Annotated in this window: 56 protein-coding genes (1 of these 56 running past the window's edge); 36 read left to right on the forward strand and 20 right to left on the reverse strand. The window is 70.3% G+C overall.

Going from position 1 to position 55,514, the window contains the following annotated elements; genetic code table 11:
* On the reverse strand, positions 1–1,422 hold a 1,422-nt coding region (locus tag GAS53_RS23095), incomplete at its 3' end, for an FG-GAP-like repeat-containing protein (RefSeq protein WP_151479713.1).
* Positions 1,423–1,840: 418 nt separating this feature from the next.
* Complete coding sequence (locus GAS53_RS23100) at positions 1,841–2,500, reverse strand: hypothetical protein (protein ID WP_192583245.1); 660 nt, start codon at positions 2,498–2,500, stop codon at positions 1,841–1,843.
* 139 nt (positions 2,501–2,639) lie between these two features.
* Here GAS53_RS23100 and hemL point away from each other — a divergent pair, with 139 nt between their 5' ends.
* The 11 genes from hemL (at position 2,640) to GAS53_RS23160 (ending at position 14,311) form a co-directional block, all read left to right on the forward strand.
* The gene (gene hemL, locus GAS53_RS23110) at positions 2,640–3,959 is read left to right on the forward strand and encodes a glutamate-1-semialdehyde 2,1-aminomutase (protein ID WP_151479594.1); all 1,320 of its coding nucleotides are present in this window, start codon (positions 2,640–2,642) and stop codon (positions 3,957–3,959) included.
* Complete coding sequence (locus GAS53_RS23115) at positions 3,956–4,630, forward strand: histidine phosphatase family protein (RefSeq protein WP_151479595.1); 675 nt, start codon at positions 3,956–3,958, stop codon at positions 4,628–4,630. The genes hemL and GAS53_RS23115 overlap by 4 nt, the downstream gene beginning before the upstream one ends.
* A 306-nt stretch (positions 4,631–4,936) precedes the next feature.
* Entirely contained in the window at positions 4,937–6,211 is a 1,275-nt protein-coding gene (locus GAS53_RS23120) for a polysaccharide deacetylase family protein (protein ID WP_151479596.1), read from the forward strand.
* Positions 6,212–6,277: 66 nt separating this feature from the next.
* On the forward strand, positions 6,278–6,901 hold the full coding sequence (locus tag GAS53_RS23125) for a TlpA family protein disulfide reductase (RefSeq protein ID WP_151479597.1): 624 nt from the start codon (positions 6,278–6,280) through the stop codon (positions 6,899–6,901).
* Positions 6,902–6,907: 6 nt separating this feature from the next.
* Positions 6,908–7,711 carry a cytochrome c biogenesis CcdA family protein gene (locus tag GAS53_RS23130; protein WP_151479598.1) on the forward strand — a complete coding sequence of 268 codons (804 nt, stop codon included), beginning with the start codon at positions 6,908–6,910 and terminating at the stop codon, positions 7,709–7,711.
* A 3-nt stretch (positions 7,712–7,714) separates the two neighbouring features.
* Entirely contained in the window at positions 7,715–9,616 is a 1,902-nt protein-coding gene (resB, locus tag GAS53_RS23135; RefSeq protein WP_192583246.1) for a cytochrome c biogenesis protein ResB, read from the forward strand.
* Entirely contained in the window at positions 9,613–10,725 is a 1,113-nt protein-coding gene (gene ccsB / locus GAS53_RS23140) for a c-type cytochrome biogenesis protein CcsB (protein ID WP_151479599.1), read from the forward strand. The genes resB and ccsB overlap by 4 nt, the downstream gene beginning before the upstream one ends.
* Positions 10,726–10,880: 155 nt before the next feature.
* Positions 10,881–11,468, forward strand: coding sequence for an RNA polymerase sigma factor (locus tag GAS53_RS23145; protein WP_151479715.1), 588 nt, complete (start codon positions 10,881–10,883; stop codon positions 11,466–11,468).
* The gene (locus tag GAS53_RS23150) at positions 11,465–12,553 is read left to right on the forward strand and encodes a CU044_5270 family protein (RefSeq protein WP_225859044.1); all 1,089 of its coding nucleotides are present in this window, start codon (positions 11,465–11,467) and stop codon (positions 12,551–12,553) included. The genes GAS53_RS23145 and GAS53_RS23150 overlap by 4 nt, the downstream gene beginning before the upstream one ends.
* Before the next feature lie 76 nt (positions 12,554–12,629).
* Entirely contained in the window at positions 12,630–13,733 is a 1,104-nt protein-coding gene (locus GAS53_RS23155; protein ID WP_151479601.1) for a CU044_5270 family protein, read from the forward strand.
* A 71-nt stretch (positions 13,734–13,804) separates the two neighbouring features.
* A complete protein-coding gene (locus tag GAS53_RS23160) occupies positions 13,805–14,311 on the forward strand; it encodes an SRPBCC domain-containing protein (protein WP_151479602.1) in 507 nt (168 codons plus the stop codon).
* A 35-nt stretch (positions 14,312–14,346) separates the two neighbouring features.
* On the opposite strand, the gene GAS53_RS23165 is transcribed toward GAS53_RS23160, so the two are convergent.
* Positions 14,347–15,333: an isopenicillin N synthase family dioxygenase gene (locus GAS53_RS23165; RefSeq protein ID WP_404829275.1), complete on the reverse strand. Its 987-nt coding sequence runs from the start codon at positions 15,331–15,333 to the stop codon at positions 14,347–14,349.
* Complete coding sequence (locus GAS53_RS23170; protein ID WP_151479716.1) at positions 15,326–15,775, reverse strand: nucleoside deaminase; 450 nt, start codon at positions 15,773–15,775, stop codon at positions 15,326–15,328. The genes GAS53_RS23165 and GAS53_RS23170 overlap by 8 nt, the downstream gene beginning before the upstream one ends.
* 181 nt (positions 15,776–15,956) lie before the next feature.
* Here GAS53_RS23170 and GAS53_RS23175 point away from each other — a divergent pair, with 181 nt between their 5' ends.
* The gene (locus GAS53_RS23175) at positions 15,957–17,219 is read left to right on the forward strand and encodes a PucR family transcriptional regulator (protein WP_151479604.1); all 1,263 of its coding nucleotides are present in this window, start codon (positions 15,957–15,959) and stop codon (positions 17,217–17,219) included.
* A gap of 21 nt (positions 17,220–17,240) precedes the next feature.
* Here the strand turns inward: GAS53_RS23175 and GAS53_RS23180 are convergent, their stop codons facing one another.
* Complete coding sequence (locus GAS53_RS23180) at positions 17,241–18,002, reverse strand: VOC family protein (protein WP_151479605.1); 762 nt, start codon at positions 18,000–18,002, stop codon at positions 17,241–17,243.
* Positions 18,003–18,096: 94 nt separating this feature from the next.
* Entirely contained in the window at positions 18,097–18,555 is a 459-nt protein-coding gene (locus GAS53_RS23185; RefSeq protein ID WP_151479606.1) for a GNAT family N-acetyltransferase, read from the reverse strand.
* 240 nt (positions 18,556–18,795) lie between these two features.
* On the opposite strand from GAS53_RS23185, the gene GAS53_RS23190 reads away from it, so the two are divergent.
* Positions 18,796–20,199, forward strand: coding sequence for a purine-cytosine permease family protein (locus tag GAS53_RS23190; RefSeq protein WP_151479607.1), 1,404 nt, complete (start codon positions 18,796–18,798; stop codon positions 20,197–20,199).
* Here GAS53_RS23190 and GAS53_RS23195 read toward each other — a convergent pair.
* From GAS53_RS23195 to GAS53_RS23205, 3 genes are all read right to left on the reverse strand, one after another.
* Positions 20,169–20,363, reverse strand: a complete 195-nt coding sequence (locus GAS53_RS23195) for a hypothetical protein (protein ID WP_151479608.1) — start codon at positions 20,361–20,363, stop codon at positions 20,169–20,171. The two genes, GAS53_RS23190 and GAS53_RS23195, sit on opposite strands and share 31 nt — an antisense overlap.
* 131 nt (positions 20,364–20,494) lie before the next feature.
* Positions 20,495–20,620 (reverse strand): DUF397 domain-containing protein, encoded by a 126-nt coding sequence (locus tag GAS53_RS56440; RefSeq protein WP_225859049.1) that lies wholly within the window; start codon positions 20,618–20,620, stop codon positions 20,495–20,497.
* Entirely contained in the window at positions 20,577–21,524 is a 948-nt protein-coding gene (locus GAS53_RS23205) for a helix-turn-helix domain-containing protein (protein ID WP_192583247.1), read from the reverse strand. Before GAS53_RS23205 ends, GAS53_RS56440 begins: the two co-directional genes overlap by 44 nt.
* Positions 21,525–21,640: 116 nt before the next feature.
* Between GAS53_RS23205 and GAS53_RS58015 the strand changes: the two genes are divergently transcribed.
* Positions 21,641–21,865: a hypothetical protein gene (locus GAS53_RS58015; protein WP_151479610.1), complete on the forward strand. Its 225-nt coding sequence runs from the start codon at positions 21,641–21,643 to the stop codon at positions 21,863–21,865.
* Between the two features lie 302 nt (positions 21,866–22,167).
* On the opposite strand, the gene GAS53_RS23215 is transcribed toward GAS53_RS58015, so the two are convergent.
* Positions 22,168–22,500, reverse strand: coding sequence for an ArsR/SmtB family transcription factor (locus tag GAS53_RS23215; RefSeq protein WP_151479611.1), 333 nt, complete (start codon positions 22,498–22,500; stop codon positions 22,168–22,170).
* 109 nt (positions 22,501–22,609) lie between these two features.
* On the opposite strand from GAS53_RS23215, the gene GAS53_RS23220 reads away from it, so the two are divergent.
* On the forward strand, positions 22,610–23,629 hold the full coding sequence (locus tag GAS53_RS23220) for a quinone oxidoreductase family protein (RefSeq protein ID WP_151479612.1): 1,020 nt from the start codon (positions 22,610–22,612) through the stop codon (positions 23,627–23,629).
* A gap of 119 nt (positions 23,630–23,748) precedes the next feature.
* A complete protein-coding gene (locus tag GAS53_RS23225) occupies positions 23,749–24,741 on the forward strand; it encodes an aldo/keto reductase (RefSeq protein ID WP_151479613.1) in 993 nt (330 codons plus the stop codon).
* A gap of 65 nt (positions 24,742–24,806) precedes the next feature.
* Here the strand turns inward: GAS53_RS23225 and GAS53_RS23230 are convergent, their stop codons facing one another.
* The gene (locus GAS53_RS23230) at positions 24,807–25,238 is read right to left on the reverse strand and encodes a PLD nuclease N-terminal domain-containing protein (protein ID WP_151479614.1); all 432 of its coding nucleotides are present in this window, start codon (positions 25,236–25,238) and stop codon (positions 24,807–24,809) included.
* Positions 25,239–25,327: 89 nt separating this feature from the next.
* Between GAS53_RS23230 and GAS53_RS23235 the strand changes: the two genes are divergently transcribed.
* Positions 25,328–26,788, forward strand: coding sequence for a menaquinone biosynthesis decarboxylase (locus tag GAS53_RS23235; protein ID WP_151479615.1), 1,461 nt, complete (start codon positions 25,328–25,330; stop codon positions 26,786–26,788).
* Complete coding sequence (gene mqnP / locus GAS53_RS23240; protein ID WP_151479616.1) at positions 26,785–27,687, forward strand: menaquinone biosynthesis prenyltransferase MqnP; 903 nt, start codon at positions 26,785–26,787, stop codon at positions 27,685–27,687. The genes GAS53_RS23235 and mqnP overlap by 4 nt, the downstream gene beginning before the upstream one ends.
* On the opposite strand, the gene GAS53_RS23245 is transcribed toward mqnP, so the two are convergent.
* Positions 27,677–28,282, reverse strand: coding sequence for a rhomboid family intramembrane serine protease (locus GAS53_RS23245; protein WP_151479617.1), 606 nt, complete (start codon positions 28,280–28,282; stop codon positions 27,677–27,679). The two genes, mqnP and GAS53_RS23245, sit on opposite strands and share 11 nt — an antisense overlap.
* Positions 28,283–28,369: 87 nt before the next feature.
* Here GAS53_RS23245 and GAS53_RS23250 point away from each other — a divergent pair, with 87 nt between their 5' ends.
* The 7 genes from GAS53_RS23250 to GAS53_RS23285 all read left to right on the forward strand — a co-directional run bounded on the left by GAS53_RS23250 (position 28,370) and on the right by GAS53_RS23285 (position 33,536).
* A complete protein-coding gene (locus GAS53_RS23250) occupies positions 28,370–29,053 on the forward strand; it encodes a UbiX family flavin prenyltransferase (protein WP_151479618.1) in 684 nt (227 codons plus the stop codon).
* Positions 29,054–29,145: 92 nt separating this feature from the next.
* Positions 29,146–29,601 (forward strand): Lrp/AsnC family transcriptional regulator, encoded by a 456-nt coding sequence (locus GAS53_RS23255; RefSeq protein WP_151479619.1) that lies wholly within the window; start codon positions 29,146–29,148, stop codon positions 29,599–29,601.
* A gap of 52 nt (positions 29,602–29,653) precedes the next feature.
* Positions 29,654–30,817 (forward strand): aminofutalosine synthase MqnE, encoded by a 1,164-nt coding sequence (gene mqnE / locus GAS53_RS23260; protein ID WP_151479620.1) that lies wholly within the window; start codon positions 29,654–29,656, stop codon positions 30,815–30,817.
* 260 nt (positions 30,818–31,077) lie between these two features.
* Positions 31,078–31,725, forward strand: a complete 648-nt coding sequence (locus tag GAS53_RS23270) for a UdgX family uracil-DNA binding protein (protein ID WP_151479622.1) — start codon at positions 31,078–31,080, stop codon at positions 31,723–31,725.
* A gap of 132 nt (positions 31,726–31,857) precedes the next feature.
* Positions 31,858–32,391 carry a GNAT family N-acetyltransferase gene (locus GAS53_RS23275; RefSeq protein ID WP_151479623.1) on the forward strand — a complete coding sequence of 178 codons (534 nt, stop codon included), beginning with the start codon at positions 31,858–31,860 and terminating at the stop codon, positions 32,389–32,391.
* Positions 32,392–32,515: 124 nt separating this feature from the next.
* Entirely contained in the window at positions 32,516–32,818 is a 303-nt protein-coding gene (locus GAS53_RS23280; RefSeq protein ID WP_151479624.1) for a DUF4229 domain-containing protein, read from the forward strand.
* Positions 32,819–32,894: 76 nt separating this feature from the next.
* A complete protein-coding gene (locus GAS53_RS23285) occupies positions 32,895–33,536 on the forward strand; it encodes a TetR/AcrR family transcriptional regulator (protein WP_151479625.1) in 642 nt (213 codons plus the stop codon).
* A gap of 70 nt (positions 33,537–33,606) precedes the next feature.
* On the opposite strand, the gene GAS53_RS23290 is transcribed toward GAS53_RS23285, so the two are convergent.
* Both GAS53_RS23290 and GAS53_RS23295 read right to left on the reverse strand, forming a co-directional pair.
* Positions 33,607–34,488: a MaoC family dehydratase gene (locus tag GAS53_RS23290; protein ID WP_225859045.1), complete on the reverse strand. Its 882-nt coding sequence runs from the start codon at positions 34,486–34,488 to the stop codon at positions 33,607–33,609.
* A gap of 105 nt (positions 34,489–34,593) precedes the next feature.
* Positions 34,594–35,907 carry a 3-oxoacyl-ACP reductase gene (locus GAS53_RS23295; RefSeq protein WP_151479626.1) on the reverse strand — a complete coding sequence of 438 codons (1,314 nt, stop codon included), beginning with the start codon at positions 35,905–35,907 and terminating at the stop codon, positions 34,594–34,596.
* 365 nt (positions 35,908–36,272) lie between these two features.
* On the opposite strand from GAS53_RS23295, the gene GAS53_RS23300 reads away from it, so the two are divergent.
* Both GAS53_RS23300 and GAS53_RS23305 read left to right on the forward strand, forming a co-directional pair.
* Complete coding sequence (locus tag GAS53_RS23300; RefSeq protein WP_151479719.1) at positions 36,273–38,156, forward strand: AMP-dependent synthetase/ligase; 1,884 nt, start codon at positions 36,273–36,275, stop codon at positions 38,154–38,156.
* Between the two features lie 95 nt (positions 38,157–38,251).
* Complete coding sequence (locus GAS53_RS23305) at positions 38,252–39,151, forward strand: class I SAM-dependent methyltransferase (protein ID WP_151479627.1); 900 nt, start codon at positions 38,252–38,254, stop codon at positions 39,149–39,151.
* Here GAS53_RS23305 and GAS53_RS23310 read toward each other — a convergent pair.
* Both GAS53_RS23310 and GAS53_RS23315 read right to left on the reverse strand, forming a co-directional pair.
* Positions 39,128–39,442, reverse strand: coding sequence for an AzlD domain-containing protein (locus GAS53_RS23310; protein ID WP_151479628.1), 315 nt, complete (start codon positions 39,440–39,442; stop codon positions 39,128–39,130). The genes GAS53_RS23305 and GAS53_RS23310 overlap by 24 nt on opposite strands.
* Positions 39,439–40,140, reverse strand: a complete 702-nt coding sequence (locus tag GAS53_RS23315) for an AzlC family ABC transporter permease (RefSeq protein WP_151479629.1) — start codon at positions 40,138–40,140, stop codon at positions 39,439–39,441. The genes GAS53_RS23310 and GAS53_RS23315 overlap by 4 nt, the downstream gene beginning before the upstream one ends.
* Positions 40,141–40,208: 68 nt before the next feature.
* Between GAS53_RS23315 and GAS53_RS23320 the strand changes: the two genes are divergently transcribed.
* Positions 40,209–40,778 (forward strand): helix-turn-helix domain-containing protein, encoded by a 570-nt coding sequence (locus tag GAS53_RS23320; RefSeq protein ID WP_151479630.1) that lies wholly within the window; start codon positions 40,209–40,211, stop codon positions 40,776–40,778.
* Positions 40,779–40,923: 145 nt separating this feature from the next.
* On the opposite strand, the gene GAS53_RS23325 is transcribed toward GAS53_RS23320, so the two are convergent.
* Positions 40,924–41,829, reverse strand: a complete 906-nt coding sequence (locus GAS53_RS23325; protein WP_151479631.1) for a MurR/RpiR family transcriptional regulator — start codon at positions 41,827–41,829, stop codon at positions 40,924–40,926.
* 121 nt (positions 41,830–41,950) lie between these two features.
* Between GAS53_RS23325 and GAS53_RS23330 the strand changes: the two genes are divergently transcribed.
* The 6 genes from GAS53_RS23330 to GAS53_RS23355 are packed head-to-tail and all read left to right on the forward strand — an operon-like array spanning position 41,951 to position 48,563.
* The gene (locus GAS53_RS23330) at positions 41,951–43,108 is read left to right on the forward strand and encodes a C45 family autoproteolytic acyltransferase/hydolase (RefSeq protein WP_151479632.1); all 1,158 of its coding nucleotides are present in this window, start codon (positions 41,951–41,953) and stop codon (positions 43,106–43,108) included.
* Complete coding sequence (locus tag GAS53_RS23335) at positions 43,105–44,763, forward strand: ABC transporter substrate-binding protein (protein ID WP_151479633.1); 1,659 nt, start codon at positions 43,105–43,107, stop codon at positions 44,761–44,763. Before GAS53_RS23330 ends, GAS53_RS23335 begins: the two co-directional genes overlap by 4 nt.
* Positions 44,764–44,795: 32 nt before the next feature.
* Entirely contained in the window at positions 44,796–45,746 is a 951-nt protein-coding gene (locus GAS53_RS23340; RefSeq protein ID WP_151479634.1) for an ABC transporter permease, read from the forward strand.
* Between the two features lie 52 nt (positions 45,747–45,798).
* The gene (locus GAS53_RS23345; RefSeq protein WP_151479635.1) at positions 45,799–46,650 is read left to right on the forward strand and encodes an ABC transporter permease; all 852 of its coding nucleotides are present in this window, start codon (positions 45,799–45,801) and stop codon (positions 46,648–46,650) included.
* A gap of 39 nt (positions 46,651–46,689) precedes the next feature.
* On the forward strand, positions 46,690–47,754 hold the full coding sequence (locus tag GAS53_RS23350; protein ID WP_151479636.1) for an ABC transporter ATP-binding protein: 1,065 nt from the start codon (positions 46,690–46,692) through the stop codon (positions 47,752–47,754).
* On the forward strand, positions 47,751–48,563 hold the full coding sequence (locus GAS53_RS23355; protein ID WP_151479637.1) for an ABC transporter ATP-binding protein: 813 nt from the start codon (positions 47,751–47,753) through the stop codon (positions 48,561–48,563). The genes GAS53_RS23350 and GAS53_RS23355 overlap by 4 nt, the downstream gene beginning before the upstream one ends.
* A 93-nt stretch (positions 48,564–48,656) precedes the next feature.
* On the opposite strand, the gene GAS53_RS23360 is transcribed toward GAS53_RS23355, so the two are convergent.
* Positions 48,657–48,860 (reverse strand): cold-shock protein, encoded by a 204-nt coding sequence (locus GAS53_RS23360; protein ID WP_033319512.1) that lies wholly within the window; start codon positions 48,858–48,860, stop codon positions 48,657–48,659.
* Positions 48,861–49,249: 389 nt separating this feature from the next.
* On the opposite strand from GAS53_RS23360, the gene GAS53_RS23365 reads away from it, so the two are divergent.
* A complete protein-coding gene (locus GAS53_RS23365; protein WP_151479638.1) occupies positions 49,250–50,122 on the forward strand; it encodes a menaquinone biosynthetic enzyme MqnA/MqnD family protein in 873 nt (290 codons plus the stop codon).
* Positions 50,123–50,460: 338 nt separating this feature from the next.
* On the forward strand, positions 50,461–52,221 hold the full coding sequence (locus tag GAS53_RS23370) for a serine/threonine-protein kinase (RefSeq protein WP_151479639.1): 1,761 nt from the start codon (positions 50,461–50,463) through the stop codon (positions 52,219–52,221).
* A gap of 22 nt (positions 52,222–52,243) precedes the next feature.
* On the opposite strand, the gene GAS53_RS23375 is transcribed toward GAS53_RS23370, so the two are convergent.
* Together GAS53_RS23375 and GAS53_RS23380 are read right to left on the reverse strand one after the other, a co-directional pair.
* Entirely contained in the window at positions 52,244–52,861 is a 618-nt protein-coding gene (locus GAS53_RS23375; protein ID WP_151479640.1) for a hypothetical protein, read from the reverse strand.
* Positions 52,862–52,904: 43 nt separating this feature from the next.
* Positions 52,905–55,514 carry the 3' portion of an FtsK/SpoIIIE domain-containing protein gene (locus GAS53_RS23380; RefSeq protein ID WP_151479641.1) on the reverse strand. The gene runs 2,013 nt beyond the window's last position, so only the last 2,610 of its 4,623 coding nucleotides appear in the window; its start codon lies off the right edge, out of view — the gene reads right to left on this strand; it ends in the stop codon at positions 52,905–52,907.

A 55,514-nucleotide genomic window follows, 5' to 3' on the forward strand; every position in this document is an offset into this window, starting at 1 on the left:
GTCCCCCGAGTTCCCGATGCCCACGGACGACGCACCGAAGCTCACCGCGCCGGTGGCCGTGACGCCTCCGGTGGAGCCGCGCAGGACCCACACGGCGCCGTCGTCGCTGTTCTCGCCGCCCGCGCCCACCGACAGATCGGCGCGGCCGTCCTTGTTGTGGTCGGCGAGGTGGATGGCGTCGCCGAACAGGTCCGACGACTCGTTGGCGCCCGGGACACCCGGGGTGCCCTGGTTGAAGGACTGGGCGCCGGTTGCCGTCAGACCGGAGGCGCCGCCGCGCAGCACCCAGACGTTGCCGGCGTGGTCGCCGGAGCCGATGGACTCGAAGGGGGCGCCGACGGCGAGGTCCGGGTAGCCGTCGCCGTTGGTGTCGCCCGCGGCGAGCGTGTTGCCGAACAGGTCCCACGACTCGTCCGCGCCCGGCACGCCCTCGGTGGCCTGGCTGAAGACGCCGGTGCGGGCGGTGTCGACGCCGGCCGCGGCGCCGTAATACACGGTGGCGTAGCCGCCGAGCGCCGTCTGATCCCCGATGGGGTCGTCGTCGGTGCCGATGACGAGGTCGTCGTGGCCGTCCCTGTCGAAGTCGGCTGCGGTGAGCGAGGCGGGGTTGTCGTCGCTCACCTGGGTCTGCAGGGTGAGCCCGGCCGAGGAGCCCCGGTAGACGAAGGCGCCGGCGAAGGAGCCCACCACCACGTCGTCCGTGCCGTCGTTGTCGAAGTCGCCGGCGGCCAGATCGACGGCGCCGTTCGGGTACGCGCCGGACTCGATCTGCGCGTCGAAGCGCAGCTTCCCGGCCGCGCCGCCGGACTTGGTGAAGCCGCCCTTGAAGATCCACACGTCCTTGCCGGTGGAACCGACCGCCAGATCGGCCTTCCCGTCACCGGTGAAGTCGCCGACCGTGAGGGACTGGCCGAACCGGTCGTGGCCCGACACGTTCGGATCGCTGATCGTCGTGCCGCCCGACAGGCCGGACGAGCCGCCCCACAGGATCGTGACCGAACCGCCGTCGACATCGCCGCTGACGTCCTCCAGCGGTGTGCCCACGACGAGATCGCCGTAGCCGTCGTTGTTGAGGTCGCCGTGCGCGAGTTCGGTGCCGAAGCGGTCGGAGGTCTCCGAGGCACCCGGCACACCGGAGGAACTCTGCGATGTGGTCTTGTGGCGCCCGGCGCTGATACCGCTCGACGAGCCGTAGTTGACGACCACGGCACCCGCCTTAGCCTTCCCGCCCGCGACAGCACCCGGGGCGCCGGTCGCCAGATCACGGTAGCCGTCACCGTTGAAGTCGTCGGCGAGGCCCGACGCGGCGGCACTCGCGCCGCCGGGCAGGGTGATGAGCAGGCCACCGGCCAAGGCGGCCGCGACGGCGGTGGCGCCCAGGACGACGGGACGTCGGGAGCGCTTGTGGTGGGGCCGGGGCATGAGTTCCTCTCCAGGACATACGTACGGACTCGGAGATGACCTCTGGTGAGCCTGAAGGGTTGTACGGGAAAGGAGAGGTTTTGGTGCCGGCGACGTGGCGCACGGCAGCGATCGGGGCACTTCCAGGGCAGGCAGGAGGCCGTGCGGCTCGGGTGTTGTTGTGACGTCGTACGTGGGCCCGAGGCGCCGCGGAGCGAGGCCAGTGACGATGCGCTTGGACAAGGCCGTGCGGCCTGCGCCTTCGTACCCTGGCGGGACGTCTTCGCGTACGCGGCGGCCAAAGGCGTCGAGCTGCGCATCGACGGCACGCACCCGGTCACCGAGCGCGTCGTGCCCTGGCCGCCTGACGGCCCCTACTGGCGCGTGACGAAGGCGGGACCTGACAACCTCGCCAGGCGCCCAAGAAACCCGGCTCAGCTCACGGCCACACCAGGCAATACGGCTGATGCCCCGCCTCATGCAGCCGGTGCGAGAAGTCCTGCCATTCGTGGAGCAGTTGGTACACGTTGAACGCGTCCCGCGGTCCGCCGCGGTCCGGCACCGTGGACCAGATGAAGGCGGCCGCGCCCACGGCCTCCTCGCCGATGCCGCGGAGTGGGTCGACGACCGTCATCGGCAGCTTCACGACGGCGTAGTCGGGGTGGAGGACGACGAGTTCGAGCGGGGGCACCTTGTGCAGAGGTATGCCCTCGATGCCGGTGAGGACCATCGCGGCCATCGTCTCCGGCTTGATCTTTGTGAACATGCCGTTCATGCCGAGCTCGTCGCCGCCGAGTTCCTCGGGGCGCATGGAGATCGGGACGCGAGCGGCCGTCGCGCCGTCCGGAGCCCCGAAGTATTTGTACGTCACCCCCACCCGGCCACCATTCCTGCTTCCTGCCCTGAGCCGGTCTGCCCCGTGGTCCGTGTAGTCCATACCGTCCATACGGGCCGACGAGTCGATTCGCTCAGGCTCGCCCTGCGATCCCTGTGTCTGCCGTGCCTCGGCCGCTTCCGCCTCGCGCCGGTGCTTCCCCCGCCGGGCACGCCGAGGGCCGAGGTCATCGGTCCCCTCGCCCAGTCCGCCACCGCGATGCATATCTCCACCCGACTGCTTTTCTAAGGCGCGCGACCCCCGCCACGCAACCCGATCATCGTGACAGTGACCTCCCCCACGGCCGCCCGCCGAAACGTGCGTTGAAACACCTGTCCGCAGGATCTTCGCAGCCTCTGACACCATGGCCCGTGTGAGCTATCCGTACGAAGCCCCAGTTTCGCAGACTCTTTTCGACCGTGCGGCGGCCGTCACGCCCGGCGGCGTGAACTCTCCCGTCCGCGCGTTCCGTGCCGTGGGCGGTACGCCCCGTTTCATGGTGTCCGGAAACGGTCCATACCTGACGGATGCCGACGGGAGGGAGTATGTAGATCTCGTTTGTTCTTGGGGGCCGATGATCCTCGGCCATTCCCACCCCGAGGTGATCGCGGCCGTCCAGGCGGCCGTGTCCCGAGGTACCTCCTTCGGTACGCCGGGGGAGGGCGAGGTCGCGCTCGCCGAGGAGATCGTCGCCCGTGTCGAGCCCGTCGAGCAGGTCCGGCTCGTGTCCAGCGGCACCGAGGCGACCATGTCCGCCATCCGTCTCGCGCGCGGGTTCACCGGGCGCGCCAAGGTCGTGAAGTTCGCCGGCTGCTATCACGGGCATGTGGATGCCCTGCTGGCCGCCGCGGGCAGTGGGGTGGCCACGTTCGCCCTTCCCGACACCCCGGGCGTCACCGGTGCCCAGGCCGGCGACACCATCGTCCTGCCGTACAACGATCTCGATGCCGTGCACGAGGCCTTCCGCGCCCATCCCGGCGAGATCGCCTGCGTGATCACGGAGGCCTCGCCCGGGAACATGGGTGTCGTGCCGCCCGGGCCCGGCTTCAACCAGGGGCTCAAGGACGCCTGTGCCGCGAACGGCGCCCTCTACGTCTCCGACGAGGTGATGACCGGTTTCCGGACCAGCAGGGCCGGCTGGTACGGGGTCGACGGCGTCCGGCCCGACCTCATGACCTTCGGCAAGGTCATGGGCGGCGGCTTCCCGGCCGCCGCTTTCGGCGGACGCAGGGACGTGATGGCGCACCTCGCGCCCGCCGGGCCCGTCTACCAGGCCGGCACCCTGTCCGGGAACCCGGTCGCGACCGCCGCCGGGCTCGCGCAGCTGCGGCTGCTCGACGGCGCCGCGTACGAGAAGGTCGACGCGGTGTCCGAGCAGATCCGTACGCTCGTTACAGACGCCCTCACCAAGGAAGGCGTCGCGCACCGCCTGCAGAACGCGTCCAACATGTTCTCCGTCTTCTTCACCGACAGGGACGTACGTAATTACGAGGACGCGAGGACGCAGGAGTCGTACCGCTTCACCGCGTTCTTCCACTCGATGCTGGCGCAGGGCGTCTACCTGCCGCCGTCCTCGTTCGAGTCCTGGTTCGTGTCGACGGCGCACGACGAGCGGGCGGTACAGCGGATCGCCGACGCCCTTCCGGCGGCGGCGCGGGCAGCAGCGGAGGCCACGGCAGTATGAGTGACATCACCGTCGTACACGTGATGCGGCACGGAGAGGTCGCCAACCCGGACGGGATTCTGTACGGGCGGCTGCCCGGCTACCACCTGTCCGAGCTCGGGCAGCGGATGGCCGAGCGGGTCGCCGAGCACCTCGCCTCGCGGGACATCACGCACGTCGTCTCCTCGCCGCTCGAGCGGGCCCGTGAGACTGCCGCGCCGATCGCCGAGACGCACGGGCTCGAGCTTGCCACCGACTCGCGGCTGATCGAGGCGGACAACGTCTTCCAGGGCAAGACCTTCGGGGTCGGGGACGGCGCGCTGCGCCGGCCCGAGAACTGGAAGCACCTCGTCAACCCCTTCAAGCCGTCCTGGGGCGAGCCGTACCTGGAGCAGGTCGTACGGATGATGGGCGCCCTGGACGCAGCGAGGGATGCGGCGCGGGGGCACGAGGCCGTGTGCGTGAGTCATCAGTTGCCGATCTGGATCGTGCGGTCGTTCGTGGAGCGGCGGCGGTTGTGGCACGACCCGCGGAAGCGGCAGTGCACGCTTGCCTCGTTGACGACGTTCACGTATCAGGGCGACAAGATCGTGTCGGTCGGTTACACCGAGCCCGCGCGGGATCTTGTGCCGGCGCATCTCCTGGCAGGGGCCAAGCCGGTCAAGGGCGGGGGCAAGGCTTTTGGGGCGTGAGCGCTCCGCTTGTAGGCCGGTTTGATCGGGCCGGTGGTGACGCGCCGGCCGGTGGGGGCTGGTCGCGCCCACGCGGCGGAGCCGCAAATGTCACAGCCCCGCGCCCCTTACGGGGCGCCCTCCTTACCCGGCGCCGTCTTACCCAGACGGTTATCCGGGCGGTCCCGTTCCGTTCTGTCCGTTACAGGTTCATGTTCGTATAGTCACCGAAATATGTGCGTGTGACCGGGAACCCCCGTGTTCGTCGTGCCCTCTAACCCGGTGTCCATCTGGCAATGGGCATAGGGCGCGACGAATGGGGATGGAATGCGCGACATCAGTCGGAGGGGAATGCTGGGGCTCGGAGTCGGGGCCGCGGCCGCGGTGGGACTCACGGGCTGCGGTACCGCACTGGGAGACGGCTTCGGCGATGCCGGAGGTTCCGGAAACGGTGGTAACAGCGGCAACAAGGGAGGCGAGCGTCCCGCCCGCCCCCTCGGTGACGGCTCCACCTCCTTCACCGGCAAGCAGCCCAACCAGCCCGGCAAGCCCGTTCCACTCGAACCCGGCGAGACCCCGCCGCAGTTCGTCGTCTTCTCCTGGGACGGCGCAGGAGACGTCGGCAACGGCCTATTCGAGCGATTCCTGAAACTCTCCGAAGAGCACGACGCGCACATGACGTTCTTTCTCTCCGGGCTCTATCTGCTGCCCGAGTCGAAGAAGCGCAAGTACCTTCCGCCGAACAATGCGCCGGGCGCGTCCGACATCGGTTATCTGACGGACGAACACATCAAGTCGACGCTGAAGAACATCCGGCGGGCCTGGCTCGACGGACACGAGATCGGCACGCACTTCAACGGCCACTTCTGCGCCGGCTCCGGCTCGGTCGAGAACTGGACGCCCGCCCAGTGGAAGAGCGAGATCGCCCAGGCGAAGGCCTTCGTCAAGGAGTGGCGTACGAACACGGGCTGGACCGATGTGCCCGCGCTGCCCTTCGACTACGAGAAGGAACTCATCGGCGGCCGCACCCCGTGCCTGAAGGGCCAGAGCAACCTGCTGCCCACCGCCCGCGAGCTCGGCTGGCGCTATGACGCCTCCTCGCCCGGCGGCACCCAGGTCTGGCCCCGGAAGAACGAGGGCCTCTGGGACCTGCCGCTCCAGGCGGTCCCCTTCCCCGGCCACACCTTCGAGGTCCTCTCGATGGACTACAACATCCTGGCGAACCAGTCCCTCAACTCGACCCAGGCGCCGCCCGCCAACTACCCGGCCTGGCGCAAGCAGGCAACCGAGGCGTACATAGCGGGCTTCACGCGGGCATACGAGACAAATCGCGCCCCCTTCTTCATCGGCAACCACTTCGAGGAGTGGAACGGCGGCATCTACATGGACGCCGTCGAGGGCGCGCTGAAGCACATCGCCGGCAAGAAGGACGTACGCCTGGTGTCGTTCCGCCAGTTCGTGGACTGGCTCGACGCGCAGGACCCGGCCGTCCTGGAGAAGCTGCGGTCGCTGGGCGTCGGGGAGGAGCCGACGGGTGGCTGGAACGGGTTCCTCGGCGAGGTCGCCACGAACTCCGCGAAGGGCTCCGGAAAGGCCGCCTGAAATGCGAGGTTCCCTCCGTGAGGGGGGTGCGCAAGATCCTCAGAACGGGCATGCGAAACTTTTCACATGAGTGCCGCCAGCCATGCCCCCCTGCGCTCGAACCGCACCCGTAGCCGCGCCGTCCTGCTGACCAGTGGGGCTGCTGTCGCGGCGCTGCTGCTGACCGCGTGCGGTTCCGGGGGCAAGTCCGGAGGGGCGGGCGACACCGGCTTCGTCACCGGCTCCGACGGCATCGCGACCGTGAAGAAGGGCAGCCGGGTCCAGGCCCCCGACCTGTCCGGCAAGACCATCGACGGCAAGCAGCTCGACGTCGCCGACTACAAGGGCAAGATCGTCGTCCTGAACGTGTGGGGCTCCTGGTGCGGGCCGTGCCGCCTGGAGGCGAAGAACTTCGTCAAGGTCTCCGAGGACCTCAAGGACCAGGGCGTGCAGTTCGTCGGCATCAACACCCGCGACACCAGCACCAGTCCGGCGATCGCCTTCGAGAAGGCGCACGGGGTCACGTACCCCAGCCTGTACGACCCGACGGGCAAGCTGATGCTCCGCTTCAAGAAGGGCACGCTCAACCCGCAGACGATTCCGTCCACGCTCGTCCTCGACCGGGACGGGAAGGTGGCGTCCCGCTCGCTTTCGGCGCTCAGCGAGGCGAGCCTGCGCAAGATGCTCAAGCCGATTCTCGCGGAGAAGTGACCGCTCGTGTCCCTTCTCGCCGCATCCGCCGCCGAGCTCGCCACCACGGTCGACCTCGCCGCAGCCACCGACCAGAACCAGACCGTCCTCACCGGGGCCCTGGTCCTCGCCATCCCGATCGCGATCCTCGGCGGGCTCGTCTCCTTCTTCTCACCGTGCGTACTGCCGCTCGTGCCCGGCTATCTGTCGTACGTCACCGGAGTCAGCGGAACCGACCTGGGTGATGCGCGACGGGGGCGGATGGTCGCGGGAGCCTCGCTCTTCGTACTCGGCTTCACCGCGGTGTTCGTCTCCGGCGGCGCCCTCTTCGGCTACTTCGGCTCCACTCTGCAGGAACACCAGGGCACCCTCTCCAAGGTGCTCGGCGGGCTCATGATCGCCATGGGCGTCTTCTTCCTCGGCCTGATGCCCTGGCTCACCCAGCGCGAATTCCGCTTCCACAAGCGGCCGGTGGCCGGGCTCGCCGGCGCCCCCGTCCTCGGCGCGCTCTTCGGGATCGGCTGGACGCCCTGCATCGGACCGACGCTCGCCTCCGTGCAGGCCCTCGCGTTCGACCAGGCGAGCGCGGGCCGCGGGGCCATACTGACGGTCGCGTACTGCCTCGGTCTGGGCGTGCCCTTCGTCCTCGCGGCCATCGCCTTCCGCAGGGCGCTCGGTGCCTTCGGCTGGGTCAAGCGCCACTATGTGTGGGTGATGCGCGTCGGCGGCGGCATGATGATCGCGACCGGTGTGCTTCTGCTGACCGGCGTGTGGGACAGCATCGTGCAGGAGATGCAGGGCTGGTCCGACGGCTTCACGGTAGGGGTCTGATCCATGAGCACGACACGGGACACTGACGTGCGGACCGGCGGGGCCGGGGCGCCGGACGCCGACGGCGAGGCCGATGTGGCGCGGGACGCCGACGGCGAAAACGGCATGGCGCGGGACGCGGGCGACCTCGGCGAGGCCGGGGCGCAACTGTCCACCGCGCCACGGGAGATCGTGGTGCCCGGCTCCTTCGGGGGTGCGCGCACGCCCGGTGCCGTGGGGTGGTTGGCCTGGGCCGGGCGCGAGGCCGTCGGCTGGGCCCGCTGGTTCTGGCGGCAGCTGACCTCCATGCGGGTCGCGCTGATCCTGCTCTTCCTGCTGTCGCTCGGCGCGATCCCCGGGTCGTTGATCCCGCAGTCCGGGACCGACGAGACGAAGGTCGCCGACTTCCAGGCGCAGCACACCACGCTCGGTCCGATCTACGAGAAGCTCGGCCTCTTCCACGTCTACAGCTCGGTGTGGTTCTCGGCGATCTACATCCTGCTGTTCATCTCGCTCATCGGCTGCATCGTGCCCCGCACCTGGCAGTTCGTGGGCCAGCTGCGCGGCCGGCCGCCCGGGGCGCCGCGGCGGCTGACCCGGCTGCCCGCGTACACGACGTGGCGGACCGAGGCCCAGCCCGAGGAGGTGCGCGAGGAGGCCCTGAAGCTGCTGAAGCAGCGGCGCTTCCGTGCGCATGCCGCCGGGGACGCCGTCGCCGCCGAGAAGGGCTACCTCCGGGAGGTCGGCAACCTCGCCTTCCACATGGCGCTGATCGTGATGCTGATCGCCTTCGCCTGGGGCCAGCTCTTCAAGTCCGAGGGCAACAAGCTGATCGTCGAGGGCGACGGCTTCGCCAACACGCTCACGCAGTACGACGACTTCAAGTCCGGGAATCTCTACAGCACGGACAACCTGGAGCCGTTCAGCTTCACCCTGGACGACTTCCAGGGCACGTACGAGGCGACGGGGCCCAACCGGGGCACCCCGCGCACCTACCAGGCGACCGTCGACTACAGCGAGGGCGCCGACGGCGAGGAGAAGAAGAAGACCATCAAGGTCAACGAGCCGCTGGAGATCGGCGACTCGAAGGTCTACCTCACCGCCCACGGGTACGCGCCCGTCATCACCGTCCGCGACGGGAAGGGCGATGTCGTCTACCGCCAGGCCGTACCGCTGTTGCCGCTCGACGCCAACTCCACCTCCACCGGCGCGATCAAGGTCATGGACGGCTACCGCAACGCCAAGGGGGAGCGGGAGCAGCTCGGCTTCCAGGCCTTCTTCCTGCCGGCGTACGGCGGGGAGGGCACCGCGGTGGTCTCGCAGTTCCCGTCGCTGCTGAACCCGGTGCTGAACCTGGAGGCGTACCACGGCGACCTCGGCGTCGACGCGGGCCTCCCGCAGAGCGTGTACCAGCTCGAGAAGAAGAACATGAAGGAGTTCAAGGACTCCAAGGGCAAGCAGCTCAGGGAGAACCTGAAGCCCGGCGAGACCATGCAGCTCCCGGGCGGCGCCGGCTCGATCACCTTCGAGAAGGGGATCAAGGAGTGGGCGAACTTCCAGGTCACCGAGCAGCCCGGCTCCGGCTGGGCCCTCGCCGGAGCCTTCACCGCCATCTTCGGTCTCGCCGCCTCCCTCTTCATCCAGCGCCGCCGCGTGTGGGTGCGCGCCACCACCGGAGCGGACGGCGTCACCGTCGTCGAGATGGCGGGCCTCGGCCGCAGCGAGTCCGCGAAGGTCCCGGAGGAACTGGGCGCCCTGGCCGAGCATCTGTACGACCTGGCTCCGGGCGTGCCCGACGCCGATGCCACACCCCCGGACGCCACACCCCCCGACGCCGATGCCAAGTCGGAGCCGGACGCAGACGCAGAGACCCCGACCCCCGAACCCCCCGCCGTACCTGCCGCCGAAGGGGCTGAGACGAAGTGACTCTCGCCGCCGCAACCGACCTCGCCGCCGCGACCAACGAAAACCTCGCGAACCTCAGCAACACGCTGATCTACTCCGCGATGGCCGTCTACACGCTGGCCTTCTTCGCGTACATCGCCGAATGGACCTTCGGCAGCCGCAGCAAGGTGAGCCGCACGGCCGCCGCGCTCACCACCGCCAAGGACGCCAAGGACGGCAAGAAGGCGGCGGCGCCCGCGGTCACCGTGAAGAAGGCGGGCGGCACCGCCGTGCTGGAGCGGCCCAAGGTCGTCACGCGGGCCGCCGCGGGCGCGCGGGACGTGCCGGACGGGCCCGGCGCGCACGGCGGGGACGAGCAGGGGGACCTCTACGGCCGTATCGCCGTGTCCCTCACCGTGCTCGCCTTCCTCATCGCGTTCGGCGGCGTGCTCACCCGCGCCCTGTCGGTGCAGCGGGCGCCGTGGGGCAACATGTACGAGTTCAACATCACCTTCTCCACCGTCGCCGTCGGTGTGTACCTCGCGCTCCTGGCGATGAAGAAGAACGTCCGCTGGATGGGCCTCTTCCTGGTGACCACGGTCCTCCTCGACCTCGGTCTCGCCGTCACGGTCCTGTACACCGCCAGCGACCAGCTCGTGCCCGCCCTCCACTCGTACTGGCTCTACATCCACGTCTCCACGGCGATCTTCTGCGGCGCGGTCTTCTACGTGGGCGCGGTCGGCACGATCCTGTACCTCTTCAAGGACTCGTACGAGAACAAGCTGGCGACCGGCGGCAAGCCCGGCCGTTTCGCCACCTCAGTCCTGGAGCGGCTGCCCGCCTCGTCGTCCCTCGACAAGTTCTCGTACCGCGTGAACGCCGCCGTGTTCCCGCTGTGGACGTTCACGATCATCGCGGGCGCCATCTGGGCCGGCGACGCGTGGGGCCGCTACTGGGGCTGGGACCCCAAGGAGACCTGGTCCTTCATCACCTGGGTCGCCTACGCCTGCTATCTGCACGCCAGGGCCACGGCCGGCTGGAAGGGCCGCAAGGCCGCGTACATCGCGCTCGCCGCCTTCGCCTGCTGGCTGTTCAACTACTACGGGGTGAACATCTTCGTCAGCGGCAGGCACTCCTACGCGGGCGTCTGACACCTTCGCCCGCCACCCTCGTACGACTTCGCCTGCCATCCTCGTACGACCCGGGGCCGGTTCCATGTGACGCACGTCATGGGAACCGGCCTTCGTCGTACGGACAGGTGGGGGGCGTGGAGACGAATCAGGGGGACCGCCCGGGTCAGCGGGACATGCGCGCCCGAATACGGGCCGGGGACGCGGACGCGTTCGGCGCGCTCTTCGACACCTACGCACGCTCCGTCTACAACCACGCCTACCGGCTCACGGGGGAATGGTCGGCGGCCGAGGACATCGTGTCGCTGACGTTCCTGGAGGCGTGGCGGCTGCGGGAGCGGCTGGACGCGGACGGTGGTTCGCCGCGGCCGTGGCTGCTCGGTATCGCCACGAACGTGGCCCGCAACACGCGCCGGGCCGCCCGGCGCCACGCGGCGGCCGTCGCGCGGCTGCCGCCCGCCGACTTCGTCCGCGACTTCGCCGAGGAAGTCGCCGGACGCATCGACGACTTGGCGTATCTGAGAGCCGTGGGCGTGGCCCTCGAGCGGCTACGCCGACCCGAGCGCGAGGTGCTCGCGCTCTGCGTCTGGGGCGGTCTCGACTACGGCGCCGCTGCCGAGGCGCTCGGCATCCCGGTCGGCACCGTGCGCTCCCGGCTCTCCCGGGCGCGTACGAAGCTCGCCGCGGAACTCGCCGCCGGGCGCGGACAGATGAAAGACGGCCGCACCCCCGTGGCCCGGCCCACCCAGGAGGGGAACCAGTGAACGACATCCCGTCTTCCCGCGACCGGGATCTCCCACCGGGCCGTCAGCGTGTCCTGAGGGAGTACCTGATGCGCGAGATCAGTGAGACCCAGATCCACGAGACCGGCTCCGCGGACCGCGGGAACGGTGCGGAGGTCCGGCCGGTACGGACCTTCTGGCGCCGGCCCGCCGTCGTCGCCCCCGTGACGGCCGCCGCCCTGACGATCGCCGTCGTCGTGGGGGTCAGTGTGACCCGCGACGCCGCCACCGGCCCCGGGCAGGGGCCGGACGTTCCGACGGCGTCGCAGGGAAAAGGCTCCGAGGGCGCCGCCGAGCTGCTGGAGCAGATCGCGAAGGCGGCGGAGAAGCAGCCGTTCCCGGAGGTCGGGGACGACCAGTTCGTCTACGTGAAACGGGTGAGCTACCACTGGAAGGAGAACCCCAAGATGATGATGAAGGTGCCCAAGGGCTGTGCCACGACGACCGAGGGCCACGAGTGGGGTATGCGCGAGTTCTGGGAGTCCGTCGACGGACAGCACGAGGGGCTCTCGCGGGACGACGGCCCCGGCGGCAAGAACATCGACCGGCCGATCGCCCGTCCGCTGCCCGGCAAGGACATGCCCAACTACTTCCGGCAGGTGGAGGAGCTGCCCACGGACCCGGTGGAGATGTATCGCTGGCTCTACGACCTGCAGAAGAAGGGGGACAAGCCGTCCGGGAAGCGGGCCGACGACGTGAAGGCGTACGGGAAGGTCGTCCGCCTGCTCACCTCGCAGCTCCTGCCGCCGAGGACCGCCGCCGCGCTCTACCGGGCCGCCGCGATGATTCCGGGGCTGACCGTCGTCAAGGGCGTGGCGGAGGATGCGGCGGGGCGGCACGGAGTCGCCGTCGCCATGAACGAGTCGAACCCCTTCGCCGGCCCCGACGCGGTGGGCACCCGCACCGAGTTGGTCTTCAGCGAGAAGACCTTCGCCTTCCTCGGTGAGACCACGATCCGGATCGTCGGCCCGAAGGACAAGTGCGATCCCCGTGTGGTCGGCGACCTCGTGGAAGCCCGGGCGGCCATCGACCGGGCCGTCGTCGACAAGATCGGCCAGAATCCCTGAGGACCGGCCGGCGTCCCTGCGGAGTGAACTGAATCGGCCTCCGGCCCGTCACAGTGTCCCGAGGGGAGACGACGGGATGGACGCGATGAGCGAGAACAACTCCACGGATCCGGCCGAGGATTCGGCCGAGGACCCGATCGCAGGGACGCCGGCCAAGGATCCGGTCGCAGGGACGCCGGCCGAGGATCCCGTCATGCGGGGGTCGGCCGAGGATCCGGTCGTACGGGGGTCGGCCGAGGATCCGGTCGTACGGGGGTCGGCCGAGGATCCGGTCGTACGAAAGCTGTGGCGCCGCCCTGCCCTCGTGGCGCCGGCGGTGGCGGCGCTGCTGTCGGGCGCCGTCGTCCTGGGCGTCACGGTGGCCCGCGACGGTTCCGGGGAGGCCGCGGGTTCGCAGGGCTCCGGAGAGGCCGCCGGTTCACGGGGCGAGAGCGACATCCGGCTGCTGGAGCGGATCGCGACGGCCGCCGAGAAGCGGCCCGAGCCCCCGCCCCTGCGTGACGACCAGTTCGTCTACACCAAGAGCACCGACGACTACATGGACGCCTCGAACCTGATGGACGACCGCTGCGTGGTGCAGCGCAAGACGCTCTCGGACGCCGAGCACTGGGGGTCGGTCGACGGCTCGCGTTGGGGTCTGGACCGGTACCACAAGGACGGGAAGAAGATCTTCGAGGAGAAGGAGCATCCCAAGGCATGGGCGGGCGGCAAGGCCCCGTCGAACCACCGCGAGCTGGAGGCGCTGCCCACGGACCCCGACGCCCTGTACGACTGGCTGCACCAGGGCCGCAACCCCCTCAGCCGGACCCACGACAGCGCCTTCGCGACCGCGGGCGAGATCCTCGGCGACAACCTCGTGCCGCCGGACGTGGCCGCCGCGCTCTACCGGGCCGTCGCGAAGCTCCCGGGAGTGACCGTGGTCCAGGACGTACGCGATGCCCTGGGCCGGGGTGGCGTGGCGGTCGGGCGCACCCCCGCGGAGGGCCGCGAACGCACCGAGTGGATCTTCGACGAGAAGACCTTGGAGTACTTGGGCGAGCGGCGGGTGTGGACCGAGCCGCAGGGCTCCGCCCGGCGCGACGGGAACGGGAAGTGCCCCCCGATCGAACCCGGCACCGTCGTCACGTCCAGGGCCATCACCGAGCGGGCTGTCGTCGACAGGGCGGGGCAGGAGCCGTAAGGGATCGGGAGCGGTCAGGGCCGGGAGCGGTCAGGGGTGCGGCCCGCGCGTCGGCGGGCCAGGCTGGTGTCATGGCCGAAGTGATCGAGCGAGGCACCAGTGAGACGCGGGGAGACAGGCACATCCTGCACTTCGTACTCCGCCTTCCACACCCTGTGGAGAACGTCTGGCCGGCGGTGGCCCACCCCGAGGGGCTGCGGCAGTGGCTCGCCGCCGCCGACCCGTTCGAGCCGCGGCTCGGCGGAGCGGTGGCGCTGCGCTGGCTGAACGCCGACGGGGTGGTCACGGCCGGCCGGATCACCGCGTGGGACGTCGAGCGCGTCGCCGAGTACACGACGGAGGACTTCCACGGACGGATCCGTTTCCACCTGGAGCCCTGGGTCGAGCTCGGCACGATCCTCCGCTTCACCAACGAGTTCGACGGCGACGACGCACTGCGCCTGGACTGCCTCGCCGCCTGGCACATGCACCTCGAGTACCTCGCCGCGGCGCTGTCCGGCCGCCCGACGGCCTGGAAGTCCTGGACCCCCGACCGCTTCCTGGAACTGCGCGAGTCCTACGCCGAGAGCGGGTCCTGAGCGGCGGCACCGGCTGCACCCGCTGACGGTGGTCCTCAGCTCACCGTGATCGAGTCCAGCTTCTCCCGCAGGTACTCGTGTGAGTCCACGGGCTCGTACGCCACCCGCCCCACCGGTGCCGGGACCGACTCGACCAGCGTCCCCGGAGTGCACTCGCCGAAGTAGACGAGGGACAGCAGCTCCTCGGCGGGTGCGTCGGCGGGCGGGGGCAGGACGCGGTGGCGGCCCGAACGCCAGCGGTCGCCAGTCCAACGGGCCATCAGATCCCCGATGTTGATGGTGAACGCCCCCGGCTCGAAGGGCGCGTCCTCCCAGCCGCCCTCGTCCGTGTAGACCTGCAGACCGCCCTTGCCCGCCTGCCGGTCGAGAATCGTGACCGTGCCGAAGTCGGTGTGCGGGCCGATGCGGAACTGGCCCTCCTGGGGCTCGCCGATGATCTCCGTACCCGGGTACCAGTTGATGTTGAAGCCGTAGGTCGGGTGGGCCATGTGCCGGGTGAAGAAGTCCGGCTCCAGGCCAAGCGCCTCGCCGAGCAGGGCGAGCAGGTGGTTCTCCAGGTCGGCCATCCGCGCGAGGTACTCCTCGCACAGCTTCCGGAGCTCGGGAGCCTCCGCCGGCCAGATGTTCGGCGCGTACCACTCCGCGTTCGTGTCCGGGTCCTCGAAGGGCTCGTGCGTCGCGAAGGTCAGCGATTCCTTGAGGTCGGGCGGGGTCTGAGTACCCTCCGAGTAGCCGTTGGCCTCGGCGCCCGGGCCGAGCCAGCCGCGGCCGCCGACCCGGGCGGAGTACGGCTGCTTCACCTCGGCGGGCAGCCGGAAGAAGGCACGGGCGGCCTCGCGGATGCCGGAGCGCAGGTCCGGGTCCACGCCGTGCCCCGTCACGAGCAGGAACCCGGCGGTCTGCAAGGCCTCGTCGACCGTACGCGCGATCTCCTTGCGGGCCGCGGGGTCGCCGGAGAGCCAGGGCCCCAGGTCGACGGTCGGGATGCGGGGGGCGGGGGCGGGGGTCCGGGCGTCACTCACCGATGTCCTCATTCCACAGTGCCGGGTTGTTCTTGATGAAGTCGCGCATGAGGGACACGCACTCGGGGTCGTCGAGGAGCACGATCCGTACGCCGTGCTCCGCCAGCCAGTCGTGCCCGCCGTGGAAGGTCTCCGCCTCGCCGATCACGACGCGCGAGATGCCGAACTGCCTGACCAGGCCGCTGCAGTACCAGCACGGCGAGAGCGTGGTCACCATCGTCGTACCGCGGTACGAACGCTGCCGTCCCGCGTTCCGGAAGGCGGCCGTCTCCGCGTGCATGGACGGGTCGTCGTCCTGGACACGGCGGTTGTGCCCGCGCCCGAGGAGTGTGCCGTCCGCCCCGTACAGCGCGGCGCCGATGGGGATGCCGCCCTCGGCGAGACCGGCCCGGGCCTCCTCGACGGCCGTCGCGAGCCACGCGCGTGCCTGTGCCCGATCGATGGCGACTGCCCTGTCGACGGCGAATGCCTTGTCGACGGCGACTGGCCGATCGACGTTCTCCATGCCGCTGTTCATGGCTCCCACTCTGCTGTGGCCGAAACACCGGGGCAACGTGCGGAAAGTACTCTTCCGACAGCCCACAGCCGGACGAACTGTCGGTCCGACCCGCCGGGAGGCGCGTATGCCCGCACTCACCCTCCGCGAGATCCTGGCCCTCGACTCCGTCCGCTCCGCCGCGCCCACCCTGCTCGCGGGCGAGGACGCCCTCGACCGCCCGGTCCGCTGGGTGCACTCCAGTGAGGTCTACGAGGGCGCGAACTTCCTCGACGGCGGCGAACTCCTGCTCACGAACGGCTTCGGCCTCGCGGACGCGGACGCCGCGGACCGCCGCCGGTACGTCCGCGAACTGGCCGCGCGCGGCGCCGCCGCCCTCGCGGTCGAGGTGGGCCGCTCCCTGCCGCGTATGCCGGACGAGGTCACCGACGAGGCCCGCCGCCTGGGCCTCCCGCTGGTCGCGCTGGGCCGGGTCGTCCCCTTCGTACGCATCACGGAGGCGGCCAACCGCGCGATCGTCGCCCGGGGTCTGTCGGGGCGTGCGGTACGCCCCTGGGGCGCCGACCACACCGCCGCCCTGCTCGCCGACCTCGCCGACGGCCAGGCCCTCAACCAGCCGGAGGTGGAGGCGCGGGCCGCGCTGGCGGGCTTCCGACCGGGGCCCGGTGCGCGGCTGGTCGGCGTCTCGGTCCACGGTCCGCAGCACACGGCGGCGGCCGCGGTCGACCGTGCGGCACGGGCGGTGGGCGGGACCGGCGTCCTGCGGGCCGGCTTTCCCGGAGACGTACTCGCGCTGCTGGCCCTGCCGGAAACGGGCGCGCGGGATCCCGTACGCGCCCTGCAGGAGGCATTCCGCACCACCGCGGACCCGTCCCTCACCGTCGCCGTCGGCCACACCGTCCCGGCGAGCGCGGGCTGGCTCCGCTGGAGCGACACGCTGCGCACGGCCCGTACGACCCTGGAACTGGCCCTCACGGTCCCGCAGGCCTCGCCGTGCCACGCCGAGGGCCCCTTGGTGACGTCGTCCCGAGCCCTCGCCCTGGAGCGCGAGCTGACGCGAGGCGGAGTGGACGCGAACCGCGACCGGCTCTCCCGCCTCGTCCAGCACACCCTCGGCCCGCTCCTCTCCTGGGAGGCGGCCCACCCCTCCGACCTGGTCCGCACCCTGGAGACGCACCTCCGCCACGGCTGCTCGCCGACCCGCACGGCCTCCCTCCTCCACATCGGCCGCCAGTCCCTCTACCAGCGCCTCGAACGCATCGAGTCCCTGCTCGGCCTGGAGATCGACGACCCCGATCTGCTCGGGGAGTTGCTGGCGGCGACCTGCGCGCACCGGGTGGTACGGGGGATGGGCACGGCGGGCGCGGGCCACCTGCGGACGGTGGCCTGAGACGAAAGTCGCGGGCGCAGGCTAGGACGCGGCCCTCGTGATGACGGAGAACTCCACACCGAAGGGGTCGGTGATCGTGGCGATCCGGCCGTAGGGGCTGTCCTCCGGGGCGTCGGCCGTGGCGCCCGCCGCGATGGCGTGCCGCACCACCGCGTCCGTGTCGGCCACCTCGAACGTGGTCGCCCAGACGGACCTGGGAGCGTTCGGGAAGCCGAAGATGCCACCGATCTCGTGGCCGTCCGGGCGGCGCAGGAAGGTGAAGTCAAAGTCCGGGAGGGTCTCGTTGAGGTCCAGGGTGTAGTCGAACACGGCGGTGTAGAAGGCCCGGGCGGGTTCGGGGTCCGCGGTGACCAGGTCGTTCCGTACGAGCGACCCGGGCTCGTTCACGACCTCGCAGCCGAGGTGCGCCCGACCCTCCCAGAGGCCGAAGCGGGCGCCGACCGGGTCCTCGGCGATGGCCGTGCGGCCCTGCTCCCCGACGTCGGTCGGTGCCTTGAGCAGGGAACCGCCCGCGTCCGTGATGCGCTTGGCGGTGCCGTCGCAGTCCGCGGTGGCGAAGTACATGGTCCAGCCGGCGCCCGTGGCGGCCGGGGCCTGCGCGATGGCCGCGACGGGCCGGCCGCGCAGCAGGCACACCGTGCCGAGGCCGGTCTCCGCGGCCTCCTTGTCGTATTCCCAGCCGAAGAGCGCGCCGTAGAACTCCAGCGCGCGCTCGCGGTCCGGTACCCGGAGGTCGATCCAGGTTGGCGTACCGTCCGGCTGAATGCGGTTGACGTAACTCATCGTGTGCTCCCTGGTGTCGGACACCTCGGATGACGACAGTAGGAGCCGTCTAGGCCAACTCCTGTCCTATACGACAGGCGGGAGAGGGCGCGTCTCAGGCCAGCCGCAGATCGATCCACAGCGCACTCTCGCCCGGCAGCACATACCGGTCGAACTCCACGAACCCATGCGCCTCCGCGAACCGCAGCCCCTCGGTGTTGGCGGCCAGCACGACGGTCTCGATCGTCCTGGCCCCGATCTCGCGCGCCAGCGCCAGCCCTCGTACGTAGAGCTGCTCGCCGAACCCCTGCCGACGATGGGCCGGGAGCACCCGGGCGATCACCGTGGCCGTCGCCGTGTCGTCGTCCGTGGGCGGCCGCACCGTCGTACACCCCACCAGCAGGTCACCGAGATACGCGACCTCCAGGTGGTTCCGCCCGGCCCGCTCCCGCACCTCGTCGATGGGCATGGCGGCGGGCGGAACGATCACGTTGTGCACGTGCTGCCAGTCCTTGAGCAAGGACTTGGGCGCGGAGTCGTCCGCGCCGACCCGCTCGATACGAAGATCAGTCATAGCGGCAGGGAATCGCGCGGGCCGCGGAGCGTCAACCGGGTTCGTCACCGGGTTCTCAGCCTCTCCGGCGTTTGAGGAGCGGGGTCTGGGGCGGAGCCCCAGGAGGATGGGACGGGTAGGGGCGGCCGGGGCGAGAAACATCCCAACCCATGCCGCGTACAAGGTGTACGCCGACGAGCCCCCCGAAGCGGACAATGCGCCCCTGGGCCCGGGCGCGCGCGGGCCGGACACTTACCGGGCATGACGACTGCTCCGGCCAGTACCCCCGTGCCCCAGGCCCCCGAGTACGGCGACAAGGTGATCGCCGTAGAGACGGCGGGTTCGGAGCCCATCCCCCTCGCCGAACGGCACGGCACCCCGCGACAGCTGCTGTGGACGTGGGCCTCGCCGAACATCGAGTTCGCGACGGTCTACATCGGCGTCATCTCGGTCCTCTTCTTCGGGCTCAACTTCTGGCAGGCGTCGGCGGCACTGCTGCTCGGCACGGCGCTGGGTGCGGTGACGCACGGGGTGCTGTCCCTCGACGGGCCACGCTTCGGGGTGCCGCAGATGGCCATCGGACGGTTCGCCTTCGGCTACCGGGGCAATCTGCTGCCGTCCGGGGTCAACGCCCTGGTGGCGGGCGTGGGTTGGTTCGCCGTGAACAGCGTGAGTGCGGCGTTCGCGCTCAACACCCTCACCGGCCTCCGGCCACTCCCCTCGCTCCTGATCGTCGTGGCGAGCGAGATCGTCATCGGGTTCATCGGGCACAACTTCGTGCACGTCTTCGAGCGGTACGCGTTCCCGGTACTGGCGGTGGTGTTCCTGCTGGCCGGTGTGTGGACGTTCCGCGAGGCCGATCTCGGGGCGCCGGGCGCGGGCGGTGGCATCGGCGGCTTCCTGCTCGCCTTCAGTGCGGCCTGGGGTTACACGGCGGGCTGGAACCCGGGTGCCTCGGACTACTCGCGCTACCTCCCGCCGACGGCGTCCCGCCTGCGCACCGCCCTCTACCCGGCTGTGGGCCTCTTCGTCTCCATCGCCGTCGTGGCCGTCATCGGCGCGGCCTCGGCGACGATCGTGGCGCCGGAGGGCGCGACCCCGACGGCCGCCTTCACGGGCCATCTGCCGGGCTGGCTGAGCGACTTGGTCCTGCTCGCCATCATCCTGGGCGCGGTCTCGGCCAACGCCATCAACGTCTACTCCTCCGCCATGTCCATCACGTCGCTCGGCCTGCGGCTGCCGCCCTGGCTCGGCCGCAGCGCGCTCGTCGTGCTGTCCGGGCTGGCGGGTACGGCCGCCGCGTGGGCTTCACTGGCCGACGCGGGGCATGCGTACGAGGCGTTCCTGCTGGTCATCGCGTACTGGGTGGGGCCGTGGCTGGGGGTGGTGCTGGTCGAGCGGTGGGCCCGGTCGCGTACGCCCGTCGAGGAGCTGTCGCCGCGTCTCGGTGACCGCGCCTTCACCAACTGGCCGGGGATCGCCGCCCTGTTGACCGGCATCGCGGTGTCGGTCCCGTTCTTCTCCAACCAGGAGAAGTACGTGGGGTGGGTGCCCGAGCAGTGGCCGTCCTTCGGGGACATCACGTGTCTGGTGGGCTTCGTGGTGAGCGCGGGGCTGTACGCGGTGCTGCGTGCTCAGTTCCCGGCGGCCGCAGCCAGGCGGTAGAACGCCTCGGTGGTGCGCGGGTGGGCGATCTCGTCCAGCAGGTGCCGCCACTCGGGGTCGTCGGCGACGGCGGGGTGGGCGAGGTCCCAGGCGGCGAGCAGCGGGGCGAGCTCGCTCTCCGGCGTCGCGATGACATTGGTCAGGTCGGCCGTGGGAATGTTCATGACGGTTTCCTTCCGGACGGAGAGGCCGTGAACCTCTGGGACCTTCTGGGTTCAACCATGCCGCCGCCCGCTTGCCGCCACCATGAAGCGACCTCCCGAACCTGTGGTGCAGCTAGCCCCACCACAGGGGTTCAGCGCGACCGTACGTCCGACACGAACACCACCCAGGCGCTCCGCTCGAAGACCAGGGCGGGTCCGTCAGGCTTCTTGCTGTCACGGACGGGGACGACGCCGGGGATACCGGGGGCGATTTCGATGCAGTTGCCGCCGTTGGCGTCGCTGTAGCTGCTCTTGGTCCAAGTCGCCGCGCTCAGCTCGTACTTGTCCATGATGCTCGTACCCCTCCATCGCGTCGCTGATCAGAGCGGCGGATTCGCGGGCTGACGGAGCGTCCGCCCTGAGCACATCATAGGTACGGCTGTGCCGCGCGTAGACGGCCGGATCGTCGTTGAAAAGGCCACGGTCCAGCGCTTCCGAGTAGACCCATTGGTGCCCGTCCGGCAACGTGATCAACGAAATGGAGCCGCTGGGACGGTCGAGTCCGAAGAGGTCGGCCGGAGTGACCTGGAGGTGGATGTTGGGGTGCCGCGCGACGCGCAGCAGGTGCGCACACTGGTCGCGCATGACAGTCGGGCTTCCCACCGCGTTGCGCAGACAACTCTCGTCCAGAACGACGGCGTAGAACGGGCCGTCGGGGTCCAGGAAGCGTTGCTGTCGGCTCAGCCGGGCCCGGACCCGCTCCTCCACCTCTTCGGGGTTCCTGAGTCGGCGGTCGAACAGCGCCCGCGCGTAGTCCTCCGTCTGCAACAGCCCGGGGACGACCCGTTCCTGATACTCGCGCAAGGCCACCGCCACCGCATCCATCTCGGCCCGTCGCCGGAACCAGTCCGGATGCTCCACCTGCGGATACCAGTCAATCCGGCCCCACAACCGCACCAACACCCCACCCGTACCCAGCAGTTCGTCGCACGACTTGGCGAAGGTGTCCTGCGGAACCCGCGTACCCGCCTCCACGCGGGCCACGTGCGAGCGGTCGCACGGGATCTTGCGGGCCAGGCCCTCCTGTGTGAGGTCGGCCGCCTCGCGGAAGTGCTTCAGGACCTCCCCGAACACGGCGGCGGTCGTGGCCGCCGAACCCCCTTCGGCATTGCGTCGACTCACAGGGTCCGTCCCCTCCGTGACAGTGCGCCAGTGGCACGCGCCATGCGTTGAAACGGGCCGTTCCGTTGAGCAACGCTTGATGCACCCAGAGTAATGACCCAACGTACGGAGCGTCAGTGGAAGCACAAACAGCACCGGAACCGGGGGCCCTCGTCTACGACCCGGTGACGCAACGGGTCGGCGAGTACCGGGACACGACAGGCCCGTACGCGATGCTGCGCCCCATCGGAGGTGGCCGGGAGTGGCAGGCGGACCCGGAGCGGATCCGCCCGGCCACGGCCGACGAAAGACTGGCCGCCGCACTGAAGGCGGCCAACAAGCGTTCGGGACAGACACTGTGACGGTACGTCAGGAGACGGAAAGGGAGGAGGGAGAGGAAAGGGAAGGGGGGCAGGAACAGGAACAGGGAGGGGACCTGAGTCGCCCGCCCTCGCCTGTCCCCGGTTGCCCTACGTGTACGGAACTCGCCATACGCCGGGACGACGCCCGCGCCTGGTTCAACGGCAGTGCGGAGACCGACACCAACGTGCTGTTGAGACGGCATCTGCGGCAGGAGCACGGCGTCCGCTCCTCCGCAGCCCGTTACTTGATGTAGCGGGCCGTCTTGGCGGCCCGCACCGGGAGCGCCCTCGGGAACGCCCGGTCACTCCTCGCGCAGGACCAGCGCGAGCAGTCCCGGGAAGCGGGCGTCGAACTCCTCGCGGCGGAGTCGGTTGACGCGCCTGGGGCCCTCGTCGCGCTGCTCGACGAGGCCCGCGCCGCGCAGGACCGAGAAGTGGTGACTGAGGGCCGCCTTGCCGACCGGCACGTCGAAGCTGCCGCAGCTGCGCGTCCAGACGGGGGAGCCCGCCAGCTCCCGTACGAGCGCGATGCGTACGGGGTCCGCGAGGGCGGCGAGGGCGGCCAGGACCGGGACGTCGTCGGGGTGGGTGTGCTCGGGGGCCGCCCGGTGACCGGTGGTGGTGCGCTCCGCCATGTCCGCCTCCCAGGCACTTGCCGAGTGTTCGATGAAAACCATACACTCCGGAGTGTTCGCTTTTCATTGAACAGTATGAAACTCGGAGCAGTCGAGCAAGGAGTGCGGCATGCGCGCGGTTCAGGTCCAGGAGTACGGCGGTCCCGAGGTCCTCAGGACGGTGGAGGCGGAGGTGCCCGAGCCGGGTCCCGGTCAGGTGAGCGTCGACGTGGCGTACACCGGGGTGAACTTCGCCGACCTCAAGGCGCGGGGCGAGGGCTACCGGGTGCCGTCCCTCCCCTTCACCCCCGGGCTTGAGATCTCGGGCCGGGTGCGGGCGCTCGGGGAGGGCGTCTCCGGCGTGGATGTGGGCCAGGAGGTGGCGGCCCTCACGGACGGCGGGGCGTACGCGGAGGTGGTCGTGGCGGATGCGGCGACAGTCTTCCCCGTGCCGTCCGGCGTGGATCTGCGCACCGCCGCCACGCTCCCGACGGTCGTACCGACCGCCTACGCCCTCGTCCACGCGGTGGGACGGCTGCAGCCCGGCGAGACGGTGCTCGTGCAGGGCGCGGCGGGCGGAGTCGGCACGGTGGTGGGGCAGCTGGCGAAGGCGGCGGGAGCCGGAGGTGTCTTCGGGGTCGTGTCCGGCGCCGCGAAGGCCAAGCACGCCCTTGACCACGGCTACGACGACATCTTCGTAGCCTCCTCCGCCGGTTCCTCCGTCAGCTCCTCCGCTGGCTCCTCCGCCGGCTCCTTCGTGGACGAGGTCCGTGCCGCGACGGCCGGCCGGGGCGTCGACCTGGCCCTCGACCCGGTCGGCGGCGAGACCCTCAAGGCCTCCCTCGCCTCCCTGGCCGTCTTCGGCCGCCTGGTCTCCTTCGGCAACGCGAGCTCGGCCGAGCCGTGGAGGGTCGGCCAGCCGGAGCTGTACCCCACCGGCCTGTCCGTCGCCGGGTTCTCCATCCTCACCCTGGCCCAGACCGCGCCGGATGCTCTGCGCGAGCTGACGGCGAAGGCGTTCGCGACCGTGGCCGACGGGGTCGTGTCGCTGCCGGTGACCGCGGAGTTCCCGCTGGAGGAGGCGTCGGAGGCGCACCGGCTGATGGGCGGACGGACGAGCACGGGGAAGCTGCTGCTGCGGATCTCGTAAAGGTGCGGTCAGGTGGGTCGCCAAGCCGGGCATCCCGACCGGAAGTCGAAGACCCGACCGAACGGAGCCCGAGGGCGTGCCGCGGAGTGGGCGTGCGGCGGAGTGGGAAGAGGCCGGTGATGAGGGCCGACGATCTCGCACCGCTGGGCCGCACGGGACTTCCGGTCAGCCGTCTCGGGCTGGGACTCGCTTCCCTGGGCGGCCTGTTCGAGCCCGTGCCGGAGGAACAGGCGGCCGCCACTCTCGACACCGCCTGGGAGCTGGGCATACGGCTCTACGACACGGCTCCCGTGTACGGGTACGGGCGCTCGGAGACCCGTACGGGCGCGGCTCTCGCGTCGCGGCCGCGGGACGCGTACGTGCTGTGCACCAAGGTCGGCCGGCTCATCGAACCGGGAGGCCGCGACACCCAGCCCATCTGGGCAGACCCCCCGGCGGGCGTCGGGCCCCGGCTCGACTACTCGTACGCCGGGGTGATGCGTTCGGTCGAGGAGAGTCTGGGGCGGCTGGGGCTCGGCCGTGTCGACGTGCTTCATGTGCACGATCCCGACGAGGACTTCGGGGCGGCGGTGGGAGAGGCGTATCGCGCGCTGGCCGAACTCCGGGCCAGGGGTGTGATCGGTGCCGTCTCGCTCGGCGTCAACCACGCCCCTGTGGCGGCCCGTTTCCTGAAGGAAGCCGCTTCGCCCGGTCCCGACTGTGTGCTGCTGGCCGGGCGTTACAACCTTCTCGATCAGTCGGGACTCGACGAGTTGCTGCCGCTGTGTGCCGAGCGGGGAGTGGCCGTCATGGCCGCGGGGGTCTATCAGTCGGGGCTGCTGGCCGATCCTCGGCCCGGTGCTCCGCACGGATACGCGTCGGTCCCTGCCGAACTGACCGCGCGTATCGGGGCGTTGAGGCGGGTGTCCGCGGACTTCGACGTGCCGCTTCTCGCGGCGGCCGTGCAGTTCCCTCTCGGGCACCCCGCCGTCGCGAGCGTGGTCGTCGGCGCTCGTTCGGCCGACGAGGTGGCCGGGAGCGTGGATCTCTTCAACCATCCCGTCCCACCGGACTTCTGGACGGCCGTGAAGGCAGCGGGCCTACTCCCCGCTGCCGCTCCAACGCCCTCCTAGGTCCTAGGCATCTCCCGAACCGGTGGGCTTGCCGATGTGGCGGGGCGAAGAAAGGCCCGCCGCGGTCAGGACTTCGGCGGTGCCGAGTCGTCGGGGCCCTCGCCGGTCCCGCCCTCCCGCCGCTTCAGCTCCTCCTCGCGGCGGCGCAGGTCGTCCTCCCAGTCCTTGAGGAGGGCGTCGTCGTTCTTCGCGGCGTCCGTCGGATCGTCGCCCTTGGTGCCGTCCTTGCCGTCGTCCTTGAGGGACTTGAGGAACTCGGGGTTGTCGTCGGGCGCGACCCAGCCGCCACGGCGGCCGGACGGGGAGGCACCGCGCGGCGTGCGCGCGCGGCCGACGATCAGCCAGGAGATGGAGCCGACGAGCGGGAACAGCAGCACGAGAATCGCCCAGAGGGGCTTGGGGATGTACCGGATCTCCTTCTCATCGGTGGTGATGCAGTCGATGAACGCATAGATGCTGAGTGCCAACGGCACCAGGATCATCAGCACCCGAAGCATGCGGCGGTCCCCCTGCGTGTGGAGATCGGGGCCACGTGAAGCGGCCCCCGTTACAGGTTCAGCGTAGCGAGTAGCCGATACTGGAACGCATGGCTTACGACGATCTTCGCTCCCTGCTCCGTGCGCTGGAGCGCGAGGGCGACCTCAAGCGCATCAAGGCCGAGGTCGACCCGCATCTGGAGGTCGGGGAGATCGTCGACCGCGTACAGAAGACGGGCGGCCCCGCCCTGCTCTTCGAGAACGTACGCGGGTCGGCGATGCCGCTCGCGATGAACGTCTTCGGAACGGACCGGCGCCTGCTCAAGGCGCTCGGCCTGAAGTCGTACGAGGAGATCAGCGAGAAGATCGGCGGACTGCTCAAGCCGGAGCTGCCGCACGGGTTCGTCGGCGTGCGCGAGGCCTTCGGGAAGCTCGGCGCGATGACGCACGTACCGCCGAAGAAGATCAAATCCGACAACGCGCCGGTGCACGAGGTCGTGCTTCACGGTGACGAGGTGGATCTGGACCGGCTGCCCGCCCTCTTCACCTGGCCGCAGGACGGCGGTTCCTTCTTCAACCTGGGGCTCACCCACACCAAGGACCCGGAGAGCGGCATCCGCAATCTCGGGCTCTACCGGCTCCAGCGCCACGACAAGCGCACCATCGGCATGCACTGGCAGATCCACAAGGACAGCCGCAACCACTACCAGGTGGCCGCACGGCGGGGCGAGCGGCTGCCGGTCGCGATCGCCTTCGGGTGCCCGCCCTCGGTGACGTACGCGGCCACGGCCCCGCTGCCCGGCGACATCGACGAGTACCTCTTCGCCGGGTTCGTCCAGGGCAAGCGGATCGAGATGGTGGACTGCAAGACGGTGCCGCTGCAGGTGCCGGCGCAGGCCGAGGTCGTGCTGGAGGGGTGGCTGGAGCCCGGCGAGATGCTCCCCGAAGGCCCCTTCGGCGATCACACCGGCTTCTACACGCCGCAGGAACCCTTCCCGGCGCTGACGATCGACTGCGTGACGATGCGCAGGCGTCCGCTGCTCCAGTCGATCGTGGTCGGCCGCCCGCCGACGGAGGACGGGCCGCTGGGCCGGGCCACCGAGCGCTTCTTCCTGCCGCTCCTGAAGATCATCGTGCCGGACATCGTGGACTACCACCTCCCCGAGGCGGGCGGCTTCCACAACTGCGCGATCGTCGCGATCGACAAGAAGTACCCGAAGCACGCCCAGAAGGTGATGCACGCCGTCTGGGGCGCCCACATGATGTCGCTGACCAAGCTGATCGTGGTCGTCGACTCCGACTGCGACGTCCACGACCTGCACGAGGTCGCGTGGCGCGCGCTGGGCAACACGGACTACTCCCGTGACCTCACCGTCGTCGAGGGCCCGGTCGACCACCTCGACCACGCCTCCTACCAGCAGTTCTGGGGCGGCAAGGCGGGCATCGACGCGACGAAGAAGTGGCCCGAGGAGGGCTACACGCGGGACGGCGGCTGGCCCGACATGGTGCTCTCCGACCCGGAGACCGCGGCGAAGGTCGACCGACGCTGGAAGGAGTACGGACTCTCGTGAGCAGCGCATCAGCGGCGCTTCCGCAGCCCGGGCGCACCAAGGCGTTCCTGCGCCTCGTCATGATCGAACACTCCGTCTTCGCGCTGCCCTTCGCGTACATCGCGGCGCTGTCGGCGATGTACCAGCTGGACGGGAACATCCACTGGGGACGGCTGCTGCTCGTCACCGTCGCGATGGTCGGGCTGCGGACCTTCGCCATGGCCGCGAACCGGATCATCGACCGCGAGATCGACGCCCGTAACCCTCGTACGGCCCACCGCGAGCTGGTCACCGGTGCCATGTCGGTGAAGCACGCCTGGACGGGTGCGCTGGTCGCGCTGGTCTTCTTCCTCGGCGCGGCCGCGCTCCTGAACCCGCTGTGCCTGGCCCTCGCACCCATCGCCGTGATCCCGATGGTCGTCTACCCGTACGGCAAGCGGTTCACGAACTTCCCGCAGGCGATCCTCGGTCTCGCGCAGGCGATGGGGCCGGTCGGCGGCTGGCTGGCGATCACCGGTGAGTGGTCCTGGGACGCGGTGATCCTGGGGCTCGCGGTCGGCATCTGGATCGGCGGCTTCGACCTGATCTACGCCTGCCAGGACGTGAAGACGGACCGCGAGATCGGCGTCATGTCGGTCCCGGCGCGCTTCGGCATCCCGGCCGCGATCTGGGGAGCGAGGGGTTGCCACGCGCTCACCACGGCCCTCTTCGTCTGGTACGCGCTGGCCACCGACGCGGGAGTCTTCTTCTGGTTCGGCCTGCTGATCGTCGCGGCCGCCTTCCTCTACGAGCACTCCATCGTCAAGCCCCACGACCTGACCCGCGTCAACCGCGCCTTCTTCAGCGTCAACGGCTTCATCGGGATCGCCCTGTTCGTGTGTGCGCTGCTGGATCTGCTGGTGCGCGGGCTCACCGTATGAGCTCGGGCGGGGTGGTCGCCCGGCGGCGGAACAGGAACGCCGCCGCCACGCCCGCCACCAGACCGATCAGGTGACCCTGCCAGCTGACGCCGGTCTGTGTGGGCGCGAGGCCCACGAGGATCGAGCTGCCCCATACCGCGCCGACCAGCAGGCCGACGACGACGCCGATCGGCCGGCGCTCGACGAAGCCGCTGACCAGCAGGAAGCCGAAGAGGCCGAAGATCAGGCCGGAGGCACCCGCCGTGTTCGTGCCCGACGGCGCCACGAGCCAGACGCCCAGGCCGTCGGCGACGATGATCAGCGCGCAGACGGCGGCGAAGCGGCGCAGCCCGCCGAGGGCCGCGAGAAAGCCGAAGACCAGCAGGGGCACGGTGTTGGCGGCCACGTGCGCGAAGCCGAAGTGGATGAAGGAGGCGGGCACGACGTCGACCAGCTCGGAGGGCGTGCGCGGCATGATGCCGAGGCCGTCCAGCTCATGGCCGCTGACCACGTCGACCACTTCGAGCAGCCACAGCAGTCCCACCCAGCCCACCATCAGCTTGGCGGCGGTCTTCGCGCGATCTCCGCGCGTCCATTCCAGCCCGGTACGTGACATGGCAACCCCCACTGCTCGTCCACTCCGTGGAACGGCTGCGCCCCCTCGTCCGGTTCCCACCCCACGGCGCCGGATAGGCTCGGTGTCGTGAACCCAGCCAAGCCAGGAGAGACGGCGCGTACGCCTTGGATCGTAGGGGTGTCCGGCGCGTCCGGCACACCGTATGCCGCTGCCGTGCTGCGCGCGCTCCTGCAAGCCGGGGAGAGCGTCGACCTCGTCATCTCCCGTGCCTCACGGCTCACTCTGCTCGACGAGACCGGGATCAGTTTCCGGGACGCGCACTGGCAGGAGGACCTGCGGGGCTGGCTGGCGCGGGGGGCGGACGGGAAACCCGGCACGTTCGAGGTGGACGTCGACGACGTACGTCACTGGAGCGCGGGGGACCTGGCGGCGGGGCCGTCCTCGGGCTCGTACCCCTCGAAGGGCATGCTCATCGTGCCCGCCTCCACCGCCTGCGTCGCCGGAGTCGCGCTCGGCCTCTCGAAGGACCTGTTGCAGCGCGCCGCGAGCGTCACGCTCAAGGAGAGGCGCAAGCTGGTCGTCGCCGTCCGCGAGACCCCGTTGAACGGGCAGACCCTGCGGCATCTGGTGACACTGGACGACGCGGGCGCGACCGTACTGCCGGCCTCCCCGGCGTTCTACGCGGGCGCCACGCACATCCAGGACCTGGTGGACTTCGTCGCCGGGCGGGTGCTGGACGCGGCGGGCGTCGGGCACTCGCTCTACCGCCGCTGGGAGGGCGAACTCGGCGGCGGCTCACGCACGATCTGAGTACAGCGGTAGTCAGTACAGCGGTAATCCGAGCAACGCAGCAGTACCCACTCATCACTTCAGGAACTCTTCAGCGGAAGGCTATCGATCGCATGGACGCGGTGGACAGGCAGCTCATCCAGGCCCTCAGGGAGAACGGCCGGGCCTCATACGCGGAGCTGGGACGCCTCGTCGGACTGTCGGGACCCAGCGTCACCGACCGCATCAACCGCCTGGAGGCCGCCGGCGTCATCACCGGCTACCGCGCGACGGTCGACGCGGCCTCGCTCGGCCTCGGCGTCACCGCCCTCATCGGCATCTCGCTCTCCGACGCGGCCGACCACGAGGACGTGGCGCGCCGGATGAAGGACCTGGGCGAGATCGAGGACTGCTGGTTCATCGCCGGTGACGACTCCTTCATGCTCAAGGTGCGGGCGCCGGACGTGGACGGACTGGAGAAGACGATCCGCCGACTGTCCGGGACGAAGGGCGTCTCCCGTACGCGCACGACGATCGTCCTCTCCACGAAGTGGGAGAACCGGGTGGGTGAGCTGCCCGAAGAGGCGTAGGAACGTAGGCGTACGGTTGACAAGGTTCGTCACGAGGAGAGGTAGAAACAGCATGGATGTCGGGCTCAAGCGCGAGCTGGAGGACAAGGTCCGGGCCGGTGAGCGGCTGACCCGCGAGGACGGCATCGCGCTGTACGAGTCGGACGACCTGGCCTGGCTGGGCGGGCTCGCACACGAGGTGCGCACCCGTAAGAACGGTGACGTCGTCCACTTCAACGTCAACCGTCACCTCAACATGACGAACGTGTGCACCGCGTCATGCGCCTACTGCTCGTTCCAGCGGAAGCCGGGCGAGAAGGACGCGTACACGATGCGCATCGAGGAGGCCGTCCGCCTCGCCAAGGCGATGGAGGGCGAGAACCTCACCGAGCTGCACATCGTGAACGGGCTGCACCCGAACCTGCCGTGGCGGTACTACCCGCGGTCGCTGAGCGAGCTGAAGAAGGCGCTCCCAGACGTGTCGTTGAAGGCCTTCACGGCCACGGAGATCCACCACTTCGAGACGATCTCGGGGTTGTCGGCGTCGGAGATCCTGGACGAGCTGATCGAGGCGGGCCTGGAGTCCCTGACCGGTGGTGGTGCGGAGATCTTCGACTGGGAGGTCCGCCAGCACATCGTCGACCACCGGACGCACTGGGAGGACTGGTCGCGGATTCACCGGCTGGCGCACGAGAAGGGTCTGAAGACCCCGTGCACGATGCTGTACGGGCACATCGAGGAGCCGCGTCACCGGGTGGACCACGTCCTGCGCCTCCGTGAGCTCCAGGACGAGACCGGCGGTTTCCAGGTCTTCATCCCGCTGCGCTACCAGCACGACTTCGTGGACGTGAAGGACGGCAAGGTCCGTAACCGCCTTCAGGCGCGTACGCAGATGGCGACGGGTGCGGAGGCGTTGAAGACCTTCGCGGTGTCGAGGCTGCTGTTCGACAACGTGCCGCACGTCAAGGTCTTCTGGGTGATGCACGGCGTCCAGACCGCGCAGTTGGCGCTCCAGCACGGCGCCGACGACATGGACGGCTCGGTCGTCGAGTACAAGATCACGCATGACGCCGACAACTACGGCACGCCGAACAAGCTGACCCGTGAGGACTTGCTGGACCTGATCCGTGATGCCGGGTTCCGGCCGGTGGAGCGGAACACTCGGTACGAGATCATTCGCGAGTACGAGGGGCCGGACACGGGGCGTCGGGAGTCACCTCAGCCGATGCGGGTCTGAGGCTCGCTTCCCCCACCCACCCGCCCCTCCAACTGGTGAGGGGGCTGCGCCCCTCCCACTCCCGCTCCTCAAGCGCCGGAGAGGCTGAGATACCCAGCCCGTCCGGCGTTTGAGGACGAGGCCGTTCAGGCCGATGGCGGGGGTCTGGGGGCGGAGCCCCCAGGGATGGGACGGGTAGGGGCGGCGGGGGCGAGGGAAGCGGGTGCTGCGCCGCGCGCGGTCGTGGGTGACACACCGCCTCGGGCGGGTACCCGGCCGGCATGGCTACCACGGCGCCCGAGGACGAGTACACCGCTGAACCGTTCCTCCCCTCGCACGGCGGACTGACCGCGCTACGGAAGGCCGCTGCCGAATGCCGGGGATGCCCGTTGCACCGGGAGGCGACCCAGACCGTGTTCGGCAAGGGGGACACGGACGCGCGAGTCATGCTCGTCGGGGAGCAGCCCGGCGACCAGGAGGACCGGCAGGGTGAACCCTTCGTCGGCCCCGCGGGACGCCTGCTCGACCGTGCCCTGGCGGAGGCGGGCATCGACCCGTCCCAGGCGTACGTGACGAACGCCGTCAAGCACTTCAAGTTCACTCGCTCCGGACCAGGCAAGCGTCGCATCCACAAGGCGCCCAGCCTGCGCGAGATGACGGCCTGCGGCCCATGGCTCGCCGCCGAGCTGAACCTCGTCGAACCCGAGCTGATCGTGGTGCTCGGAGCGACCGCGGGCAAGGCGCTGCTCGGCTCGTCGTTCCGGGTCACCCAGCAGCGCGGGGCCCTGCTGGAGGCGGAGATCCACGGGCACAAGGAGCGAGTCGTCGCGACCATCCACCCGTCCGCCGTGCTGCGCGCGGACGACCGGGACGCGGTCTACCGCGGGTTCGTCTCCGACCTGAAGGTGGCGGCACGGGCGTTGGACTGAGCGGTTGGCCTGAGGGGTTGGCCTGAGGGGGGTGCACTTAAAGGGGGTGAGGGGGCATGCCCCACGCCCGGCGAGTGTCCGTTCTTCGGAATGGCCTTGAGCCACGCTCGAAGTAATGGATAACCTCCCCGTATGTCCCTTACCTTCGAGCTCGACCCCTCCGTCGATCACGCCCTGCGTGACGGTGTCGTCGACCTGTGGGTCGACGTGTCCAACGCGGGCGGCGCCGTCGGCTTCGTACCGCCCGTCTCGCGCGAGACGATACGTCCGGAACTCGTGAAGCACTTCGTCGCGATGGCCGAGGGGCGTGCCCGGCTGCTGATCGGCCGGGACGACGACGGGGACGTCGCCGCGACCGCCTTCTTCACCTTCAACACGCACCGGCTGATGACGCACTGGGTGTGGCTCTACACGGTGATGGTGCACCCGAAGCACCATGGCAAGGGCTACGGGCGGGACCTGCTCGCGGCCGCCGCGGAGGCCGCCCGCGGGTTCGAGGGGATCGAGGCGATACGTCTCACCTGCCGGGGCGGGGAGGGGCTCGAGCGGTTCTACGGCTCGTGCGGTTACAAGGAGGTCGGCCGCGTACCGGACGCGATCCGGGTGGCGCCGGGCGAGGACCGGGACGACATAATGATGCTGCTGTCACTGGGCCGCGTCGACTGACGGGAGCCGGGGGAGGCGCAAGAAGACCCGAGGCACCGAGCACCCCCCTACAAGATCACCGCCCGCCCGTGCTTCACTGGACGGTGCCCTTTGGGAACGTACGGAACGGGAAGAGTGGATTGAGATGCTCCGCTACACACTGATGCGCCTGGGGATCTTCGTGGGCTGCCTCGTGGTCGTCTGGGGCCTCGTCTACTCCGGCATCGCCCCGCGCGGCCTCGGCGACTCCAACGGCATGTGGATCGTGCTGCTCGCCCTGCTGCTCTCGGCCCCCATCAGCTTCGTCGTCCTCCGCAAGGAGCGCGACCGTGCCTCGATCCAAATCGTCCAGAAGGTGGACCGCGTGAAGTCCAACCTGGAGGCCAACCGCAGCCAGGAGGACGATGCGGTGGACGAGGTGACGAGGGCCCGGGGCCAGACTTCGTAACGCGAGTCGCAGGACAACAAGAGGAAGCCGCACCTCAACCCTGGTGGAGCCGTCGGCAGACCATACTCTTGCCCGTATGGGTGGAGTGAAGAGCAAGCGGATGCCGCGGGCCGTGCGGGAACAGCAGATGCTGGACGCCGCCGTGCGGACCTTCGGGCAGCGTGGGTACCGGGCCGCTTCGATGGACGAGATCGCCGATCTGGCGGGCGTGTCCAAGCCGTTGGTCTACCTGTACCTGAACTCCAAGGAAGACCTCTTCACCGCCTGCATCCGGCGTGAGGCGGCCGCCCTGACCGCGGCCGTACGTGCGGGAGTCCGGCCCGACCTGCCCGCCGACCGCCAACTCTGGGAAGGGCTGCGGGCGTTCTTCACGCACACCGCGCAGAACCCGGACGGCTGGGCGGTCCTGCACCTCCAGGCGCGTACGCACGGGGAGCCGTTCGCCGCCGAGGTCAGTGCGATGCGCGAGGAGATCGTCGCGTTCGTCACGCAGTTGATCGTGGTCGCGGCACGCGAGGCGCACCGGGACCCGTCGCTGCCCGAGCGCGAGGTGGCCGGCCTGGCAGAAGCCCTCGTCGGTGCCGCCGAGTCCCTCGCCGCCTGGGCCAACGCCACCCCCGGCGTCTCCGCCAGACAGGCCGCCGCGACCCTGATGAACTTCGCCTGGGCGGGGCTGGGCGACCTGATGGAGGGCCGGCCCTGGTCGGAGCAGCGGTAGGAGTTCTGTCCCGGTGAGAGCGATGGCAGCAGCTCGGCACTGGTGAGCAGCAGCAACAGCTCCGCCTTGGTCAGAGCACCGGGAGTACTTCGCCGGCCAGGTGCAGCCGGCCACCGGCCCCGCGCAACTCGAAGTCGGCACCCTCCGCCCCGTACGACACCGCCCCCGGCAGCAGCACCGGTGCCCTGAACTCCGCCCGGACCAGGGCCGCGTGAGGCACTCCGTGCTGGGCGAGGCAACGCGCCACGGTCCACATGCCGTGCGCGATGGCCCGCGGAAACCCGAACAGCCGCGCGGCGAGGGGGTGGAGATGAATCGGATTGCGATCACCGGACGCGGCCCCGTACCGCCGCCCGACATCCCCGGCGAACCGCCACTCCGCGACAACGGGCAACGGCTTGCGCTCCTCCGGCGCGGCGGCCTGCCCAGTCTGCCCACCGCCGCTCCCCGCCGCGGTGCGGTGCCTCGCCAGATACGTACTCCGCGACTCCCACACGAGCTCGCCCCCCGCCCGAACCTCGGTCACGACGACGGCCTCGGTCCCCCGTCGATGGGGCACCAACTCCTCCACGTACACAGTGAGTTCGTACTCCCCGGTCGCCGTCATCGCCTTCCGCCGAGTAATTCCGATGGACGTATGCACCAGCCCGAGCAACGGCAAGGGAAAAGCACGTTCACTCATCAGCCGCATGGCCAAAGGAAATCCGAGAACGTGCGGATAGGTCATGGGCAGCTCATCGGCCCCCACCCCGAATCCACAGACCCGCTCGTACGCGGCAAGCTTGCCCAGATCGATACGGACGCCGGGGAGTACCAGCCGGACACGGGGCGCCGAGACTCCGTCCCGGGCCCGCTTGAAGGGGGAGAGGAACGCACCCCGGGCAAGAAGCGGCCAAAGGGATGGCGAATCGGCGAGAACGTGGGTGCGCATCGAATCCTTTACGTCATCCATCGCTGACCTCTCTCCTCAGTCGAGCAGGAACGGGCCCGTGTTTTTAGGGGCGCGGGGAACTGCGCGACCAGCCACAACGCACCCGCAGCATCTGAACGAGCCCTCTCACACCCCCAAGAGGCTCTGCCCGCAAACCCGAACAACCTGCCCATTGACAGCCCCAGACCCCGAACTCGCCAACCACGCAGTCGTCTCAGCCACATCAACCGGCAACCCACCCTGACCCAGCGAGTTCATCCGCCGCCCAGCCTCACGAATGAACAACGGCACCGCAGCCGTCATCTTCGTCTCGATGAACCCGGGCGCAACGGCATTCACCGTCACCCCGTATTCCGGGAGCGCCCGCGGCGCAAGGGACCGTACGAGCCCCACGATCCCCGCCTTGGACGCGGCGTAATTCGTCTGCCCGGCGTTCCCCGCGATCCCGGCGATGGACGCGGTGGCGACAATGCGCCCACCCGCCCGCAGCAACCCGTCCGACAGCAATGCGTCCGTCGTGCGGAGCACACTCGCAAGGTTGACCTCGATCACCGAACTCCACCGCTCCGCAGGCATGTTGGCCAGCCGCCGGTCCCGGGTGATCCCCGCGTTGTGGACGAGGACGTCGAGGCCGTCGGGCAGTGCGGCGGCCATCCGCGCGCCCGCGTCCTCCGCGGTGATGTCGAGGGGCAGCGCCTCGCCCTTCAGTCGCCCGGCGACCTGCGAGAGGTCGCCCCCGGCAGCGGGCACATCGAGGCACACCACCCGCGCCCCGTCCCGCGCCAGCGTCTCGGCAACGGCCTCCCCGATCCCGCGCGCGGCCCCCGTGACCAGGGCAGTACGCCCGGCAAGGGGCCGCTCCCAGTCCTCGGGCACCGAGGCACGGTCGGTGTCACCCACCTCGATCACCTGCCCGCTGACGTACGCGGACTTGGGCGACAGCAGAAAACGCAGCGTCGACTCGGCGGCCCCCGCGTCCACGACCCGTACGAGGTTCACGGTCCGCCCGCGCCCGATCTCCTTGCCCAGGGAGCGCGTGAAGCCTTCCAACGCCTGCTGGACCGATGCCTGTTGGTGATCGGCCGGATCGAGCGGCGCGCCGAGCACGACCACCCGCCCGCTCGCGGCGACCGACCGTACGGCGGGATGAAGCGCCGCGTGCACCTCGGCCAGGTCGTCGATGTCTCGGACACTGGTGGCGTCGAGGACGACGGCGGCCGGTCTGTCGCCACTGTCGCCACCGGAGCTCAGTCCCGTACGGGCCAGGACGGGTGCGAGGTCCAGGTCGGACTTACCCGCGGTGAGGTGGAGCAACTCACCCGTGAACGACTGCTGTTCGGCGCTCCACCGCCGCAGCGGGACCGGCTGCGGCAGCCCGAGCCGACGGGTCAGGAACCGGCCGGGCGCGGTGCCGGTGAAGCTCAGGTAGCGGTCGGCCATCGTCCAACTCCCAGCGCGGTCGTATTTCTTACCCCGGTTCCAGTTCTTACTCTGGAGTAAGGTTACCCGAGGTAAGCCTACGTCACGGGTGGGAGGAGGTCGAGATGAGACCCTTGAACCCGGCGGGCGCCGCAGTCCGCGCCGCAGTCCGCATCGCGCTCCTCGAGCGTCCCTGACCCGAACGCCCTTGATGCGCCTGTATGTTGGGCAAAAGATGAACAGTCGTCCGAACATGCACGAACCTCTCACTCTTCCGCACACAAGCACCTCACTTTCCCAAGTGAACCCACCACTTCACGGGTCCGTAATGGGGGAAGCGCAAGAGTAAGGAGCCGCCCGTGTCCCGCGATCCCTCTTCCCACTCCATGCCCGTCATACCGGAACCCGAGGTGAGGCGGCTGGACGGGGTTGTACGAGAGGTCTCGGTGCCTCCGATGGTGCGCCCCGTGACGCACGGCTCGCTCGCGGACATCCCCTTCGACAACGCGGAGCAGGCTCCGGACGCCCCGGTGCTCAGCCGGAAGGGACCGGACGGCCGCTGGACGGACGTCACGGCGGGCGAGTTCGCGGACGAGGTACTGGCGGTCGCCAAGGGGCTGATCGCGGAGGGCCTGGTGCCGGGCGACCGGCTCGCGATCATGGCGCGTACGACGTACGAGTGGACGCTGCTGGACTTCGCGGCCTGGGCCGCGGGACTGATCACCGTCCCCGTCTACCCCACCTCGTCCGTCTTCCAGACGCGCTGGATCCTCCAGGACTCCGGCGCGGTCGCGATCGCCGTCGAGCACGTGTCGCAGGCCGCCGCGCTGGGCCCGGAGCGCGACCGGCTCCCCGACGTCCAGCACATGTGGGTCTTCGAGAAGGGACACACAGAGCGTCTGGCCGAGCTGGGCCGGGACGTGCCGGACCAGGAGGTGGAGGTACGCCGGGGCGTTCTCGGCCCCGACTCGCTTGCGACGATCATGTACACCTCCGGCACCACGGGCCGCCCCAAGGGCTGCGCCCTGACCCACGGCAACTTCTTCGCCGAGGTCGACAACGCCGTCGAGCTGCTCCACCCGGTCTTCAAGTCCACCTTCAAGGACCCGGCGTCCACGCTCCTCTACCTCCCCCTCTCGCACGTCTTCGGCCGGATGGTGTCCGTCGCCTGCATGCGCGCCCGCGTACGTCTGGGCCACGCGCCGAGCATCCGTACGGAGGACCTGCTGGCCGACCTCGCGGGCTTCAGCCCGACCTTCCTCCTCGCCATCCCGTACGTGCTGGAGAAGGTCTACAACACCGGCCGCGCGACCGCCGAGAAGATGGGCCGCGCCGCCTCCTTCGACCGGGCGGCCCGCGTGGCCCGCGGCTACGGCGAGGCACTGGAGGCCCAGCAGCACGGCACGGGCCCCGGCCCGGGTACGAAACTCAAGGCCGCCCGCACCCTCTACGACCCCCTCGTCTACCGCCGCATCCGCGCCGCGCTCGGCGGCAAGGTCCGCCAGGTGGTCTGCGGCGGTTCCCCGCTCGGCCGCCGCCTGGCCTCCTTCTACGCCGGCGCGGGCATCCAGGTCTTCGAGGGCTACGGCCTGACCGAGTCGACCGCCGCAGCGACCCTCACCTACCCGCACCGGCCCCGCCTCGGCACGGTCGGCTGGCCGCTGCCCGGCACCCGTGTCCGCATCGCCCAGGACGGCGAGATCCTGCTGAGCGGCGACCAGGTGTTCCGCGGCTACTGGGATCCGCGGGCGGGCGGGGTGGTCCCGGCCGACCAGGAGGGCTGGTTCGCCACGGGCGACCTCGGCGAGCTGGACGACGACGGCTACCTCACGATCACCGGCCGCAAGAAGGACATCCTCATCACCACCAGCGGCAAGAACGTCGCCCCCGCACCCCTGGAGGACTGGCTCCGCGCCCACCCCCTCATCAACCAGTGCGTCGTGGTCGGCGACAACCGCCCCTACGTCACCGCCCTCCTCACCCTCGACGCCGAGGGCATGGACCACTGGTGCCGTATGACGGGCAAGGCCCACGTCCCGATCGCCACCCTCGTCACGGACACCGACCTCCTCGCCGTCCTCCAACGGGCCGTCGACGACGCCAACCGCCTCGTCTCCCGCGCCGAATCCATCCGCCGCTTCACGGTCCTGCCCCTCAACTTCACGGAGACGGCCGGCCATCTGACTCCCACGATGAAGCTCCGCAGGGCGGTGGTGACGCGGGAGTTCGCGCGGGAGATCGAGGAGTTGTACGGGGAGAAGGAGGAGTAGGAGTAGGAGAGGGGGTAGGGCGGGAAGGGCGGGAACACGGTGGGGAGTAGGACGGGAAGTACGGCGGGGCCTTGGTGGTCAGTACCCTGACCCGCATGCCGCACGACCCCTCGGTGGCGGGCTTCTACGATCGGCTCGCCCCGGACTACCACCTGATCTTCCCGGATTGGGACGCCTCCATGGCCCGTCAGGGCCAAGCCCTGGACGGGCTCATCCGCGAGCACCGGGCCGAGAGTCACTCTGCCGGCACCCACGCCGCCGGCACCCACTCCTCCGACGCACTCGATGCACTCGACGTCCTCGACTGCTCCTGCGGAATCGGCACGCAGGCCATCCCCCTCGCCCGCCGCGGCCATCGCGTGACCGCCACCGACATCAGCGCCTCGGCGGTCGCCCGCGCGGCGGGGGAGGCGTCCGCGAGGCAGGCCCGGCTGTCCACGGCGGTCGCGGACATGAGGAGCCTCCCTTTCGCGGACGCCTGTTTCGACGTCGTCGTGTGCGCCGACAACTCCCTGCCCCACCTGCTCACTCCGGAGGACGTCGGCACGGCCCTCACGGAGATGCGCCGCGTCCTTCGCCCCAACGGCCTGCTGATCGTCAGCACCCGCCCGTACGACGAGATCCGGCGCGACCGCCCCACCTCGACGCCACCCCAACTCGGCCCGCCCGGGCCCCGGGCCCGAACCGTCACCTTCCAGCTCTGGCACTGGCACGACGACGGCGAGCGCTACGACTTGGAGCACTTCCAGCTCGTACCGAAGCTCGTACCAAAGCTCGTACCGAAGGGAGACGAGGGAGAGGGGGCGGCGGAGGGCGAGGACTGGGACGTACGAGTGCGGCGTACCACCTACTGGGCTCTCACCCGGCGGCAGTTGGCCGAGCTGGCGACCGCCGCCGGTTTCGCCGAACCCACCTGGCGCACCCCCGAAGACACCGGCTTCTTCCAGCCCGTCCTCACCGCCGTCGCCGGTTCAGGCCACCCCGACCGCCCGTAGCCCCGCCGTGGTCGCCGCCGCCCCGAGTACGACGACGAGGAACGGGGCGCGCCGCCAGGCGAGTACGCCACCCACCAGCACACCCACGGGCCGGGCCCACCCCGCGAACGCGCCGCCCTCGGTCAGCGCGCCCGTGGCGAGCAGGGCGACGAGGAGCACCACGGCTCCCGCGGCCAGCAACTCCTGGAGGCGGGCGGGCAGTTCGACCCGTCCGTGCAGCACGGGCCCCACCAGCCGGAAGGCGTACGTGCCCACGGCGAGCACCAGGATCGCGGCGACCGTCGCGCTCACACCGGCCTCCTGGAGAGGGCGAGGGCGAACAGTCCGGTGAGCGCCAGGAGCACCGGCACCCCCGCCGGGACGGACGGCGTCACCGCGAGCGCCACCACGGCTCCGAGCACCGCGGCCCGCCGTACGCCCGCGTCGTCGCGCAGCGCGGGCAGCACCAGCGCGGCCAGGACGGCCGGGAAGGCGGCGTCAAGCCCGTACGTACCGGTGTCGCCCAGCGCGCTGCCGGCGAGGGCGCCGCCCAGCACGCACACGTTCCAGACGGCGAACAGGCCGAGCCCGGAGACCCAGAAGGCGGCCCGCCGCCGCGCCGGATCCGGCTGGGCGAGCGCGAAGGCGACCGTCTCGTCGGTGACGAGGTGCGCGCCCACGAACCGGGAGACCCGGCCCCGTCCCAGTACATCGGCGACGGCGAGACTGAAGGCCGCCGTCCGCGTGTTGAGCAGCAGTCCCGTCGCCGCCGCGGCGAACGGGCCGCCCCCGGCAAGCAGCACCCCCACCGTGCTGAACTGCGCCGAGCCCGCGTACACCACGAGCGACATCACCACCGGCACCCAGACCGGCAGCCCGCCGGCGACGGCGATCGCACCGAAGGACACGCCGACGACACCGCTGGCGAGACAGACGAGGGAGACGTCGCGGAGGAGGGCTGTATCCAGCACTCCGGCGGACGTCCTGGATGTTCGGAGTAGCGAACGCATGTTTTCTACAATGAACAGAGACCCGTCCGTTCGTCAAGGCGAACGATCGTACCTCTGGAGCGAACGCCATGGCCGATGCCCGACCCCCGTCCAGCCTCCCCCTCGACTGGATCGCCGCCTCCCTGCGCCGCGAACGCACCCGCGCCGGCCTCTCCCTCTCCGAGCTGGCCAAGCGCGCGGGCATCGCGAAATCCACGCTCTCCCAACTGGAGGCGGCGAGCGGCAACCCGAGCGTGGAGACGCTGTGGGCACTGGGCGTCGCGCTCGGCGTACCGTTCAGCGCACTCGTGGAACCGCCTGCCCCCGCGGTCCAGGTGATCCGCGCGGGCGAGGGCCCGACGGTCCACTCCGAGCAGGCCAGTTATGCGGCGACACTGCTGTCCGCCAGTCCGCCGGGCGCGCGGCGGGACATCTACCACTTGCGGGTGGAGCCGGGTGCCGCGCGCGAGTCGGACCCGCACATTCCGGGCACGGTCGAGCACCTCGTCGTCGCCACGGGCCGCCTGCTCGCAGGGCCACGCGGGGAGGCCGTGGAACTGGGCCCAGGCGACTACATGGCATACCGGGGCGACGTACCGCACGCATACGAGGCGTTGGTGCCGACAACGACGTTCGTACTGGTCATGCAGCACACCTGAGGTCATGCGGAATGCCCAGGCAGAGGCGGCCCCATAGGGGCGCGGGGCTGTGTCAATATGCGGCTCCGCCGCGTGGGCGCGACCAGCCCCCACACACCCGCAGCCGAACTCGAACCCGAACCGTAACCCCCTCAAGCCAGCGCAGCTACCTCCGCTTCGGTTTCAGCAACTGCTCCCGCAACGCCGTAAGTTGATGAGACGTCTCAACGGCCCGCGCCTCATCAAGAGCCGTCAAGGCAAGAAGAAGCGCATCCGCAACCACAAGCGCGGTGAGCGCCTCCGTCGTGATGCCCGTAGGCGTGTGCGGCGCCGTGAGAACGGCGTCCACGCGAGGCCCGTACACCTCGGCGAGCTCGTCCGTGACGAGAATGACCCGCGCACCAACGGCCCGCGCCCGCTCCGTGAGAACGGTCAACTCGGCCAGGGCGCGCCCCGGTTGGAAGATGACCACCGCATCGCCCCGGCGCAGCCGGAGCAGCGGATCGGCGAGCGCGAACCCCGTCTCACCGAGATACCGGGCCCGGCACCCGATGCGCCCGAGAGCCAACGTCAGGTGCCGCGCGGCGAGTTCGGAGGCCGCGACGCCGTAACAGTGGATCTCGCCGGACTCGGCCGCCTCGGCGAGGATGCCGACGGCGTCCCGCAGCGCCTCGCCCGGGGTGAGCCGGCGGGCGTGCTCGATGCGTTCCTGGGCCTCGTCGAAGACCTCGCCCCAGATGTCGTCGAGGTCCCGGCCGACATGGGCGATGCGCTGCTGGAGGCGGACCTCGGGCGCCACCGCCGCGGTGAAGTCGGAGGCCAGCTCCCGCTTGAGCGCGGGCAGGCCCGCGTAGTCGAGGCGCTGGAGAGTGCGTACGACGCTGGCGTTGCTGGTGCCGCTCGCGCTGCCCAGCTCCTGGGCGGACGCGAACAGCAGGGACTCGACGGGCGCGCTGACCAGGTACTGCGCGACGGCCCGCTCCGACGCGGACAGCGACTCCCACTTCTCGCGCACGGTCGCGCGCAGCCGGGCGAGACCCGCGCCGCCGCCCGGCTCCTCTGAAATCTTCATTACAGGTATTGACTCCCGTGTGATTGTCGTTACTCTCCTGGGCAACGCATCCCAAAAGGAGAGCATCTCGTAACTGACGTTACAGGACGGTTGCGGAAAGCTCTCCACCGCGAGGAGAAGAATGACCCTCCCCCTCATCGAGATCTCCGGCACCCCCCTGGACCGCGGCCGACAGTACGGCGAAGCCGTCCGCCCCCGGCTGCATGCCGCGCTCGCCTACTACGAGGAGGCGTTCGGGCACTCGGCCGGCCTCACCTGGCAGCAGGTGACGGCACGCGCCGCCCGCTGGCTCGACCCCGTACGCGACTACGCCCCCGACCTCGTCGAGGAGATGCGGGGCATCGCCGACGGCGCGGGCGTGGACCTGCTCGACGTACTCGCCCTCAACGCCCGGGGCGAGGTCATCTACGACCGGTCCTTCGCCAAGATGGCGGAGACGAGGGCGGGGGAGGCGGCGACGGAGGAGCGCGCCGACGGCTGCACCTCCTTCGCCGCCTACGGAGACGCCAGCGGCGACGGCCGGGTATGGGCCGGACAGAACTGGGACTGGCGGGCCGGAGTCGCCGACACGGTCGTCATGCTCCGGATCGTCCAGCCGCCGAAGCCCACCCTGATCATGCAGGTCGAGGCGGGCCAGATCGGCCGCCAGGGCGCCAACTCGGCGGGGATCGCGTTCAACGCGAACGGTCTGGGCGGGCGGTTCACCGACGCGGTGGGGCTGCCGCAGACCGTCGTACGACGCCGGGTCCTGGACCAGCACGCGATCACGGACGCCCTCGACGTGCTGTGCCGCACTCGCGCGCACATCGCCAGCAACGCCCTGCTGACCTGCCGCGAGGGGTTCGCCGTCGACCTGGAGACCACCCCGGCCGGGCACGGCTGGATGCATCCGACCGACGGACTCCTCGTGCACGGCAACCACTACCAGGCGGGCGTCCCCGCCGCCCTCGCCGCCGACTACCGGCCCCTGTCGCCGGACTCCCTGGTCCGTGTGCCGCGGGCCGAACAGGGCCTGCGCGCCCTGCGCGGCTCCACCGGACCCGACGAGAGCCGCAAGCTGATCAAGCAGGCCATGTCGGACCACCTCGGTCATCCCGAGTCGCTGTGCACCCACCCCGATCCGCGCACGCCCGCGGTCGAGCACTGGACCACGCTCGTCTCCTCCTGCGTCGACCTGACCGGCGGCGACTACCACGTGACCGCGGGCACGCCCTGCGACCGCGACTACCAGCACCTGCCCTGGAACCTGTACGACGGCCCTTACGGAGATGCCGGATGACGACCCACAGCCACGGGAAGCGGGGCGCCGTCGCGGGCCTCGCCATAGCGACCCTTCTCACCACGGCCGCCTGCAGCGGCGCCGAGACCACGAGCGGCACCGGCGGCGAGTCCGCCGACGCCGCCAAGCTGGAACTCAGCCCCACCACCCCGGCCGCCAAGGGCACGCTGGCCAAGGCGGACTGGCTGCTCGAGGACGAGCCCGACTCGCTCGACCTCGACACCCAGGGCACCAGCGCGGGCCGCGTCGTCCTCACCAACGTCTGCGAACGGCTCTACCAGCTCCAGCCCGACATGACGACGAAGCCGTTCCTCGCCTCGAACGCGAAGACCTCCGCCGACGGCAGGACCCTCACCCTCACCGTCCGCTCCGGCGTCACCTTCCACGACGGCTCGAAGCTCACCGCAGACGACGTCCTGTGGTCCCTCAAGCGGCACGCCGACCCGGACATGGAGCAGTCCGACGAGTTCGGGAACGTCACCTCGATGAGGAAGACGGGCGCCGACGAGATCACGATCGGCTTCAAGGCCCCCGACGCCCTCTTCACCAAGGCCCTGGCAGGCGACGCCGGAATCGTCTGGAACAAGGAACAGGTCGAGCAGGCCGGCCAGGACTTCGGCACCCCCGGCCAGGCGGACGCCTGCTCCGGACCGTACGAGCTGAAGAGCTGGAGGTCCGGCGACTCGATCAGCATCTCCGCGTACGACGGCTACTGGGGCAAGCGGCCGCTGACCCGCGAAGTCGTCTTCCGCTGGGCCGCCGACAGCGCGCTCGTGAACGCGCTGAAGACCGGTGCGGCGGACGGCGCGTACGCCGAGTCGCCCAACACGGCCGCCGCCCTCCTCAAGGACAAGGGCATAGCCCAGCACTACGGCCCCTCCACCGCCTCCCTCGTCCTCATCCCGACCGCCCGCGGCGGCCTGGGGGACGAGCGGATCCGCCGCGCGCTCTCCCTCGCCCTCGACCGCAAGGGCATCGCCGACTCCGGGTACGGCGGCCTCGTCGAACCCTGGGCCACGCCCGTCGGCTCCGGCGCCTGGGGTTACGAGAAGACCGAATTCCAGTCCGCGCAGAAGAAGTTGGCGGCGCTGGCCCCCGCGTCACCCACCGCTGACGACCTCGCCGAGGCCAAGAAGCTGGTGAAGGAGGCGGGCGTGCCCGGCGAGCCCGTCGTGATCGGCACCGACGCCAGCCAGGGTCGGACCGTCACCGCCAACGCCGTGCGCGCCGCGCTCCAGCGCATCGGACTCAAGGCACAGATCAAGACCGTACCGACGTCCCAGTTCGAGGAGTTCTACAGCGACCCGCAGGCCCGCGAGGACATCGACCTGCTGGTGGGCGACTGGTACATCTCCAAGGCCGACCCCATGGGCTTCTACGACAACGGCCTGTCCGACTCCTCCAACAACTGGGTCGGCTTCAAGGACGCCACCTACGACCAGAAGGTCAAGCAGGCGCTCGGCACCCTCGACGACGCCGAACGCGCCTCGCTCGCCATCGACGTACAGCGGCGCTTCGCGGACGCGGCGGTCTGGATCCCGATCGCCCAGGTGCCGACCATCCTGCTGCTCGACGCGAAGCTGACAGGCCCGACCGCCTCACAGGCCTACCTCTACTACCCCTGGGCAGCCGAACTCGGAGCCAGGCAAGGCTAGTTCGCCAAGCAAGGCTGGTTGGAGACACCTTCATGCTCGCTCGCATCTCCCGGCGGCTGGCCGGCCTGCTGGCCACGCTGTTCGCCGCGTCCTTCGTCATCTTCGCCGCCGTGTACGCGGCACCCGGCGACCCGGCCGTGTTCCTCGCGGGCGGCCGCGACAAGCTCACCCCCGAACGGCTCGCCTCGGTCCGCGCCCAGTACCACCTCGACGAACCGCTCGTCGTCCAGTACGGGCGCTGGCTGTGGGACTCCGTCCACCTCGACCTCGGCCGCTCCTTCCAATACAGCGACCAGGTCGGCGACCTGATCGCCGCGCGCCTGCCCACCACCCTGGAACTCGTCGCGTACGCCACCGTGCTCTTCGTCGTCCTCGGCGTCGGCGCCGGCATCCTGGCCGCCGTGCGCCGCTCGACCTGGGTGGACTCGGCGGTGGTCGGCGGTACGACACTGGCCGCGTCCGTGCCGTCCTTCGTCGCCGCGATCGCGCTCGTCTCGCTCTTCGGGGTGCAACTGGGCTGGTTCCCGGTGACGGGCAGCGGTACGGGTCTGACGGGCACCCTGCACCATCTGACGCTGCCCGCCCTGTCGTTGGCGCTCGGCGCGCTCGCGATCATCAGCCGGGTCACCCGCCAGGCCATGGCGGACGCCGCCGCCTCCGACCACGTGGAAGCGGCCCGCGCCTCCGGCGTCCCGGAGCGCGACATCATCCGTCGGCACGTCCTGCGCAACGCGCTCGGCCCCATCGTCACCATGTGCGGCCTGGTCATGGCGGGCATGCTCGCCGGCACGGTCGTCGTCGAGACCGCCTTCGGCCTCAGCGGCATCGGCTCGCTCCTCGTCGGCGCGATCAACGCACACGACTTCCCGGTGGCGCAGGCGGTCCTGCTGCTGATGGTCACCGGCTATGTCGTGGTGACGACGCTGGTCGACCTCGTCCATCCGCTGCTGGACCCGCGCGTCAAGGAGGTGCGCACGGTATGACGGCCCTTGCCCGCGTGACGACCCCTGCCCGCGTGAAGGAGGTGCGCACCGCATGACCACGCTCGCCCTCCGGCCCGTGGCGACCGGCCGTCGCACGCGCCGCCGCCCCGTCGGCGTCCTGCTCGCCACCGCCGCCCTCGTCCTGGTCGTCCTCGCGGCGGCCCTCGCCCCACTGCTCGCGCCCTACGCCCCCGACGCCATCGACCTCTCCGCGTCCCTCGCGGGCACCAGCGGGGACCACCTCCTCGGCACCGACTCCTCCGGCCAGGACCTGCTCTCCCGGGTGCTCTTCGGAGCCCGTACGAGCCTGATCGCACCGCTTCTTCTCCTCACGGTCGCCGCCCTGCTCGGGGTGACACTCGGCGTGCTCTCGGCATGGCGCGGCGGCTGGGTCGACACCCTCGTCTCCCGGCTCACCGACGTGATGTACGCCTTCCCCGGCCTGCTCTTCACCGTCCTGATCATCGCCGTCTTCGGCACCGGAACCACCACCTCCGTACTGGCCCTCGGCCTCGCCTTCACCCCGACCGTCGCCCGGTACACCCGCTCGCTCGCCCTCTCCGAGGTCCGCAAGCCGTACGTCGACGCCTACCGCGTCCAGGGCATGGGCGGCACCCGCATCTGCGCCCTGCACCTGGTGCCGAACCTGGGCCGCGCGGTCCTCGGCTATCTCGTCGTCCTCTTCGGCGAGGCCCTGATGTCCCTGGCCACCCTCTCCTACCTGGGCTTCGGCGCCCAACCACCCTCCTCCGACTGGGGGCTGATGGTGCAGGAGGGCCAGTCCGCCGTCGTCCAGGGCGCCCTGCTCCCCGCCCTCGTCCCCGGCACGGCCATCGCCCTGGTCGTCGTGTCCGTCAACGTGGCCGGCGTCTGGGCCGCCGACCGCCTCGGAAGTCAGGACTGAGATGACTGAGACGACTGAGATGCCTGAGACGAGGCTGAAATGACTGAAGCGACTGAGACGACAGAATCGACTGAGACGACTGAATCGACCGAGAGGGCTGAAGCGACGCCCACCCTGCTCTCCCTGGAGGACCTCACCGTCCGGGTCCCCGGCACCGCCCGCCCGCTCCTCGACTCCGTCACCCTGACCGTCGCCGAGGGCGAAGTGGTCGGCCTGGTCGGCGAGTCGGGCTCCGGCAAGTCGACCACCGCGAAGGCGGCGCTGGGCCTGCTGCCCACGGGCGCCTCCTGCGAAGGCTCGGTCCGCGTCGACGGCACGGACGTGCTCCGACTGCGCGGCGAAGCCCTGCGCACCCACCGCGCCGACACCGTCGCGATGATCCACCAGGACCCGCGAGCCACCCTCAACCCGGTCCGCCGCATCGGTGACTTCCTCGTCGAGCGCGGCGCCACCAGGGAACGGGCCGTCGAACTCCTCGCCGCCGTCGGCCTGTCCGACCCCGAACACCGGGCCCGCCAGCGCCCGCACGAACTCTCCGGCGGCATGCTCCAGCGCGTCGTCATCGCCGGCGCCCTGGCCGCCCGCCCCCGACTCCTGCTCGCCGACGAGGCCACCAGCGCGCTCGACGTCACGACCCAGGCGGAGATCCTCACCCAACTCCGCACCGCCCGCGAGGAACAGGGCGCGGGCCTCCTGTTCATCACGCACGACCTCCACCTGGCGGCGGCGTACTGCGACCGCGTGTACGTCATGTACGCCGGCCGCGTCGTCGAAGAGCGCACGGCCCGGGCCCTGTTCACGGCCCCCGCCCACCCCTACACCCGGGGTCTGCTGTCCTGCTCCCCGACCCTCGGCGAGTCCCGCGCACTGGTGCCGATCCAGGGCCGCCCCCCGTCCCTCTCGGACACCTTCCCCGGCTGCCCGTTCGCACCGAGATGCGGGGAGGCGGAGGAGGAGTGCGAGACGTGGCTCCCGGAGCGGGTTCCTCTGGAAGAGGGAGCCTCTGTGGCCTGCCGGGTTGTGGGCAGGCGTTCCGCAGGGCGGAACGGATGGGCACAACCCACGACGGCGGGTCAGACGAAGAACAAGGTGAGCCACGGATGACAAGCACGCTGCTGCAGGTAGAGAGCCTGGCCAAGACCTACCCCCTCCCAGGCGGAGGCCGCCACACCGCCGCGGAGGACATCAACTTCACACTCCAACCCGGCGGAGCCCTCGGCATAGTCGGCGAATCCGGCTCAGGCAAAACCACAGTGGCCCGCATGCTGGTGGGCCTGACCACCCCGGACACCGGGTTGATCACAGTCGACGGCCGCGCCCGCGAACCCCGCACACCCCGCCGCCGACCCGCACGGCTCACCCGAGCCCGCGAGATCCAGATGGTCTTCCAGGACCCGTACGTCTCCCTGGACCCCAGGCTCACCGCGGACCAGTGCCTGCGCTCAGCCCTGCGCCTGCACGGCCGCGCCGAGTCCCTCGCGGCGACGCTCCTGGACCAAGTAGGCCTGGGGGAGCGGGAGGCGGGGGCACGCCCGCGCCATCTCTCCGGCGGTCAGCGCCAACGGCTCGCGATCGCCCGCGCCCTGGCCGTGGACCCACGGATCCTCGTCCTGGACGAGGCGGTCGCCGCGCTCGACGTGTCGATCCAGGCCCAGATCCTCCGGCTCCTCGACGACATCCGCCGGGACACCGGGGTCGCCCTGGTCTTCGTCAGCCACGATCTGGCCGTCGTCCAGCACGTCACCGACGAGGTCCTGGTGATGCGCCGCGGCCGGACCGTGGAACAGGGGCCCACCCGCCGCGTCCTGACCGAGCCGTCCGACCCGTACACCCGTCTGCTGCTCGCCTCCGTACCGGGCGAGGGCTGGGACCCGGCGGACGCGGTCGCGGCGCGGGCCGCTCTCAGCGTCTGAAAGGCAGGAGCCCCAACACCTGACGGTGTCGGGGCTCCTTGGGTGGTGCTCTCAGTTCCGGATCAGAGCAATCTGCTCATGAACGCCGAAGGCTCAGACAGGGGTGACGTTCTCCGCCTGCGGGCCCTTCGGACCCTGGGTCACGTCGAAGGTAACCGCCTGGTTCTCTTCGAGAGAGCGGAAGCCGCTCGCGTTGATGGCGGAGTAGTGGACGAAGACGTCCGGGCCGCCGCCTTCCTGGGCGATGAAACCAAAGCCCTTTTCGGCGTTGAACCACTTCACGGTTCCGGTAGCCATAAGCCCTCCTTGGGCCCAAAGGGTTGCCCTGCTCCAGAACCTGCAAGGTGTAAACAAAAGCTTGTAAACAACTGCATTCGTCTGAAAACGACGAGAGCCCGCGGTCACATGCTCCGCAGGCTCTGTACTGCAAGGGAAACCAAACTGCAACTTGCGGATGAGCCTACCCACGAGGGCAGCCGAAAGCAACAGAGGGCAAGATCACGTCACCCGGAAGTTTGGCAAGGTCGCCAGATGGGTTGACGTAGCGGTATCACTTGGCGTCACAGGGGTTGACACAAGAGGTCGAGGTGCTTTCAGAAACCTCTCCGGACCCTGAAGCCTGCACCGTACCTCATGGGCGTGGGGCTGGTCGGCCTGATCCGCCGGGCAGGCGCTAGCCTCGCGATGTGGACAATTCTCCCGAGGGGCGTCCCGACGCCCGCCGCTCCCGGCCGCGCGTCGGGCACATCCAGTTCCTGAACTGCCTGCCCCTGTACTGGGGGCTGGCGAGAACGGGCACGCTCCTCGACTTCGAGCTCACCAAGGACACCCCGGAGAAGCTCAGCGAGCAGCTGGTGCGGGGCGATCTCGACATCGGTCCCATCACGCTCGTCGAGTTCCTCCGGCACGCCGACGAACTGGTCGCCTTCCCCGACATCGCGGTCGGCTGCGACGGCCCGGTGATGTCCTGCGTACTCGTCTCGCAGGTCCCGCTGGAGGACCTGGACGGCGCCAGGGTCGCGCTGGGCTCGACCTCGCGCACGTCCGTACGCCTCGCGCAGCTCCTCCTGTCGGAGCGGTACGGCGTCGAGCCGTCCTATTACACCTGCCCGCCCGACCTCAGCCTGATGATGCAGGAGGCCGACGCGGCGGTGCTGATCGGCGACGCCGCCCTGCGCGCCAACCTGCTCGACGGCCCGCGCTACGGCCTCGCCGTGCACGACCTGGGCACCCTGTGGAAGGAGTGGACGGGCCTGCCGTTCGTCTTCGCGGTCTGGGCGGCCCGCCGCGACTACCTGGAACGCGAGCCGCTCGTCACGCGCAAGGTCCACGAGGCCTTCCTCTCCTCCCGGGACCTGTCCCTGGAGGAGGTCGGCAAGGTCGCCGAACAGGCGGCCCGCTGGGAGGCATTCGACGAGAGCGTCCTGGAGCGCTACTTCACGACGCTCGACTTCCGCTTCGGTGGGCCGCAACTGGAGGCGGTCACGGAGTTCGCGCGAAGGGTGGGGCCGACGACGGGCTTCGCGGCGGATGTGAAGGTGGATCTGCTGGAGCCGTAAGGGAGGGAAGGGAGGAAGGGAAGAGAAGAGGGAGGGAAGAGAGGGAGGGAAGGGGGAGGACGACGGGCTAAAGGGAACGTACGGGGAATTCCGCGTAACGAATTCCCCGCAGGTACTCGACCTCCCCTCCGGTGCTCGACCTCCCTCCGGTACACGACTTCCCCCCGGTACTCGACCTCCCTCCGGTGCTCGACCTCCCCTCCGACGCCCGGCATTCCCATTGGCATTGGAGAAGGCGGCGCACACGCGCGGTGTCGCGAGTGCTGGGGACTGCCGGCGGCGTACGGCACTACCCTGCTGGGCAGTGGGGACGGGGATACGGGGGAGGTGTGGGCGCCATGCAACCGCTCGGAGTCGATGAACCCACCGTCGTGGGGCCCTACCGGCTGCTCGGCCGGCTCGGCTCGGGCGGGATGGGCCGCGTCTATCTGGGCCGCAGCGCGGGCGGCCGTACCGTCGCGGTCAAGATCGTGCACCCGCACTTCGCGCTCGACGAGGAGTTCCGGGCCCGCTTCCGCCGCGAGGTGGAGGCGGCGCGGCGGGTGGGCGGCGCGTACACGGCCCCGGTCCTCGACGCCGACCCGGAAGCGCCGGTCCCGTGGGTGGCCACGGCCTACGCCGCCGGCCCTTCCCTGACCGGCGCGGTCACCGACGCGGGCCCGCTCCCGGACCACTCCGTACGAGTCCTCGGCGCCGGCCTCGCCGAAGCGCTGTCGGCCGTGCACGGCCTGGGCCTGGTCCACCGGGACGTGAAGCCGTCGAACGTCCTCCTGACCCTCGACGGCCCCCTCCTCATCGACTTCGGCATCGCCCGCGCGACGGACGGCACGGCCTCCCTGACCTCGACGGGCGTCTCCATCGGCTCGCCCGGCTACATGTCACCCGAGCAGATCCTCGGCAAGGGGGTCACGGGAGCGGCCGACGTCTTCTCCCTGGGCGCGGTACTGGCGTACGCGGCGACGGGTTCGTCCCCGTTCCCCGGGGACTCCTCGGCCGCGCTGCTCTACAAGGTGGTGCACGAGGAGCCCGAACTGGGCGCGCTGTCGGGCGACTTGAGGGACGTGGTCGCCGAATGCCTCTCCAAGGACCCGTCCGGCCGCCCCTCCCCGTCCGCCCTCGCCTCCCGCCTGGCCCCGGAAGGAGCGGCGAGACTGGTGACGGCGGGCTGGCTGCCGGGACCGCTGGTGGAACAGGTCAGCCGGAGTGCTGTGCAGCTGCTGAACCTGGAGGCGGTGGACGAGGCGCCTTCGGGGGTGGTGGGCTTCAGCAGCCCTTCGGTGGGGGACTCCGACGGATCGGTGGGGAAGGGGACTTCCGAGTCGGCCTCCGCCAACGACGCCAACGGCTCGGTTCCAGCAGGAGTGTTCGGCCCACCTGACCCCTCGTACGCGCCATACGCACCGCAGGCGCCATACGCACCGCACGTCCCGAACTCACCGCAGTCCGGCACCCCGACCCACGTCCCGGAACCGCGCGACGCCGCCGGCAGCCCGGCCGCCTCCCCCGGCAAGGTGTCCGTCAGCGTGGCCGCGACGTCCGTGCCGACGGCCAACGGGCGGGGGCGCAAGCTGAGTTGCACCGTGGCGCTGGCGGTGGCGGGAGCGCTGGCGGCGGTGACGATCGGCTCGGCGTTCATGTTCGACCTGCTGCCGGGCAACGGCACGGACGACGACTCCGGCGACACAGGAGCGGCCAACCCGCCCGCGGCCAGTGTCACCCCCTCCGCCCAGGACAGCGGCTCGTCCGCCGCCATCCCCAAGTCCTACGTCGGCACCTGGGAGGGCGACGGCCTGGCCCTCAACGGCACGCTCCCCATGGGCAAGTTCCGCGTCACGGTCCGCCAGGCCAAGGTCGGCGCCCAGTTCGGCACCTTCCGCCAGACCGACCTCATCGGCGGCACCTGCGACACCGATCTCATCCTCAAGAAGGTCACCCCCAAACAACTCATCGCCACAAGCGTCGCCAAGCCGTCCACCACGGCCGAGTGCACGACGGGCCGCCACGAGGTACGACTGATCCCGGTCGGGGACGACTTGCGCTACGAGACGGACAACGCGGAGGCAGGGGATCCGGTGGCCCGGATGTCGAAGATCGAGTAGCCGGCTGAGCAGAGGTGCCGGGTCAGGCTGCGGAGATCTGCGCCGGGTCCGCCGCCGCGCGCCGGCGGGCATCATGACGTTTGACGATGACGATGACGGTGATCAGTGCCGCTGCCACCAGCAGGGTCGTGGCCAGGCCCACGGCCCAGAAGTACGGGTACTGCTCGTGGACCCAACACGGTCCGCCCTCGCTGTAGCAGCTGTAACGGCGTCGGCGCTGCTTGGGGCGGTTCGACGCGAGGATCACGACCAGCAGGGACGCCAACCCGAGCGTGCCGGGGAGCGAGGCCGCTGCCCAGGCGAGTGCGCGGGCCCTGCTCTTCCGCCACTTCATCCGGGTCAGCGGCGCGATCGTCGCAGCCGCGGCGAGGGGTACGAGGACCCCGACGGTGGCCGTGAAGCCGTAACCACCGCCGGGCCAGTCGGGTGCGGTGTCGCCCCATACTTCCTCACCCCAGCTCATCTGCGCGGCGGCGAGTACGCCGATCACGACGGTGATGACGAGGGCGGGTACAAAGCCGACGAGCGTGTTCCGCTTCCGTTTCGGGGCGGAGGGGCCGACGGGCCGCTCCCGCGCGTGCTCGTACCGCAACGCGGCCCCCGCGGCCCGCCTCCGCTTGGGCTTGATCGACCCGCTCACATCTCCCTCTCAGTCACATAGGCCTCAGTCACATGGGCCTCGGTCACATCGGCACCGTGACGGTGACCGGCTCTCCGCTCCCCAGGTGCAGCATGCCCTTGCCGGGGGTAACGGGTCCGCCGACCATGCTGCGGGTCGTGCGGATGCCGATCAGCTCGCCGGCGCCGGAGTCCTGCGGGGAGAGCAGGAGACCGCGGCGGCCCTTCTTCGCCTCGACCTGCCAGCCGGAGAAGCCGCCGCAGACCTCTTCCTCGTCGCCGCCGATGACCAGGGCGAGGCCCCGGTCGGCGCCGCGCTGGACGAGGCGCTTCAGTTCGCGTTCGCAGTCGCAGTCCTCGAGGACCTCGCCGTCGTCGACGATGACGACGACGGGCTCCTCGGGGGACGCCGACTCGATCGCCTCGTTGAAGTCGTCGCTCTCGATGTCGTCGTCGGTGAAGACCTTCAACACGCCGTCCTGGCCGTCGAGTTCACGCAGCGGCGACGGGCGAGGGGCCGCGATGACCAGGCGTACGCCCTGCAGCAGGTACGAACGTGCCAGGTTGAGCAGCGCCGTGCTGCGGCCCGACTTGGCCGGACCCGCGACGACGAACGTCGGCACGCCCTGCGACAGATCCGGGCCGAAGGCCATGATGTCGTCGCCGCCGATGCCGGCCAGACCCCACAGCCTGGACTGCGCGACCGCCGGGTCCCGCATCTCCCAGGCCTGTGTGAAACCGATACGGGAGGGCAGCATGTCCACCCGGAACGGCCGCCGCGCACGCGGGACTTCGGCGTCGCGGGCCGCTGCCGCCTCACCGATCGCGGCCAGCGCCGCGGCCTGCCCCTGACCGGTCACGTCGTCGGAGAGCAGCGCGAACTGCGTCTCGATGGCCGACTCGTTCTTGAAGCCGCGTCCGGGCGGAATCTCCTCCGGCACCTTGCGCGCGTTGATGCCGAGCATCGAGAAGTCGGAGCGGTCGGCGAGCCGCAGACCGTACTTCTCCTCCGTGAGCGAGGCCATCCGGCCGAGCAGCACCTGCCGGTCACCGGTGACGACGAGGTGGATACCGACGCTCGCGCCCTCGCGCATCATCGTCTGCAACTCGTCCGTCAGCTCACCGTGGTTGTACTCGCCGAGCGTCGGCAGCCAGCCCTCCCACCGGTCGAGGAGCACGACGAGATGCGGCAGCCGCTCCTCCTCGGCGACGGACGCCCGCTGCTCACCGATGTCGGCGAACCCCTTGTCGGACAGCAGGTCCTGACGGCGCGTCAACTCACCCTTGAGGCGGGTGATCAGCCGTACGGCCCGCTCCGTCTGGTTGCGGGACACGACGGCACCGCAGTGCGGCAGCCGCGTCAGCGCGTTGAGCGCGCCGTTGCCGCAGTCGATGCCGTACATGTGCACGTCCGCCGAGGAGTTCGTGCGCGCGAGGGAGCCGGCGAGGGTCCGCAGGATCTGCGAACGGCCGCTGCGCGGTGCGCCGCCCACGATCAGATGCCCGAAGGAGGAGAAGTCGACGACGACCGGGCGGCGGGCCTGGGCGGCGGGCAGGTCCTCGACACCGAACGGGGCCGGGGGCAGCTTGCCCGCAGCCAGGGCGGCGACGGCAGGCACCTCCACCTCGTCCAGCAGCAGCGTCTCGGAGAGCGCGGGCAGCCACGGGCTGTGCTGGGCGGGGATGCCGAGCGCCCCGTTGGCGTCCCGGATCGCGTCCACCAGCACCTTGAGGTCGGTGATCTCCTCTTCCTCGCGCGCCTCGGCCTTCGGCTTGACCAGCGCGGCCCGGCCCAGGTCCTCCCAGGCCAGCGGCCCGGCCCAGGGCGCGAGCACCGTCGGGTCGGCGGCTCCGGGCCGCCGTCCGCCCACCCGCCCCGACTGGAACGGCACGAGCGAGGCGTGCCCGAGCCGGACGTACGCACGACCGGGTGTGCTCTTGGAGATGTGCCCGGCCTCCGGCGAGTCGATGACGTCGCTCGACTCGCCGCCGTCCGTCACACGCAGCGCGATACGGAGGTTGGTGTTGGCCCGGATCTCGGGCGAGACGACACCGCTCGGCCGCTGGGTCGCGAGGAGCAGGTGGATGCCGAGCGAACGGCCGCGCTGGGCGATGTTGACCAGACCGGTGACGAAGTCGGGCAGGTCACGCACCATCGAAGCGAACTCGTCGATGACGATGAGGAGTCGGGGCAGCGGCTGGTGCGAGGGTTCGCGCCGCACCAGGTCCTGGTAGTCCTCGATGTCCTTGGCGTCGGCGGCGGCCAGAATGTGCTCGCGCCGGTGCAGTTCGGCGCCGAGCGATTCCAGGGCCCGCTCGACGAGGTGGGCGTCGAGGTCGGTGACCATGCCGACGGTGTGCGGCAGATTGACGCAGTCCTTGAAGGCGGCGCCACCCTTGTAGTCCACCAGCACGAACGTCATGTTCTCGGGGGTGTTGGCGACGGCCAGCGCCGCCACGATGGTCTGCAGCAGCTCCGACTTGCCAGAACCGGTCGTACCCGCGATCAGACCGTGCGGCCCGTCCCGCCGGATATCGATGCCGAAGGCCCCGTCGTACGACTCACCGACGACCGCCATCGTCGACTGCCCGCCCATCCGCCAGCGCGCGCTGATCGCGTCGCCGGTCGGCGGCTCCAGCTGGAGCACGTCGAGCAGCCGGCTGGAGCCGGGCAG

The organism is Streptomyces albicerus, from assembly GCF_008905045.1.
Classification (GTDB): domain Bacteria; phylum Actinomycetota; class Actinomycetes; order Streptomycetales; family Streptomycetaceae; genus Streptomyces; species Streptomyces albicerus.

Excerpts from the sequence above, each read along its gene's own strand:
- GAS53_RS23100 (WP_192583245.1), bottom strand. The coding sequence starts at position 2,500 with ATGCATCGCGGTGGCGGACTGGGCGAGGGGACCGATGACCTCGGCCCT.
- hemL (WP_151479594.1), top strand. The coding sequence starts at position 2,640 with ATGGCCCGTGTGAGCTATCCGTACGAAGCCCCAGTTTCGCAGACTCTT.
- GAS53_RS23115 (WP_151479595.1), top strand. The coding sequence starts at position 3,956 with ATGAGTGACATCACCGTCGTACACGTGATGCGGCACGGAGAGGTCGCC.
- GAS53_RS23120 (WP_151479596.1), top strand. The coding sequence starts at position 4,937 with ATGCGCGACATCAGTCGGAGGGGAATGCTGGGGCTCGGAGTCGGGGCC.
- GAS53_RS23125 (WP_151479597.1), top strand. The coding sequence starts at position 6,278 with ATGAGTGCCGCCAGCCATGCCCCCCTGCGCTCGAACCGCACCCGTAGC.
- resB (WP_192583246.1), top strand. The coding sequence starts at position 7,715 with ATGAGCACGACACGGGACACTGACGTGCGGACCGGCGGGGCCGGGGCG.
- GAS53_RS23145 (WP_151479715.1), top strand. The coding sequence starts at position 10,881 with ATGCGCGCCCGAATACGGGCCGGGGACGCGGACGCGTTCGGCGCGCTC.
- GAS53_RS23155 (WP_151479601.1), top strand. The coding sequence starts at position 12,630 with ATGGACGCGATGAGCGAGAACAACTCCACGGATCCGGCCGAGGATTCG.
- GAS53_RS23160 (WP_151479602.1), top strand. The coding sequence starts at position 13,805 with ATGGCCGAAGTGATCGAGCGAGGCACCAGTGAGACGCGGGGAGACAGG.
- GAS53_RS23175 (WP_151479604.1), top strand. The coding sequence starts at position 15,957 with ATGCCCGCACTCACCCTCCGCGAGATCCTGGCCCTCGACTCCGTCCGC.
- GAS53_RS23180 (WP_151479605.1), bottom strand. The coding sequence starts at position 18,002 with ATGAGTTACGTCAACCGCATTCAGCCGGACGGTACGCCAACCTGGATC.
- GAS53_RS23185 (WP_151479606.1), bottom strand. The coding sequence starts at position 18,555 with ATGACTGATCTTCGTATCGAGCGGGTCGGCGCGGACGACTCCGCGCCC.
- GAS53_RS23190 (WP_151479607.1), top strand. The coding sequence starts at position 18,796 with ATGACGACTGCTCCGGCCAGTACCCCCGTGCCCCAGGCCCCCGAGTAC.
- GAS53_RS23195 (WP_151479608.1), bottom strand. The coding sequence starts at position 20,363 with ATGAACATTCCCACGGCCGACCTGACCAATGTCATCGCGACGCCGGAG.
- GAS53_RS23215 (WP_151479611.1), bottom strand. The coding sequence starts at position 22,500 with ATGGCGGAGCGCACCACCACCGGTCACCGGGCGGCCCCCGAGCACACC.
- GAS53_RS23220 (WP_151479612.1), top strand. The coding sequence starts at position 22,610 with ATGCGCGCGGTTCAGGTCCAGGAGTACGGCGGTCCCGAGGTCCTCAGG.
- GAS53_RS23225 (WP_151479613.1), top strand. The coding sequence starts at position 23,749 with ATGAGGGCCGACGATCTCGCACCGCTGGGCCGCACGGGACTTCCGGTC.
- GAS53_RS23230 (WP_151479614.1), bottom strand. The coding sequence starts at position 25,238 with ATGCTTCGGGTGCTGATGATCCTGGTGCCGTTGGCACTCAGCATCTAT.
- GAS53_RS23235 (WP_151479615.1), top strand. The coding sequence starts at position 25,328 with ATGGCTTACGACGATCTTCGCTCCCTGCTCCGTGCGCTGGAGCGCGAG.
- GAS53_RS23245 (WP_151479617.1), bottom strand. The coding sequence starts at position 28,282 with ATGTCACGTACCGGGCTGGAATGGACGCGCGGAGATCGCGCGAAGACC.
- GAS53_RS23255 (WP_151479619.1), top strand. The coding sequence starts at position 29,146 with ATGGACGCGGTGGACAGGCAGCTCATCCAGGCCCTCAGGGAGAACGGC.
- mqnE (WP_151479620.1), top strand. The coding sequence starts at position 29,654 with ATGGATGTCGGGCTCAAGCGCGAGCTGGAGGACAAGGTCCGGGCCGGT.
- GAS53_RS23270 (WP_151479622.1), top strand. The coding sequence starts at position 31,078 with ATGGCTACCACGGCGCCCGAGGACGAGTACACCGCTGAACCGTTCCTC.
- GAS53_RS23275 (WP_151479623.1), top strand. The coding sequence starts at position 31,858 with ATGTCCCTTACCTTCGAGCTCGACCCCTCCGTCGATCACGCCCTGCGT.
- GAS53_RS23280 (WP_151479624.1), top strand. The coding sequence starts at position 32,516 with ATGCTCCGCTACACACTGATGCGCCTGGGGATCTTCGTGGGCTGCCTC.
- GAS53_RS23285 (WP_151479625.1), top strand. The coding sequence starts at position 32,895 with ATGGGTGGAGTGAAGAGCAAGCGGATGCCGCGGGCCGTGCGGGAACAG.
- GAS53_RS23290 (WP_225859045.1), bottom strand. The coding sequence starts at position 34,488 with ATGGATGACGTAAAGGATTCGATGCGCACCCACGTTCTCGCCGATTCG.
- GAS53_RS23295 (WP_151479626.1), bottom strand. The coding sequence starts at position 35,907 with ATGGCCGACCGCTACCTGAGCTTCACCGGCACCGCGCCCGGCCGGTTC.
- GAS53_RS23300 (WP_151479719.1), top strand. The coding sequence starts at position 36,273 with ATGCCCGTCATACCGGAACCCGAGGTGAGGCGGCTGGACGGGGTTGTA.
- GAS53_RS23305 (WP_151479627.1), top strand. The coding sequence starts at position 38,252 with ATGCCGCACGACCCCTCGGTGGCGGGCTTCTACGATCGGCTCGCCCCG.
- GAS53_RS23315 (WP_151479629.1), bottom strand. The coding sequence starts at position 40,140 with ATGCGTTCGCTACTCCGAACATCCAGGACGTCCGCCGGAGTGCTGGAT.
- GAS53_RS23320 (WP_151479630.1), top strand. The coding sequence starts at position 40,209 with ATGGCCGATGCCCGACCCCCGTCCAGCCTCCCCCTCGACTGGATCGCC.
- GAS53_RS23325 (WP_151479631.1), bottom strand. The coding sequence starts at position 41,829 with ATGAAGATTTCAGAGGAGCCGGGCGGCGGCGCGGGTCTCGCCCGGCTG.
- GAS53_RS23330 (WP_151479632.1), top strand. The coding sequence starts at position 41,951 with ATGACCCTCCCCCTCATCGAGATCTCCGGCACCCCCCTGGACCGCGGC.
- GAS53_RS23335 (WP_151479633.1), top strand. The coding sequence starts at position 43,105 with ATGACGACCCACAGCCACGGGAAGCGGGGCGCCGTCGCGGGCCTCGCC.
- GAS53_RS23340 (WP_151479634.1), top strand. The coding sequence starts at position 44,796 with ATGCTCGCTCGCATCTCCCGGCGGCTGGCCGGCCTGCTGGCCACGCTG.
- GAS53_RS23345 (WP_151479635.1), top strand. The coding sequence starts at position 45,799 with ATGACCACGCTCGCCCTCCGGCCCGTGGCGACCGGCCGTCGCACGCGC.
- GAS53_RS23350 (WP_151479636.1), top strand. The coding sequence starts at position 46,690 with ATGACTGAAGCGACTGAGACGACAGAATCGACTGAGACGACTGAATCG.
- GAS53_RS23355 (WP_151479637.1), top strand. The coding sequence starts at position 47,751 with ATGACAAGCACGCTGCTGCAGGTAGAGAGCCTGGCCAAGACCTACCCC.
- GAS53_RS23360 (WP_033319512.1), bottom strand. The coding sequence starts at position 48,860 with ATGGCTACCGGAACCGTGAAGTGGTTCAACGCCGAAAAGGGCTTTGGT.
- GAS53_RS23370 (WP_151479639.1), top strand. The coding sequence starts at position 50,461 with ATGCAACCGCTCGGAGTCGATGAACCCACCGTCGTGGGGCCCTACCGG.